At 73.1% G+C, this 56,015-nt stretch carries 52 protein-coding genes (1 of these 52 cut by a window edge); 32 read left to right on the top strand and 20 right to left on the bottom strand.

Going from position 1 to position 56,015, the window contains the following annotated elements; genetic code table 11:
- The 7 genes in view from VT52_RS15545 to cobI are tightly spaced (each overlapping or abutting the next) and all read left to right on the top strand, a layout consistent with a single transcriptional unit that may run on beyond the window.
- On the top strand, positions 1 to 798 hold the 3' portion of the coding sequence (locus VT52_RS15545) for a cobalamin biosynthesis protein (RefSeq protein WP_046417037.1). 165 nt of this gene lie to the left of the window's left edge; 798 of the gene's 963 nt are visible here — the last part of the coding sequence; its start codon lies beyond the left edge, outside the window; it ends in the stop codon at positions 796 to 798.
- Positions 795 to 2,303 carry a cobyric acid synthase gene (locus VT52_RS15550; protein WP_046417039.1) on the top strand — a complete coding sequence of 503 codons (1,509 nt, stop codon included), beginning with the start codon at positions 795 to 797 and terminating at the stop codon, positions 2,301 to 2,303. The genes VT52_RS15545 and VT52_RS15550 overlap by 4 nt, the downstream gene beginning before the upstream one ends.
- On the top strand, positions 2,300 to 6,010 hold the full coding sequence (gene cobN, locus VT52_RS15555; RefSeq protein WP_107481345.1) for a cobaltochelatase subunit CobN: 3,711 nt from the start codon (positions 2,300 to 2,302) through the stop codon (positions 6,008 to 6,010). Before VT52_RS15550 ends, cobN begins: the two co-directional genes overlap by 4 nt.
- Positions 6,007 to 8,004, top strand: a complete 1,998-nt coding sequence (locus tag VT52_RS15560; RefSeq protein WP_046417041.1) for a putative cobaltochelatase — start codon at positions 6,007 to 6,009, stop codon at positions 8,002 to 8,004. Before cobN ends, VT52_RS15560 begins: the two co-directional genes overlap by 4 nt.
- A complete protein-coding gene (gene cobO / locus VT52_RS15565; RefSeq protein ID WP_046417043.1) occupies positions 8,004 to 8,603 on the top strand; it encodes a cob(I)yrinic acid a,c-diamide adenosyltransferase in 600 nt (199 codons plus the stop codon). The genes VT52_RS15560 and cobO overlap by 1 nt, the downstream gene beginning before the upstream one ends.
- Positions 8,597 to 9,976, top strand: coding sequence for a cobyrinic acid a,c-diamide synthase CobB (locus VT52_RS15570; RefSeq protein ID WP_046417044.1), 1,380 nt, complete (start codon positions 8,597 to 8,599; stop codon positions 9,974 to 9,976). The genes cobO and VT52_RS15570 overlap by 7 nt, the downstream gene beginning before the upstream one ends.
- Positions 9,973 to 10,704, top strand: coding sequence for a precorrin-2 C(20)-methyltransferase (gene cobI, locus VT52_RS15575; protein WP_107481348.1), 732 nt, complete (start codon positions 9,973 to 9,975; stop codon positions 10,702 to 10,704). The genes VT52_RS15570 and cobI overlap by 4 nt, the downstream gene beginning before the upstream one ends.
- 23 nt (positions 10,705 to 10,727) lie before the next feature.
- Here cobI and VT52_RS15580 read toward each other — a convergent pair whose 3' ends face one another.
- Positions 10,728 to 11,459: a ZIP family metal transporter gene (locus tag VT52_RS15580; protein ID WP_037656666.1), complete on the bottom strand. Its 732-nt coding sequence runs from the start codon at positions 11,457 to 11,459 to the stop codon at positions 10,728 to 10,730.
- A 119-nt stretch (positions 11,460 to 11,578) separates the two neighbouring features.
- On the opposite strand from VT52_RS15580, the gene cobM reads away from it, so the two are divergent.
- The 6 genes from cobM to cobC are packed head-to-tail and all read left to right on the top strand — an operon-like array spanning position 11,579 to position 17,443.
- Complete coding sequence (cobM, locus tag VT52_RS15585) at positions 11,579 to 12,421, top strand: precorrin-4 C(11)-methyltransferase (protein WP_046417049.1); 843 nt, start codon at positions 11,579 to 11,581, stop codon at positions 12,419 to 12,421.
- The gene (locus tag VT52_RS15590) at positions 12,418 to 13,656 is read left to right on the top strand and encodes a bifunctional cobalt-precorrin-7 (C(5))-methyltransferase/cobalt-precorrin-6B (C(15))-methyltransferase (RefSeq protein ID WP_046417051.1); all 1,239 of its coding nucleotides are present in this window, start codon (positions 12,418 to 12,420) and stop codon (positions 13,654 to 13,656) included. The genes cobM and VT52_RS15590 overlap by 4 nt, the downstream gene beginning before the upstream one ends.
- The gene (gene cobJ / locus VT52_RS15595) at positions 13,653 to 15,347 is read left to right on the top strand and encodes a precorrin-3B C(17)-methyltransferase (protein WP_046417052.1); all 1,695 of its coding nucleotides are present in this window, start codon (positions 13,653 to 13,655) and stop codon (positions 15,345 to 15,347) included. Before VT52_RS15590 ends, cobJ begins: the two co-directional genes overlap by 4 nt.
- A complete protein-coding gene (locus VT52_RS37985; protein WP_167377704.1) occupies positions 15,344 to 15,493 on the top strand; it encodes a hypothetical protein in 150 nt (49 codons plus the stop codon). Before cobJ ends, VT52_RS37985 begins: the two co-directional genes overlap by 4 nt.
- Complete coding sequence (locus tag VT52_RS15600; protein WP_046417054.1) at positions 15,490 to 16,395, top strand: sirohydrochlorin chelatase; 906 nt, start codon at positions 15,490 to 15,492, stop codon at positions 16,393 to 16,395. The genes VT52_RS37985 and VT52_RS15600 overlap by 4 nt, the downstream gene beginning before the upstream one ends.
- A complete protein-coding gene (gene cobC, locus VT52_RS15605; RefSeq protein ID WP_046417055.1) occupies positions 16,385 to 17,443 on the top strand; it encodes an Rv2231c family histidinol phosphate aminotransferase CobC in 1,059 nt (352 codons plus the stop codon). The genes VT52_RS15600 and cobC overlap by 11 nt, the downstream gene beginning before the upstream one ends.
- Positions 17,444 to 17,561: 118 nt before the next feature.
- Here the strand turns inward: cobC and VT52_RS15610 are convergent, their stop codons facing one another.
- The 5 genes from VT52_RS15610 to VT52_RS15630 all read right to left on the bottom strand — a co-directional run bounded on the left by VT52_RS15610 (position 17,562) and on the right by VT52_RS15630 (position 22,273).
- On the bottom strand, positions 17,562 to 18,524 hold the full coding sequence (locus tag VT52_RS15610) for an SCO1860 family LAETG-anchored protein (protein WP_046417135.1): 963 nt from the start codon (positions 18,522 to 18,524) through the stop codon (positions 17,562 to 17,564).
- A 168-nt stretch (positions 18,525 to 18,692) separates the two neighbouring features.
- Entirely contained in the window at positions 18,693 to 19,784 is a 1,092-nt protein-coding gene (locus VT52_RS15615; RefSeq protein WP_046417057.1) for an amidohydrolase family protein, read from the bottom strand.
- A gap of 17 nt (positions 19,785 to 19,801) precedes the next feature.
- On the bottom strand, positions 19,802 to 20,596 hold the full coding sequence (locus tag VT52_RS15620; protein ID WP_046417058.1) for an amino acid ABC transporter ATP-binding protein: 795 nt from the start codon (positions 20,594 to 20,596) through the stop codon (positions 19,802 to 19,804).
- Positions 20,593 to 21,426: an amino acid ABC transporter permease gene (locus VT52_RS15625; protein ID WP_046417060.1), complete on the bottom strand. Its 834-nt coding sequence runs from the start codon at positions 21,424 to 21,426 to the stop codon at positions 20,593 to 20,595. The genes VT52_RS15620 and VT52_RS15625 overlap by 4 nt, the downstream gene beginning before the upstream one ends.
- A gap of 4 nt (positions 21,427 to 21,430) precedes the next feature.
- Entirely contained in the window at positions 21,431 to 22,273 is an 843-nt protein-coding gene (locus VT52_RS15630) for a basic amino acid ABC transporter substrate-binding protein (RefSeq protein ID WP_046417062.1), read from the bottom strand.
- 158 nt (positions 22,274 to 22,431) lie between these two features.
- Here VT52_RS15630 and VT52_RS15635 point away from each other — a divergent pair, with 158 nt between their 5' ends.
- From VT52_RS15635 to VT52_RS15670, 8 genes are all read left to right on the top strand, one after another.
- On the top strand, positions 22,432 to 23,532 hold the full coding sequence (locus VT52_RS15635) for a pyridoxal-phosphate-dependent aminotransferase family protein (RefSeq protein WP_046417063.1): 1,101 nt from the start codon (positions 22,432 to 22,434) through the stop codon (positions 23,530 to 23,532).
- 356 nt (positions 23,533 to 23,888) lie between these two features.
- The gene (ectA, locus tag VT52_RS15640) at positions 23,889 to 24,407 is read left to right on the top strand and encodes a diaminobutyrate acetyltransferase (protein WP_046417064.1); all 519 of its coding nucleotides are present in this window, start codon (positions 23,889 to 23,891) and stop codon (positions 24,405 to 24,407) included.
- Positions 24,408 to 24,420: 13 nt separating this feature from the next.
- Positions 24,421 to 25,692, top strand: a complete 1,272-nt coding sequence (gene ectB, locus VT52_RS15645) for a diaminobutyrate--2-oxoglutarate transaminase (protein ID WP_046417066.1) — start codon at positions 24,421 to 24,423, stop codon at positions 25,690 to 25,692.
- 71 nt (positions 25,693 to 25,763) lie between these two features.
- On the top strand, positions 25,764 to 26,168 hold the full coding sequence (locus tag VT52_RS15650) for an ectoine synthase (RefSeq protein ID WP_046417067.1): 405 nt from the start codon (positions 25,764 to 25,766) through the stop codon (positions 26,166 to 26,168).
- 5 nt (positions 26,169 to 26,173) lie between these two features.
- Entirely contained in the window at positions 26,174 to 27,067 is an 894-nt protein-coding gene (gene thpD, locus VT52_RS15655) for an ectoine hydroxylase (RefSeq protein WP_046417069.1), read from the top strand.
- A gap of 278 nt (positions 27,068 to 27,345) precedes the next feature.
- On the top strand, positions 27,346 to 28,074 hold the full coding sequence (locus VT52_RS15660; protein ID WP_046417071.1) for a response regulator transcription factor: 729 nt from the start codon (positions 27,346 to 27,348) through the stop codon (positions 28,072 to 28,074).
- Positions 28,075 to 28,077: 3 nt separating this feature from the next.
- Positions 28,078 to 29,610 (top strand): sensor histidine kinase, encoded by a 1,533-nt coding sequence (locus tag VT52_RS15665; protein ID WP_053055412.1) that lies wholly within the window; start codon positions 28,078 to 28,080, stop codon positions 29,608 to 29,610.
- Between the two features lie 298 nt (positions 29,611 to 29,908).
- Positions 29,909 to 30,871 (top strand): YHYH protein, encoded by a 963-nt coding sequence (locus VT52_RS15670; protein ID WP_167377705.1) that lies wholly within the window; start codon positions 29,909 to 29,911, stop codon positions 30,869 to 30,871.
- Positions 30,872 to 30,998: 127 nt separating this feature from the next.
- Here the strand turns inward: VT52_RS15670 and VT52_RS15675 are convergent, their stop codons facing one another.
- The 3 genes from VT52_RS15675 to VT52_RS15685 form a co-directional block, all read right to left on the bottom strand.
- A complete protein-coding gene (locus VT52_RS15675) occupies positions 30,999 to 32,048 on the bottom strand; it encodes an aminotransferase class V-fold PLP-dependent enzyme (protein ID WP_046417139.1) in 1,050 nt (349 codons plus the stop codon).
- A gap of 108 nt (positions 32,049 to 32,156) precedes the next feature.
- On the bottom strand, positions 32,157 to 32,876 hold the full coding sequence (locus tag VT52_RS15680) for a DsbA family oxidoreductase (protein WP_046417073.1): 720 nt from the start codon (positions 32,874 to 32,876) through the stop codon (positions 32,157 to 32,159).
- Positions 32,877 to 32,951: 75 nt separating this feature from the next.
- The gene (locus VT52_RS15685) at positions 32,952 to 33,455 is read right to left on the bottom strand and encodes a GNAT family N-acetyltransferase (RefSeq protein WP_046417141.1); all 504 of its coding nucleotides are present in this window, start codon (positions 33,453 to 33,455) and stop codon (positions 32,952 to 32,954) included.
- A gap of 160 nt (positions 33,456 to 33,615) precedes the next feature.
- On the opposite strand from VT52_RS15685, the gene VT52_RS15690 reads away from it, so the two are divergent.
- Positions 33,616 to 34,086 carry a GNAT family N-acetyltransferase gene (locus VT52_RS15690; protein WP_046417074.1) on the top strand — a complete coding sequence of 157 codons (471 nt, stop codon included), beginning with the start codon at positions 33,616 to 33,618 and terminating at the stop codon, positions 34,084 to 34,086.
- Between the two features lie 119 nt (positions 34,087 to 34,205).
- A complete protein-coding gene (locus tag VT52_RS15695) occupies positions 34,206 to 35,663 on the top strand; it encodes a peptidoglycan D,D-transpeptidase FtsI family protein (protein WP_046417142.1) in 1,458 nt (485 codons plus the stop codon).
- 126 nt (positions 35,664 to 35,789) lie between these two features.
- Here VT52_RS15695 and VT52_RS15700 read toward each other — a convergent pair whose 3' ends face one another.
- Both VT52_RS15700 and VT52_RS15705 read right to left on the bottom strand, forming a co-directional pair.
- Positions 35,790 to 36,587, bottom strand: coding sequence for an HAD family acid phosphatase (locus tag VT52_RS15700; protein WP_046417075.1), 798 nt, complete (start codon positions 36,585 to 36,587; stop codon positions 35,790 to 35,792).
- A 184-nt stretch (positions 36,588 to 36,771) separates the two neighbouring features.
- Entirely contained in the window at positions 36,772 to 37,935 is a 1,164-nt protein-coding gene (locus VT52_RS15705) for a hypothetical protein (RefSeq protein WP_046417076.1), read from the bottom strand.
- 383 nt (positions 37,936 to 38,318) lie between these two features.
- On the opposite strand from VT52_RS15705, the gene VT52_RS15710 reads away from it, so the two are divergent.
- The 6 genes from VT52_RS15710 to VT52_RS15735 all read left to right on the top strand — a co-directional run bounded on the left by VT52_RS15710 (position 38,319) and on the right by VT52_RS15735 (position 44,553).
- Complete coding sequence (locus VT52_RS15710) at positions 38,319 to 39,086, top strand: DeoR/GlpR family DNA-binding transcription regulator (RefSeq protein ID WP_046417077.1); 768 nt, start codon at positions 38,319 to 38,321, stop codon at positions 39,084 to 39,086.
- An 83-nt stretch (positions 39,087 to 39,169) separates the two neighbouring features.
- Positions 39,170 to 40,540 (top strand): ABC transporter substrate-binding protein, encoded by a 1,371-nt coding sequence (locus tag VT52_RS15715; RefSeq protein ID WP_046417078.1) that lies wholly within the window; start codon positions 39,170 to 39,172, stop codon positions 40,538 to 40,540.
- A complete protein-coding gene (locus VT52_RS15720) occupies positions 40,537 to 41,475 on the top strand; it encodes a carbohydrate ABC transporter permease (protein WP_046417079.1) in 939 nt (312 codons plus the stop codon). The genes VT52_RS15715 and VT52_RS15720 overlap by 4 nt, the downstream gene beginning before the upstream one ends.
- Positions 41,472 to 42,296, top strand: a complete 825-nt coding sequence (locus VT52_RS15725) for a carbohydrate ABC transporter permease (protein ID WP_046417081.1) — start codon at positions 41,472 to 41,474, stop codon at positions 42,294 to 42,296. Before VT52_RS15720 ends, VT52_RS15725 begins: the two co-directional genes overlap by 4 nt.
- Entirely contained in the window at positions 42,293 to 43,282 is a 990-nt protein-coding gene (locus VT52_RS15730; RefSeq protein ID WP_046417082.1) for a zinc-dependent alcohol dehydrogenase family protein, read from the top strand. Before VT52_RS15725 ends, VT52_RS15730 begins: the two co-directional genes overlap by 4 nt.
- A gap of 83 nt (positions 43,283 to 43,365) precedes the next feature.
- Entirely contained in the window at positions 43,366 to 44,553 is a 1,188-nt protein-coding gene (locus VT52_RS15735) for a TerD family protein (RefSeq protein WP_046417083.1), read from the top strand.
- Positions 44,554 to 44,619: 66 nt separating this feature from the next.
- On the opposite strand, the gene VT52_RS15740 is transcribed toward VT52_RS15735, so the two are convergent.
- The gene (locus VT52_RS15740; protein WP_046417085.1) at positions 44,620 to 46,095 is read right to left on the bottom strand and encodes an alkaline phosphatase PhoX; all 1,476 of its coding nucleotides are present in this window, start codon (positions 46,093 to 46,095) and stop codon (positions 44,620 to 44,622) included.
- A gap of 238 nt (positions 46,096 to 46,333) precedes the next feature.
- Complete coding sequence (locus VT52_RS15745) at positions 46,334 to 47,758, bottom strand: hypothetical protein (RefSeq protein ID WP_046417086.1); 1,425 nt, start codon at positions 47,756 to 47,758, stop codon at positions 46,334 to 46,336.
- A 265-nt stretch (positions 47,759 to 48,023) separates the two neighbouring features.
- Between VT52_RS15745 and VT52_RS15750 the strand changes: the two genes are divergently transcribed.
- Complete coding sequence (locus VT52_RS15750) at positions 48,024 to 49,847, top strand: endonuclease/exonuclease/phosphatase family protein (protein WP_046417087.1); 1,824 nt, start codon at positions 48,024 to 48,026, stop codon at positions 49,845 to 49,847.
- Positions 49,848 to 49,859: 12 nt separating this feature from the next.
- On the opposite strand, the gene VT52_RS15755 is transcribed toward VT52_RS15750, so the two are convergent.
- The 6 genes from VT52_RS15755 to VT52_RS37990 form a co-directional block, all read right to left on the bottom strand.
- Positions 49,860 to 50,597 carry an SRPBCC family protein gene (locus tag VT52_RS15755; protein ID WP_046417088.1) on the bottom strand — a complete coding sequence of 246 codons (738 nt, stop codon included), beginning with the start codon at positions 50,595 to 50,597 and terminating at the stop codon, positions 49,860 to 49,862.
- Between the two features lie 10 nt (positions 50,598 to 50,607).
- Positions 50,608 to 51,237 carry an ArsR/SmtB family transcription factor gene (locus tag VT52_RS15760; protein WP_046417090.1) on the bottom strand — a complete coding sequence of 210 codons (630 nt, stop codon included), beginning with the start codon at positions 51,235 to 51,237 and terminating at the stop codon, positions 50,608 to 50,610.
- Between the two features lie 152 nt (positions 51,238 to 51,389).
- Positions 51,390 to 52,007, bottom strand: coding sequence for a DUF3618 domain-containing protein (locus tag VT52_RS15765; RefSeq protein ID WP_046417091.1), 618 nt, complete (start codon positions 52,005 to 52,007; stop codon positions 51,390 to 51,392).
- Positions 52,004 to 52,435, bottom strand: coding sequence for a phage holin family protein (locus VT52_RS15770; RefSeq protein ID WP_046417092.1), 432 nt, complete (start codon positions 52,433 to 52,435; stop codon positions 52,004 to 52,006). Before VT52_RS15770 ends, VT52_RS15765 begins: the two co-directional genes overlap by 4 nt.
- 54 nt (positions 52,436 to 52,489) lie before the next feature.
- Positions 52,490 to 53,185, bottom strand: a complete 696-nt coding sequence (locus VT52_RS15775) for a hypothetical protein (protein ID WP_046417094.1) — start codon at positions 53,183 to 53,185, stop codon at positions 52,490 to 52,492.
- The gene (locus VT52_RS37990) at positions 53,182 to 53,340 is read right to left on the bottom strand and encodes a hypothetical protein (protein WP_167377706.1); all 159 of its coding nucleotides are present in this window, start codon (positions 53,338 to 53,340) and stop codon (positions 53,182 to 53,184) included. Before VT52_RS37990 ends, VT52_RS15775 begins: the two co-directional genes overlap by 4 nt.
- Positions 53,341 to 53,508: 168 nt before the next feature.
- Here VT52_RS37990 and dapA point away from each other — a divergent pair, with 168 nt between their 5' ends.
- Positions 53,509 to 54,408 (top strand): 4-hydroxy-tetrahydrodipicolinate synthase, encoded by a 900-nt coding sequence (gene dapA / locus VT52_RS15780; protein WP_046417095.1) that lies wholly within the window; start codon positions 53,509 to 53,511, stop codon positions 54,406 to 54,408.
- A 34-nt stretch (positions 54,409 to 54,442) separates the two neighbouring features.
- Entirely contained in the window at positions 54,443 to 54,949 is a 507-nt protein-coding gene (locus VT52_RS15785; RefSeq protein WP_046417096.1) for a hypothetical protein, read from the top strand.
- 51 nt (positions 54,950 to 55,000) lie between these two features.
- On the opposite strand, the gene dapD is transcribed toward VT52_RS15785, so the two are convergent.
- A complete protein-coding gene (gene dapD, locus VT52_RS15790) occupies positions 55,001 to 55,987 on the bottom strand; it encodes a 2,3,4,5-tetrahydropyridine-2,6-dicarboxylate N-succinyltransferase (RefSeq protein WP_046417098.1) in 987 nt (328 codons plus the stop codon).
- Positions 55,988 to 56,015: the final 28 nt, after the last annotated feature.

The raw sequence follows: 56,015 nt of genomic DNA on the forward strand, positions 1-56,015 counted from the left end.
ACCACCCTGTGTGCCGGTGGCGCCGTCGCGCTCGGAGCGCTCGCCGCGGGCTTTGTGCGCCCCTCCCCCGCCGCCTCCGCCGCCCTGACCGCCGCGGCCGCCTGGGCCGTCGTCGGCGGCACCTCCCTCGCCCGGGAGGCGGACGCCGTCGGGACCGCCCTGTCGGCCGGGGACATCGAGGCGGCCCGCGCCCGGCTGCCGCATCTGTGCGGCCGGGACCCGCAGGCACTGGACGCCGACGGCATCGCGCGGGCCGTGGTCGAGTCGGTCGCCGAGAACACCTCCGACGCGGTCGTGGGCGCCCTGGTGTGGGGCGCGGCCGCCGGGGTGCCGGGGCTGCTGGGCTTCAGGGCGGTCAACACCCTGGACGCGATGGTGGGCCACAGGTCCGCCAGGTACCGCCGCTTCGGCTGGGCGTCCGCGCGCCTGGACGACGTGGCCGGCTGGCCGGGGGCCCGGCTGACCGCCGTCCTCGCCGCCGCGGCCGGGCCCGACCCGCGCGGTGCCGTACGGGCGTGGCGCGCGGACGCCCGCCGGCATCCCAGCCCCAACGCCGGTCCCGTGGAGGCATCCTTCGCGGGCGCCCTCGGGGTACGCCTGGGCGGCACCCTCTCCTACGGCGGGCGCGTCGAGCACCGTCCCGTGCTCAACGGCACGACCGGACGGGCCGTACGGGTCCCCGACATCGGGCGGGCGGTACGGCTCTCCCGCCGTGTCGGCCTGCTCGCGCTCGGCACCACGGTCGCCGCGCGCCTCCTGGTCAGCTGTGTCAACGGGCGGAAAGGACAAGGGAAGTGAACGGTGGTCTGCTCGTCGCCGGCACCACCTCCGACGCCGGCAAGAGCGTCGTGACGGCGGGGATCTGCCGGTGGCTGGTGCGCCAGGGCGTGAAGGTCGCGCCCTTCAAGGCGCAGAACATGTCCCTCAACTCCTTCGTGACCCGTGAGGGCGCCGAGATCGGGCGGGCCCAGGCCATGCAGGCCCAGGCGTGCCGGATCGAACCGACCGCGCTGATGAACCCCGTGCTGCTCAAGCCGGGCGGCGAACAGAGCAGCCAGGTGGTGCTGCTGGGCAAGCCGGTGGGCGAGATGAGCGCGCGCGGCTACCACGGCGGGCGCCGGCCGGCGCTGCTCGGCACGGTCCTGGACTGCCTGGCCGAGCTGCGCGGGCAGTACGACGCGGTGATCTGCGAGGGCGCGGGCAGCCCGGCCGAGATCAACCTGCGCCGCACCGACATCGTCAACATGGGGATCGCGCGCGGCGCCCGGCTGCCCGTGCTCGTCGTCGGCGACATCGACCGCGGCGGCGTCTTCGCCTCCTTCTTCGGCACCCTCGCACTGCTCTCGCCCGAGGACCAGGAGCTGGTCGCCGGATTCCTGGTGAACAAGTTCCGCGGCGACGTCTCGCTGCTGGAGCCCGGCCTGGAGATGCTCGAGGGCCTCACCGGACGGCCGGCGTACGGCGTGCTGCCGTTCCGGCACGGGCTCGGGATCGACGAGGAGGACGGCCTGCGTGTCTCCCTGCGGGGCGCGGTGCGGGAGTCGGCCGTCGCTCCCCCGCTCGGCGCGGACGTGCTGCGCGTCGCCGTGTGCGCGATCCCGCTGATGTCCAACTTCACCGACGTGGACGCGCTGGCCGCCGAACCCGGCGTCGTGGTGCGGTTCGTGGACCGCCCGGAAGAGCTGGCCGACGCGGACCTGGCCGTCGTCCCCGGCACCCGGGGAACCGTCCGGGCGCTGCGGTGGCTGCGCGAGCGCGGCCTCGCCGAGGCGCTGGCCCGCAGGGCCGCCGAAGGCCGGCCCGTGCTCGGCGTCTGCGGCGGCTTCCAGATCCTCGGCGAGCACATCGAGGACGAGGTGGAGTCGCGGGCCGGCGCGGTCCCCGGGCTCGGACTGCTGCCCGTGCGGGTGCGGTTCGCCCGCGAGAAGACCCTCACCCGGCCGTCCGGGCAGGCCCTCGGCGAGCCGGTCGAGGGGTACGAGATCCACCACGGCGTCGCCCGGGTCACCGGAGGCGAAGCCTTCCTGGACGGCTGCCGGGTGGGCGCGACCTGGGGCACGCACTGGCACGGCTCGCTGGAGTCGGACGGCTTCCGCCGGGCCTTTCTGCACGAGGTGGCCGCCGCCGCGGGCCGCCGCTTCGTGCCCGCGCCGGACACCTCCTTCGCCGCGCTGCGCGAGGAGCAGCTCGACCGGCTCGGCGACCTGATCGAACAGCACGCGGACACGGACGCGCTGTGGCGGCTCATCGAGTCCGGCGCGCCGCGAGGACTGCCCTTCATCCCACCGGGAGCGCCCGCATGAGCACAGTGTTGTTGTTGTCCACCGCCGACACGGATCTGCTGGCGGCACGGGCCTGTGACGCCGGCTATCTGATCGGCAACCCCACCCGGGTCGACGTCGCCGGGGAACTGCCGCGGCTGCTGGCGGACGCGGACCTCGCCGTCGTACGGCTCCTCGGCGGGAAGCGCGCCTGGGAGGACGGGCTGGCCGCGCTGAAGGCGTCCGGTGTCCCGGCGGTCCTGCTGGGCGGCGAGTCGGTGCCGGACGCGGAGCTGATGGCCGAGTCGACCGTGCCCGCCGGGGTCGTGGCGGAGGCGCTGCGCTACCTGGTCGAGGGCGGCCCGGACAACCTGCGCGAGCTGTCCCGGTTCCTGTCCGACACCGTGCTGCTGACCGGTGAGGGCTTCGAGGAGCCGCGCCGGATGCCGGAGTTCGGCGTGCACGGCGCGTACGAGGTCCGGGAGGGCCGCCCCACGGTGGGCGTGCTCTTCTACCGCGCCCATGAACTCAGCGGCAACACCGCCTTCGTGGACACCCTGTGCTCGGCGATCGAGGCGCGGGGCGCCAACGCCCTGCCCGTGTACTGCGGTTCGCTGCGCGGCGCGGACGCCGGGCTGTACGAGCTGCTGGGCCGGGCCGACGCGCTGGTGGCCACCGTGCTCGCGGCCGGCGGCACGCATGCCTCCCTGGCGTCGGCGGGCGGAAAGGATCCAGTGGTGCGAAGCACCTCCGTCGAGGGTGGTGGCGGGAGACCGGCGGACGAGGAGTCCTGGGACATCGGTGCGCTGGCCGACCTCGACATCCCCGTGCTGCAAGGGCTCTGCCTGACTTCCTCGCGCACCGCCTGGGACGGGTCGGACGCCGCCCTGTCCCCCATGGACGCGGCGATGCAGGTCGCCATCCCGGAGTTCGACGGCCGGCTGATCACCGTGCCGTTCTCCTTCAAGGAGCAGGGACCCGACGAGGTCCCGGTGTACGTCGCCGACCCCGAGCGGGCCGCGCGGGTGGCCGGGATCGCCGTGCGGCACGCGCGGCTCGGGTACAAGCCGAACGCGGACAAACGCGTCGCGCTGGTCTTCACCGCGTACCCGACCAAGCACTCCCGGGTCGGCAACGCGGTCGGCCTGGACACGCCCGCGTCGGCGGTCCGGGTGCTGGACGCGCTGCGGGACGCCGGGTACTCGCTCACCGAGTACCCCTCCGGCGGCGACGAGCTGATCCACCGGCTGATCGAGGCGGGCGGCCACGACGTGGAGTGGCTGACCGAGGAGCAGCTGGCCGCCGCGCCCGCCAGGGTCCCGCTGGCCGACTACCGGGCCTGGTTCGGGCAGCTGGACCCCGCGCTGCGCGAGGCGATGACCGAGGCGTGGGGCGAGCCGCCGGGCAACCTCTACGTGGACGGCGACGACATCGTGCTCGCCTCCCTGCAGTTCGGCAACGTCGTGGTGATGATCCAGCCGCCGCGCGGCTTCGGCGAGAACCCGATCGCGATCTACCACGACCCCGACATGCCGCCCTCCCACCACTACCTGGCGGCCTACCGCTGGCTGGACCACAGCTTCGGCGCGGACGCCGTCGTGCACATGGGCAAGCACGGCACCATGGAGTGGCTGCCGGGCAAGGGCCTCGGCCTGTCGCGCGGCTGCGGGCCGGACGCGGTGCTCGGCGAACTGCCGCTGGTCTACCCGTTCATCGTCAACGACCCCGGCGAGGGCACCCAGGCCAAGCGGCGCGGGCACGCCACGGTCGTGGACCACCTGGTGCCGCCGATGGCCCGCGCCGACACCTACGGCGACCTCGCCAAGCTGGAACAGCTGCTGGACGAGTACGCGCTCGTCTCCGACCTCGACCCGACGAAGGCGCCGGCCGTCCGCGCCCAGATCTGGACCCTGGTCAAGGCCGCCGAGCTCCACCACGACCTGCATGTGGACGAGCAGCCGGACGACGAGGCGTTCGACGAGTTCGTGATGCACATCGACGGCTATCTGTGCGAGATCAAGGACGTGCAGATCCGCGACGGCCTGCACATCCTGGGCGGCGGCCCGGTCGGCGAGCCCCGCGTCAACCTCGTCCTCGCCGTGCTGCGTGCCTCCCAGGTGTGGGGCGGGCAGGCGAACGCGCTGCCGGGCCTGCGGGCCGCCCTCGCCGAGCATTTCGGGCTGGTGGAGAAGGAGTTGCTGGCCGAGCCGGGCGCGCCGGTGAAGGTGCCGGTGGAGCTGACGGACCTGGTGGCGGGACCGGCGCGGACGGCTGCCGACGCGATCGACCTGCTGGAGCAGCTGTGCCGGCGGATCGCGGAGGGCATGGAGGCGAGGGACTGGGCGCGCGAGACCGTACGGGAGATCGTGCGGGAGGCGCTCGGGGGCGTCGAGCTCTCGGACGCGGTCGCCGTGTCGGAGTTCGCCTGCGACGAGGTCGTGCCGCGGCTCGCGCGCACCACGGACGAGATCGGGCACATCCTGCGGGCGCTGGAGGGCGGTTACGTCCCGGCGGGGCCCTCGGGCTCGCCGACCCGCGGCCTGGTGAACGTCCTGCCGACGGGGCGGAACTTCTACTCCGTCGACCCCAAGGCCATTCCGTCCCGGCTGAGCTGGGAGGTCGGGCAGTCGCTCGCGGACTCGCTGGTGCGGCGGTACCTGGCCGACACCGGCGAGTACCCGAAGTCCGTCGGACTGACGGTCTGGGGCACGTCCGCGATGCGCACCCAGGGCGACGACATCGCCGAGATCCTGGCGCTGCTGGGCTGCCGCCCGGTGTGGGACGACGCCTCGCGCCGGGTGACCGGCTTCGAGGTGATCCCCCTGGCCGAGCTGGGGCGCCCCCGCATCGACGTCACGGTCCGCATCTCCGGCTTCTTCCGGGACGCGTTCCCGCACGTGATCGGGCTGATCGACGACGCGGTGCGCGCGGTGGCCGCGCTGGCCGAGCCGGCCGGGTCCAACTACGTGCGGGCGCACGTGGAGGAGGACACCGCCGGGCACGGCGACCGGCGGCGCGCCACCGCCCGGGTCTTCGGCTCCAAGCCGGGCGCGTACGGCGCGGGGCTGCTGCCGCTGATCGACGCGCGGAACTGGCGGAGCGACGCGGACCTCGCCGAGGTGTACGCGGTGTGGGGCGGCTACGCGTACGGCCGGGGCCTGGACGGACGGGCGGCGCGCGGGGACATGGAGACGGCGTTCCGGCGGATCGCGGTGGCGGCGAAGAACGTCGACACCCGCGAGCACGACCTGGTCGACGCCGACGACTACTTCCAGTACCACGGCGGCATGGTCGCCATGGTGCGCCATCTGACCGGCGCCAACCCCGAGGCGTACGTGGGCGACTCGGCGGTGCCGGACCAGGTGCGGACGCGAACGCTCGGCGAGGAGACGCACCGGGTGTTCCGGGCGCGGGTGGTCAACCCGCGCTGGATGGCGGCGATGCGCAGGCACGGGTACAAGGGCGCCTTCGAGATGGCGGCGACCGTGGACTACCTGTTCGGGTACGACGCCACGGCGGGCGTGGTCGACGACTGGATGTACGAGAAGTTGTCGGCCGAGTACGTCTTCGACCCGGAGAACCGGGACTTCATGAGGAAATCCAACCCCTGGGCGCTGCGCGGCGTCACGGAGCGGCTCCTGGAGGCGGCGGACCGGGGCCTGTGGGCCGAACCGGACGCGGACACGCTGGCGCGGCTGCGCGCCACCTATCTGGAGCTGGAAGGCGACTTGGAGGGCGACGAGCAGTGACCCCCTTTCCTTTCACGGCCGTTGTCGGCCAGGACGATCTGCGGCTCGCGCTGCTGCTGAACGCCGTGTCCCCGGCGGTCGGCGGTGTGCTGGTGCGCGGCGAGAAGGGCACCGCGAAGAGCACCGCCGTGCGGGCCCTCTCGGCGCTGCTGCCCGAGGTGGCCGTGGTGCCCGGATGCCGGTTCTCCTGTGATCCCGGGGCCGCGGACCCGGGGTGCCCGGACGGGCCGCACGAAGCGGGGCCGGGCACCGAACGGGCGGCGCGGATGGTCGAGCTGCCCGTCGGGGCCGCGGAGGACCGGCTGGTCGGGGCGCTGGACATCGAGCGGGCGCTCGCCGAGGGCGTCAAGGCCTTCGAGCCGGGCCTGCTGGCCGACGCGCACCGCGGCATCCTGTACGTGGACGAGGTCAACCTGCTCCACGACCACCTGGTCGACCTGCTGCTGGACGCGGCGGCGATGGGCGCCTCCTACGTGGAGCGCGAGGGCGTCTCGGTGCGGCACGCCTCGAAGTTCCTGCTCGTCGGGACCATGAACCCCGAGGAGGGGGAGCTGCGGCCGCAGCTGCTCGACCGGTTCGGGCTGACCGTGGAGGTCGCGGCCTCGCGGGAGCCGGACCAGCGGGTGGAGGTCGTCAGGCGGCGCCTCGCGTACGACGACGATCCCGACGGGTTCGCCGCGCGCTGGGCAGGCGAGGAGGCCGCCGTGCGCCGGCGTGTCGTCGCGGCGCGGGAGTTGCTGCCGCAGGTGCGGCTGGGCGACGCGGCGCTGCGGCAGATCGCGGCGACCTGCGCGGCCTTCGAGGTGGACGGCATGCGTGCCGACATCGTGATGGCGCGCACGGCGACCGCGCTGGCCGCGTGGGCGGGGCGGACGGACGTGCTCGCGGAGGACGTGCGGCAGGCGGCGCTGCTCGCGCTGCCGCACCGCAGGCGCCGCAACCCCTTCGACGCGCCCGGCCTGGACGAGGACAAGCTGGACGAGACGCTGGAACGGTCCGCCGGGCAGGACGGGGAAGGCGACGACGATCCCGACGGTCCCGGTGGCGGCGGGCGGCCGGCGCCCGAGTCCGGTCCCGAGGGCGGCGGGGACGGCGCCGCGCCGCCGGAGGCCGGTGAGGGCGGGGAGCCGCAGCAGGCCGGCGCCGGCGCGGGCGAGCGGTCCCCGGTGGGGGCGGCCGAGCCGTTCCGGACCAGGGTGCTCAGCGTGCCCGGGATCGGGGAGGGTGCCGCCGGGCGGCGTTCCCGGGCGCGGACCGAGCACGGGCGGACCACCGGGGCGCGGCGGCCGCGGGGCGCGCTGACCAAGCTGCACCTGGCGGCGACCGTGCGGGCGGCGGCGCCGCACCAGCGGGCGCGCGGCCGGTCCGGGCCCGGACTGGTGATCCGCCGGGACGATCTGCGCCAGGCCGACCGGGAGGGACGCGAGGGCAATCTCGTGCTGTTCGTCGTGGACGCCTCGGGGTCGATGGCGGCCCGGCAGCGGATGGGCGCGGTGAAGGGCGCCGTGCTGTCGCTGCTGCTCGACGCCTACCAGCGGCGGGACAAGGTGGGCCTGGTGACCTTCCGGGGTTCCGGCGCGGACGTGGCGCTGCCCCCGACGTCCTCGGTCGACGCGGCCGCGGCGCGGCTGGAGTCGCTGCCGACGGGCGGCCGCACCCCGCTCGCGGCCGGGCTGCTCAAGGCGCACGAGGTGCTGCGGGTGGAGCGGCTGCGCGATCCGGCGCGGCGGGCGCTGGTGGTCGTCGTCACCGACGGCCGGGCCACGGGCGGCCCCGAGCCGGTCGCGCTCGCGGGACGGGCGGCACGGCTGTTCGCGGCCGGAAAGGTCGCCTCGGTCGTCGTGGACTGCGAGTCGGGGCCGGTGCGGCTCGGGCTCGCCGGGCAGCTCGCGGGTGAACTCGCGGGCACGGCGGTCACGTTGGACGAGCTGCGGGCGGACTCGATCGCCGGGCTGGTGCGGGATGTGCAGGGGACGTCGAGGAGGGCAGCGTAATGCCGCAGGGACAGCCGAGTGTCGTGCCGGACGACGGTCTGACGACCCGTCAGCGTCGTAACCGGCCGCTGGTCGTGGTGCACACGGGGGCCGGCAAGGGGAAGTCCACCGCCGCGTTCGGGCTCGCGCTGCGGGCCTGGAACCAGGGGTGGCCCATCGGGGTGTTCCAGTTCGTCAAGTCGGCGAAGTGGAAGGTCGGCGAGGAGAACGCGCTGCGCGTGCTCGGCGCCTCCGGCGAGGGCGGGAGCGTCGACTGGCACAAGATGGGCGAGGGCTGGTCCTGGGTGCAGCGGGACGCGCAGATGGACAACGAGGAGAAGGCGCGGGAGGGCTGGGAGCAGGTCAAGCGGGACCTGGCGGCCGAGGCGTACCGGCTCTACGTCCTCGACGAGTTCGCGTATCCGATGCACTGGGGCTGGGTGGACACCGACGAGGTCGTGGAGGTGCTGCGCGGCCGTCCCGGTACCCAGCACGTGGTGATCACCGGGCGGAACGCGCCCCGGAAGCTGCTGGACCTCGCGGATCTCGTCACCGACATGTCCAAGGTCAAGCACCCCATGGACGCGGGCCAGAAGGGCCAGAAGGGCATCGAGTGGTGACACCGTCGACGCCCCGGCTGGTCGTCGCCGCGCCCTCCTCGGGCAGCGGCAAGACCACCGTGGCCACGGGGCTGATGGCCGCGTTCGCCGCGCGGGGGCTCGCCGTGTCCCCGCACAAGGTCGGGCCGGACTACATCGACCCCGGGTATCACGCGCTCGCGACCGGGCGGGCGGGGCGGAACCTGGACGCGTACCTGTGCGGGCCGGAGCTGATCGCTCCGCTGTTCCTGCACGGGGCGCGGGGGTGTGACATCGCCGTGGTCGAAGGCGTGATGGGGCTGTACGACGGCGCGGCCCGGGAGGGCGAGCTGGCGTCCACCGCGCAGGTGGCGAAGCTGCTGGGGGCTCCGGTGGTGCTGGTGGTGGACGCGTCCTCGCAGTCGCGGTCGGTGGCGGCGCTGGTGCACGGATTCGTGTCGTGGGATCCGGAGGTGCGGATCGGGGGCGTGATCCTGAACAAGGTGGGGTCCGAACGGCACGAGGAGCTGCTGCGGGAGGCGCTGGAGTCCGTGGGGGTGCCGGTGCTGGGCGCGCTACGGCGGGCCCGGCCGGTGGAGACGCCGTCCCGGCACCTGGGGCTGGTGCCGGCGGCCGAGCGGCACGGTGTCGCGGTGGACGCCGTGTCGGAGATGGCGGCGCTGGTGTCCCGCGGCTGCGACCTGCCCGCGCTGGAGAGGCTGGCGCGGGCCGCGGGTCCGGTACCCGGGGACGGCGCTTGCTGGACCCCCGGCCCGCCCGTCACCCGGGAGCACCCGTCCCGGCCGGCCAGAAGGCCCAGGATCGCCGTCGCCGGCGGCCCCGCCTTCACCTTCTCCTACGCGGAGCACGCCGAACTCCTCACCGCCGCCGGGGCCGAGGTCGTCACCTTCGATCCGGTCCGCGACGAGGAGCTGCCCGACGGCACCGCCGGGCTGGTCGTCGGCGGCGGCTTCCCCGAGGTGTACGCCGCCGAGCTGTCCGCCAACGAGCCGCTGCGGAAGGCCGTGTCCGAACTGGCGCTGTCCGGGGCCCCGGTGGCCGCCGAGTGCGCCGGGCTCCTCTATCTCTGCCGGGAGCTGGACGGCAGTCCCATGTGCGGGGTGCTGGACGCCACCGCGCGGATGGCGCGGCGGCTCACGCTCGGGTACCGCGACGCCGTGGCCGTCGGGGACAGCGTGCTGGCCGCCGCCGGGACCCGGATGCGGGGGCACGAGTTCCATCGCACCGTGGTCGAGCCGGGGGCCGGTGCCGCGCCCGCCTGGGGGATCCGGGGCCGGGAGCGGCGGGTCGAGGGTTTTGTACAGCGGGGTGTGCACGCGAGCTATCTGCACACGCACTGGGCGTCCGAGCCCGGTGTCGCCCGTCGGTTCGTGGAGAGGTGCCGGACGTCATGAGCAGCAGGCTGATCGGTGTCGGGGTCGGCCCCGGGGACCCGGAGCTGGTGACCGTGAAGGGAGTCAACGCGCTGCGGGCGGCCGAGGTGGTCGTCGTACCCGTGATGGACAGCGGTGAGCGCGGGCGGGCCGAGGCGACCGTGGCGCACTACGTGTCCGGGGAGAAGATCGTCCGTGTGGTGTTCGCGCTGAACGAGCGGTCCGACCGGGGGCGCCGGGAGGCCGCCTGGGACGCGGCGGGCGCACGGGTCGCGGAGCTGCTGGGGCGGCACGGCTCGGTAGCGTTCGCCACCATCGGGGACCCGAACGTCTATTCGACGTTCACCTATCTCGCGCAGACCATCGCGGAGCTGGTGCCCGGGGTCGTCGTGGAGAGCGTGCCGGGGATCACGGCCATGCAGGATCTCGCGGCGCGCTCCGGTGCCGTGCTGACCGAGGGCACCGAGCCGCTGACGCTGGTGCCGGTGACGGCGGGCGCGGCGGTGCTGGAGGAGGCGCTGGCCGGGCCGGGAACGGTCGTGGCGTACAAGTTCGGACGGCAGGCCGCCGAGGTCGCCGGGGCGCTGGCGCGGGCCGGCCGGCTCGACGACGCGGTGTGGGGCTCGGCGCTGGGGCTGCCGGAGGAGTCGGTGCGCCCGGCGGCGGAGCTGGACGGCTCGCCACTGCCGTACCTGTCGACGCTGATCGCGCCGCCGCGGCGGGACGGCGGGCGGGGCGGGAAGTTGTGAACGGTGCGCGGCGGCCGGCGCGGTCAGCCGGAGATGCCGACCACCAGCCAGATGAACGCGGCCCCGGCCACCGTGCACAGCAGGGTGGAGCGGGCGGGGTGCTCGTGATGGGCCTCGGGCAGGATCTCGGCGGCGGCGAGGTAGAGCAGGACGCCGCCGAAGAGTCCGAGGTAGCCGCCGAGCACCGGTTCGGGGATGTGGAAGAAGACGGTCGACAGCGCGCCCAGCAGGGGGGCGCAGGCGTCCGCGACCAGCATCCCGATGGCTCGGCGGCGGGCGTTGCCGTACAGGCTGGTGATGGTGAAGGTGTTGAAGCCGTCGGCGAAGTCATGGGCGATCACGGCGAGCGCGACGGCCGTGCCCATGCCGCTGCCGACCTGGAAGGCGGCACCGATGGCGACGCCGTCCATGGCGCTGTGGCCCACCATCGCGCCCGCCGCGGTGAGGCCCACCTCGGGCGCCCGGTGATGGTCGTGCTCGTCCCCGCCGTGGGCGGCCTGGCGGGCCGCGAGGGTGCGTTCCACGAGGTGGGCGAGGAGGAAACCGGCCACGAACAGCAGCAGGGCCGCGGGTACGCCGAAGATCTCGCGGTCGGCGGCGCGCAGCGCCTCCGGCAGCAGGTCGAGGCCGACCACGCCCAGCATCAGACCGCCGGCGAGTCCCAGGACGAGATGCCGTCGGTCGGTCACCCGCTGAGCCGTCCAGCCGCCGGCCAGCGTCATCAGGAACGCGCCGAGCGCGACGAAGACCGCCATAGGCACTTGCTATCCGATGAAGGCGCCTTCGCGCACATCGGGCACCTCGCATATCACCGCGCATCCTGACATTTCACCCCGCTACTGCCGTGTGCTTTCCGTACGAGAGGACTTTTCCGATGGCCGACGCCCTCACAGACACGCCCACCGAGGCACCCCTCGGGAAGGTGACCATCGTCGGAGCGGGCCCCGGCGCCGCCGACCTGCTGACGTTCCGGGCCGCGCGGGCGATCGCCGAGGCGGACGTGGTGATCTGGGCGGCGAGCCTGGTGCGGGCGGAGGTGCTGGAGCACGCGCGCGCGGACGCGGAGGTCCTGGACTCGGCGGCCATGTCCCTGGAGCAGGTGGTCGCGGTCTACGCGCGGGCCCGCGCCGAGGGCCTGAAGGTGGCGCGGATCCACTCCGGCGATCCGGCGCTGTGGGGCGGCACCCAGGAGCAGCTCGACCGGTGCGCGGAGATCGGCATCGCCACCGAGGTGGTGCCCGGGGTGTCGTCCTTCTCCGCGGTGGCCGCCCTCGCACAGCGCGAGCTGACCGTCCCCGAGGTCGCGCAGTCCGTCGTCCTCACCCGGCTCGGCGGCGGCAAGACGCCGATGCCGCCCGGCGAGGAGGTGCGCGAGTTCGCCCGGCACGGCACCACGATGGCGGTCTTCCTGTCGGCGGCGCGCAGCGGTCAGCTGGTGCGGGAGCTGCTGGAGGGCGGCTATCCGACGTCCACGCCGGTGATCGTCGCCCACCAGGCGACCTGGCCGGAGGAACTGGTCGTGCGGTGCACGCTCGGCACGCTGGAGGAGACGGTCAAGGAGCACCGGCTCTGGAAGCACACGCTGTTCCTGGTCGGCCCCGCGCTGGCCGCGGAGGGCACCCGCTCGCACCTCTACCACCCCGGGCACTTCCACGGCTTCCGCAAGGCCGACCCGCAGGCCCGGCGGGAGCTGCGCGAGCGGGGGGCGGGCAGGTGATCACGGTCGTCGGCACGGGGACGGGGACGCCGCTCGCCGAGGACGTCGCGGCGGGCGCCGCGCTCGTCGTCGGCGGGCGCCGGCACCTGGACTCGGTGCGGCTGCCCGCCGGCGCCGAACGGGTCGTGCTCGGGCCGCTGGCGCCCGCGCTGGACACCATCGCCGGGTACGTCGGCAAGGAGCTGCCGGTGCTGGTGCTGGCCTCCGGGGACCCCGGCTTCTTCGGGATCGTCCGGGTGCTGGCCGAGCGCTTCGGGCCCGAGCGGCTGTCGGTACGGCCCGGGGTCTCCTCGGTGGCCGCCGCGTTCGCCCGGCTCGGGCTGCCCTGGGACGACGCGCTCGTGGTCAGCGCGCACGGCAGGGACCTGCGCACCGCCGTGAACGTCTGCCGCGCCCGTCCGAAGGTCGCCGTGCTCACGGGTCCGGGCTCGGGCCCGGCCGAACTGGGCGCCGCGCTCGCCGGCCGCGACCGGACCCTCGTCGTGGCCACCGCGCTCGGCGACCCGGAGCGGGAACGGCTGGACCGGGTGACGCCCGCGCAGGCCGCGGCACGGGACTGGGGCACGGCGGTGAGCGTGGTGCTGTGCCTGGCGGAGCCCTCGGCACCCGGTCCGCCGCGCACCGTCGCGGGGGTTCCCGCCGGTCCGGCCCGATGGGCCCTGGAGGAAACCGGGTTCGCCCACCGCGACTCCATGATCACCAAGTTCGAGGTGCGCGCGCTCGCGCTGGCGCGGATCGGGCCGCGGCTCGGGGATCTGGTGTGGGACGTGGGCGCCGGGTCCGGCTCGGTCGCGGTGGAGTGCGCGCGGCTCGGCGCGGCCGTCGTCGCGGTCGAGAAGGCCGCGGAGGGTGTCGACCGGATCCGGGAGAACGCCCGCGCCCATGGCGTCGGGGTGGACGTGGTGCACGGCACCGCGCCCGACGCGCTGGCCGCACTGGCCGACGACCCGGACGCCGTGTTCATCGGCGGCGGGGGGCGCGAGCTGCCCGCCGTCATCCGGGCGTGCGCGCTGCGTGCGCGCCGGTCCGTGGTGGTGGCCCTGGCCGCCCTGGACCGGGTGCCCGCGGCCCGCGAGGCGCTGACCGGCGCCGGGTTCGGCTGCGACGGGGTGCTGCTCCAGTCCTCGCGGCTCGCCCCGCTGCCGGGTGCGGTGACCCGGCTCGCGGCCACCAACCCGGTGTTTCTGCTCTGGGGCGTCAGAACCCCCGTTCCCATCGAAGGAGTTGACCAGTGATCGGCCTGATTTCCGCCACCGCGGCGGGGGCGTCGGCACGGGACCGGCTGGCCGCGGCCTGGCCGGACCGTACCCGGGTGTACGAGGGCCCGGTCCCCGAGGCGGTACGGGCCGCCTTCGCCGAGTGCGAGCACCTCGTGTGCTTCCTGGCGACGGGCGCGACGGTACGGCTGCTCGCGCCGCTGCTCGCGAGCAAGGCGGCCGACCCCGGCGTGGTCTGCGTGGACGAGGGCGGCCGGTTCGCGGTGTCGCTGGTCGGCGGGCACGGCGGCGGAGCCAACGAGCTCGCCCGGGAAGTGGGTGAGCTGCTCGGCGCGGAGCCGGTGGTGACCACCGCCACGGACGCCGTGGGGCTGGCCGGTCTGGACACGCTCGGGCTGCCCTGCGAGGGCGCGGTCGCCGCCGTGTCCCGGGCCCTGCTGGACGGCGAACCGGTCGCGCTCGCGGCCGAGCTGGCGTGGCCGCTCCCCCCGCTGCCGGTGTCGCCGCAGGGGTCGTACACGATCCGGCTCACCGACCGGGACGTCCGGCCCGGCGACCGGGAGGCGCTGCTGCGGCCGCCCTCCCTCGTCGTCGGGGTCGGCGCGTCCAGGGGCGCCCCGGTGGAAGAGGTGCTCGGGCTGATCGAGCGGACGCTGCGGGAGGCGGGGCTGTCCCCGCGGTCCGTCGCCGAACTGGCCACCGTGGACGCCAAGTCGCGGGAGCCGGGCATCCTGGGCGCCGCCGGGCGGCTGGGCGTGCCCGTGGTGACGTACTCCGCCGAGGAGCTGGCCGCGGTCGAGGTGCCCAACCCCTCGGCCGCGCCGCTCGCGGCCGTCGGCACCCCGTCGGTCGCCGAGGCGGCCGCGCTGTTCGGCGGCGGTGAACTCCTCGTCCCCAAGCGGAAGTCGGACGCCGTCCCGGCGATGGCGACCTGCGCCGTGGTGCGCAGGGCCGGGCGGGGGCGGCTCGCGGTGGTCGGGCTCGGGCCGGGCGCCCGGGATCTGCTCACCCCGCGCGCGACCGCCGAGCTGCGCCGGGCCTCGGTGCTGGTCGGGCTCGACCAGTACGTGGACCAGATCCGCGATCTGCTGCGGCCCGGCACCCGGGTGCTGGAGTCCGGGCTCGGCGCCGAGGAGGAGCGGGCCCGCACCGCGGTCGAGGAGGCCCGGCGCGGACACGCGGTGGCGCTGATCGGCAGCGGGGACGCGGGCGTGTACGCCATGGCCTCGCCCGCGCTCGCCGAGGCGTCCGACGACATCGACGTGATCGGGGTGCCCGGGGTGACGGCCGCGCTGGCCGCCGCCGCGATCCTCGGCGCGCCGCTGGGTCACGACCATGTCTCCATCAGCCTCTCCGACCTGCACACCCCGTGGGAGGTCATCGAGCGGCGGGTGCGGGCGGCGGCCGAGGCGGATCTCGTGGTCACCTTCTACAACCCCCGTTCCCGGGGCCGCGACTGGCAGCTGCCCAAGGCGCTCGGCATCCTCGCCGAGCACCGCGCGCCGACGACGCCCGTGGGTGTCGTGCGCAACGCCTCCCGGCCGGACGGGTCGAGCCGGCTCGCCACGCTGGCCGGGCTCGACCCGGCGAGCGTGGACATGATGACCGTCGTCACCGTGGGCAACACCGCGACCCGTACCGTCGCCGGCCGCATGGTGACCCCGCGCGGCTACCGCTGGCAGAGCGGACGTGCGGAGGAGATCCGGTGAACCGGATCGCGCGCCCCGCCGGGCAGGGGTCCTCGCGGCGGCTGCCCGACGCGTGCGACGGGTCCGAGAAGGGCGGCTCGGCGGTCCTGGCCGCCGCCCTCGACACCTTGCCCGACCAACCGATTCCGTCCGAGGAGACACTGTGACCAACCCGCCCGCCCTGCTGATCGCCGGCCACGGCACCCGTGACGACGCCGGAGCCGAGGCGTTCCGCGCCTTCGTACGGGAGCTGGGGCTCCGCCGGCCCGACCTGCCCGTCGCGGGCGGCTTCATCGAGCTGTCCCCGCCGCCGCTCGGCGACGCGGTCGCCGAACTGGTGGCGCGCGGCGTGCACCGGTTCGCGGCCGTGCCGCTGATGCTGGTCTCCGCCGGGCACGCCAAGGGCGACATCCCGGCCGCGCTGGCCCGCGAGAAGGAGCGGCACCCGGGCATCTCGTACGCCTACGGCCGCCCGCTGGGCCCGCACCCGGCGCTGCTGAACGTACTGGAGCGGCGCCTGGACGAGGCGATCGGCGACCAGGACCGCGCGGAGGTGACCGTGCTGCTGGTCGGCCGCGGCTCCACCGACCCGGACGCCAACGCCGAGGTGTTCAAGGCGGCGCGGCTGCTCTGGGAGGGCCGGGGGTACGCCGGAGTGGAGACGGCGTTCGTGTCCCTCGCGGCGCCCGACGTGCCGAGCGGCCTGGACCGCTGCGCGGCGCTCGGGGCGCGGAAGATCGTCGTGCTCCCCTACTTCCTGTTCACCGGGATCCTGCCGGAGCGGGTGCGGCGGCAGACCGAGGAGTGGGCGGCCGCGCACCCGGAGACCGCCGTCTCCTCGGCCGATGTCATCGGTCCCGAGCCGGAGTTGCTCGACCTGGTGCTCGAACGGTACGAGGAGGCCGTCCAGGGCGATCTGCGCATGAACTGCGACTCGTGCGTGTACCGGATCGCGCTGCCGGGCTTCGAGGACAAGGTGGGCCTGCCGCAGCAGCCGCACTTCCACCCGGACGACGACGGCCACGGGCACCACCACCACGGCGGGCACGCGCACAGCCATGCCCACTGAGGACTGCCCCGGGCCCGACCTGCGCCATCACGGGGACGCCGAGGTACGGGACGACGGCGCGGCGCTGGTCGATCTCGCCGTCAACGTACGGTCCGACACGCCCCCGCGGTGGCTGCGCGACCGGATCGCCGGCTCCCTGACCTCCCTCGCGGCCTACCCGGACGGGCGGGCCGCGCGGGCGGCGGTGGCGGCACGGCACGGGCTGCCGGTGTCGCGGGTGCTGCTGACGGCGGGGGCGGCGGAGGCGTTCGTGCTGCTCGCCCGCGCGCTCAAGGTCCGGCAACCGGTCGTCGTGCACCCGCAGTTCACCGAGCCGGAGGCGGCGCTGCGGGAAGCCGGGCACACGGTGGAGCGGGTCCTGCTGCGGCCCGGGGAGGGCTTCCGGCTGGATGCCGCGCTGGTACCGGAGCGGGCGGACCTGGTGGTGATCGGCAACCCGACGAACCCGACGTCCGTCCTGCACCCGGCCTCGGTGATCGCCGGGCTCGCCCGCCCCGGGCGGGTGCTGGTGGTGGACGAGGCGTTCATGGACGCGGTGCCGGGCGAGCGGGAGGCGCTGGCGGGGCGGACGGACGTCCCCGGTCTGGTGGTGCTGCGCAGCCTCACCAAGACCTGGGGGCTGGCGGGTCTGCGCATCGGCTATGTGCTGGCCGAGCCCGAGATCATCGCCGAGCTGGAACGGGCGCAGCCGCTGTGGCCGGTGTCCACGCCGGCACTGGCCGCCGCCGAGGCGTGCGTGTCCTCCCGCGCCCTGGCGGAGGCGGGACACGCGGCCCACCGCATCGCCGCGGACCGGGCGCACCTGGTCGCGGGCCTGTCCGCGCTCGCGCCCCGCGGGGTGCGGGTCGCGGGACCGGCCGAGGGTTCCTTCGTACTGGTCGGTGTCCCGGAGGCGGCCGCCGTACGGCGCCGGCTGCGCGACCTCGGCTACGCCGTGCGCCGCGGCGACACGTTCCCCGGACTCGGCGCCGGCTGGATACGCCTCGCCGTCCGCGACCGGCGCACGACGGACGCCTTCCTGACCGCGCTGTCGACCGCCCTCGGCTGACGGCGGCCGCCCCTCGAAGCGGCGGCCACCGGACGCGCCGCGTCCGTCGCGGATCGGCGCGCTCCGCGGGACCGGCGAGGCTCCCCCGGCCTCCCCGGTCCCGTCCCTCACCCCGCGGTCAGCTCCTGCGGCGGCGTGCCATCAGCACCGCGCCACCACCCACCGCCAGCAGCGCCACCGCGCCGCCCGCGAGGTACGGCGTCGCCGGGTTGCCTCCCGTCTCCGCGAGGTCGGTGTGCGAGGAGCCGCCCTGCGGTTTCACGTCGGAGACCGGGGCGGCGTCGGACTTGGTGCCGGAGGCCGAGCCGGGCTTGGTGCCGGAGCCCGGGTCGTGGCTCTGCGTCGGGGGCTTCGAGGGCGGGGCCATCGGGGACTCGCAGGTCGCCTTGGCCAGCGTGACCGTGCCCTCGACGTCCGCGACGTTCAGCTTCAGCGGGTTGACGGACACCTTCAGCTGCAGCGCGGTCGCGGCCGCCGTACGCGAGGTGGTGCTGTGCCGCGCGAGGTCGAGGCGGACCTCGCCGACGCCGGGCACCTTGACGTCGACCGGCCCCCCGGCGGTGAGCGTGACACGGCGGCCGAGGACGGTGACCGTGCCGACGATCTTCGCGTCGGCGGCCGGGGCCCTGCCCGCCTCGCAGGTGGCCTGCGCGGTGACGGTGTCCACCTCGATCAGGGACAGCAGAGGCAGGCCGGGGACGTGCAGTTTGGCGTGCACGAGGCGGACGGAGCCCTCGGCGCGCCGGTCGGTGACGGTGACCCGGGAGCGGGCCACGTCCGCGCTGAGGACGGTGAACGGGTCGCCGTTCGCCACCCCGTCGAGCCGGGTGGACAAGGCGGTCCGGTCGGCGCTGCGGGGTGCCTTGACGTCGTTGAGGGAGACGGCGAGCGGGACGTCGACGGACTTGTCGAGCAGGGACACGTCGAGCCCGGTGTGCAGGACGACGGCGGTGGCGCGGCCGGGGTTCTCGGTGGCGTGCGCCGCGCCCGCGCCCAGGACGGCGGGCGCGGCGGTCAGCGCGGTGACGGTCGCCGCGGCGGCCAGACGGCGCACGGACATAGGGAAGTTGGTGCTGTTCAAGGCGGTGGGACCCCCCACTTGGAACTGCTTGGGACCCGTCAACCTTGTCGTCAGTGCGGGTGAACGGTCAGCAAACCTCGGTCACTTCACTCAAACGTGGAAATTCCGCACGCCTCTTCGAATCACCAAGCACAGGCGTTCCCTCCCGCTCGCGCGGCGCCCGTGCTTCTATTCGACGATCCCCCCGTTCAGCACCACCCGGCGCGGCGCCGCCAGCACCCCCACATCGGCCCGGGGGTCCTCGTCGTACACCACGAGGTCCGCGGGGGCGCCCTCCTCCAGGCCGGGCCGCCCGAGCCACGCGCGCGCGGACCAGCTGGTCGCCCCGAGCGCCTCGACCGGCGGGATGCCCGCGGTGACCAGCTCGGCGACCTCCGCCGCGACCAGGCCGTGCGGCAGCGAACCGCCGGCGTCGGTGCCGACGAACACCGGGATGCCGGCGTCGTAGGCGGAGCGCACCGTGTCGTAGCGGCGCTCGTGCAGCCGGCGCATATGGGCCGACCAGCGGGGGAACCTGGCCTCGCCGCCGTCCGCGAGCCGCGGGAAGGTGGCGATGTTGACGAGGGTGGGGACGATGGCGACGCCCCGCTCGGCGAACAGCGGGATCAGGTCCTCGGTGAGGCCGGTGGCGTGCTCGATGCAGTCGATGCCCGACTCGACCAGGTCGCGCAGGGAGTTCTCGGCGAAGCAGTGCGCGGTGACCCGGGCGCCCAGCCGGTGGGCCTCGGCGATCGCGGCCCCGACCGCCTCGCGGGGCCAGCAGGGCGAGAGATCGCCGGCCTCGCGGTCGATCCAGTCGCCGACCAGCTTGACCCAGCCGTCGCCCCGCCGGGCCTCCTGGGCGACATAGGCGACGAGGTCGTCCGGCTCGATCTCCCAGGCGTAGTTGCGGATGTAGCGGCGGGTGCGCGCGATGTGCCGCCCGGCCCGGATGATCTTCGGGAGGTCGGCGCGGTCGTCGATCCAGCGGGTGTCGGAGGGCGAGCCCGCGTCCCGCATCAGCAGGGTGCCCGCCTCCCGGTCGGTCAGCGCCTGCTTCTCGGCGGTCTCCGCGTCGACCGGACCGTGCGCGTCGAGGCCCACATGGCAGTGGGCGTCGACGAGTCCGGGCAGCGCCCAGCCCGCCACGGTCCGGATGTCCCGGGCCCCGGCGGGGCGGTCGTACGACACCCGGCCGCCGACCACCCACAGTTCGTCGCGTACGTCCTGCGGTCCGACGAGGACCCTGCCCTTGACGTGCAGCACCGGCTGATCGCTCATACCGGCACCTTAGAGGGCTACGCCCGGTCGGGTCCCCCCGCCTCCGGAAGGCCCTCCTCCACCTCGGCCGTCGCCGGGTCGAGGAGGCGGGAGAGGAAGTGACGGGTGCGCTCGTGCCGCGGGGCGCCGATGACCTGCTCGGGGCGGCCCTCCTCCACGATCACCCCGCCGTCCATGAAGACGACCCGGTCGGCGACCTCGCGCGCGAAGCTCATCTCGTGGGTGACGACCATCATCGTCATGCCCTCCCGCGCGAGGGACCGCATGACCGCGAGGACGTCGCCGACCAGCTCCGGGTCGAGGGCCGAGGTCGGCTCGTCGAAGAGCATCACCTCGGGGTCCATGGCCAGCGCGCGGGCGATGGCCACGCGCTGCTGCTGGCCGCCGGAGAGGGCGGAGGGGTGGGCGTCCGCCTTCTCCGCGAGGCCCACCCGGGCCAGGTTCCCGGCGGCCACGCGCTCGGCCGCCGCTTTGTCGCGCCCGAGCACCCGGCGCTGCGGCAGCGTGAGGTTCTCGGTGACGCTGAGGTGCGGGAAGAGGTTGAACTGCTGGAAGACCATGCCGATCCGGCGGCGGACGGCGTCGATGTCGACGTCCGGGTCGGTGACCTCGGTGCCGCCGACGAAGACCTGCCCCTCGGTGGGCTCCTCCAGCAGGTTCACACAGCGCAGCAGCGTGGACTTGCCGGAGCCGGACGGGCCGATGACGCAGACGACCTCGCCCTGGGCGATCTCCAGGTCGATGCCGCGCAGCACGTGGTTGTCGCCGAAGGACTTGTGCAGCCCCTGGACGCGGATCTCGGGGCTGGTCACCTGATCTCCCTGAGGGCCTTGGTTTCCATACGGCGTACGACGAGGCTGAGCGGGATGGTGATCAGCAGATAGCACAGGCCCGCCACCAGGATCGGCGTGGAGTTGGCGGTCTGGCTGGCCAGGTCGTTGCCGAACTTGGACAGTTCGCGCTGTTCCAGGGTGACCCCGAGGAACAGCACCAGCGAGGAGTCCTTGAAGAGCAGGACGAGTTCGTTGGTCAGCGGCGGCAGGATGATGCGGAAGGCCTGCGGCAGGATGATCGAGACCATGGCCCGCGCGGGCGAGAACCCGAGCGAACGGGCCGCCTCCATCTGCCCCTTGGGCACCGCCTGGATGCCGGCGCGGATGGTCTCGGCCATGTAGGCGGCGGAGACCAGACCGAGGGCGACGGCGACCTTGCCGTAGGTGCCGCCCGGGTACTGCACGGTCGGGAAGGCCAGCGGCACACCGACGCCGACGAAGATGAAGATCAGCAGTGCGGGCAGGCCGCGGAAGATCTCGACGTAGATGCCGGCGAGCCAGCGGTAGGGGCCCACGGAGGACAGCCGCATCAGGGCGATGACCACGCCGAGGGCCAGGCCGACGACGAACCCGGACAGCGTGTACAGCACGGTGTTCTTCAGGGCGACCGTGATGAGGTCCGGGAACAGCTGCCTGGCGATCTCCGGCTGCGCGAACTGGTTCTGGAGCCGCCCCCAGTCCGCGGTGAGCGCGAAGGCGATCACCGCGGCGGCGAGGACGGCGTACTGGGCGCCGCGCGAGAGCCTGCGCTTCTGCGTGCGCGTCAGCCCCGTGCGCTTCGGCTGGACGCCGGTGTCCGTGTCGGCCATGGGGTCAGGAACCCGCCGGGGAGGCGACGGAGGAGTCGTACGGGCCGATCCACTTCTCGTAGATCTTCTTGTAGGTGCCGTCGGCCTTGGCGTCCTCCAGGGCCTTGTCGATGGCCTTCAGCAGGGGCTTGTTGCCCTTCTTGACCGTGAAGCCGTACTGCTCGCCGGTCTTCAGGTTGTCGACCACCTTGAACCTGGCCGCCGTGGCCTTGTCCTTCAGCCAGCCCTGGACCACCGGGTAGTCGATGACGACGGCCTGGACCTGGCCGGTGCGCAGGCCGTTGAGGACGGCGTCGGAGGAGGCGAAGGAGACCGGGTCCAGGCCCTTCTGCTTGGCGAAGTCCTCACCGGTGGTCTGCGCCTGGGCGCCGACCTTCCTGCCCTTGGCGGCGGCGAGCGAGTCGATCCCGCTGCCCTTGGCGACCAGCACGGCCTGGGTGGCCTCGAAGTACGGGTCGGAGAAGTCGACGTTCTTCGCGCGCTCGGGGGTGATCGTCATGCCGGCGGCGGCCAGGTCGCACTGGCCGGAGTTCAGGAAGGCGCCGGTCTTGAAGTTCTCGAACGGCGTGTCCACGATCTGCTGCTTGACGCCGAGGTCCTTGGCGACGAGGTCGATCAGGGAGACGTCGAAGCCCTGCACCTTGCCGTCGACCACCGACTGGAACGGCGGGTAGGGCAGGTGGGTGCAGGTGGTGAGCTTTCCGGCGTTGGCGAGGTGGACACCGCCCGCCACCGTCTGACCGCTCCCCGAGCCGCCGGAGGAGCAGCCCGCCACGACGAGCACGAGGCCCGCGGTCGCGGTGGTGGCGGCCAGCAGGCGGGTCCGGCGTCCGAAGGGCGTTTTCATGGGGGAATCTCCTGAGCAGGGAAAGGCAGGTTCCGATTATAAGGAAATGTTTGGGTATCTCAAACCAAACCCATGGCCTCGGGGAGCCTGGACCTAGGATCGGGGGGAGCAGACCGCCGTGAGCCCTGCGAACCTCCCGACGAAGAGAGAGCACCGCCGTGACGCACCCCCTCCTCGACCTGCCCCCGCTGACCGCGCGGCGCTTCGCCGCGATCGAGGACCGGGTGGCCCGGCTGCTGGACACCCGGCAGGACGTACTCATCACCCAGGGCGAGGCGCTGCTGCCGCTGGAGGGCGCGATACGCGCCGCCGCCGGTCCGGGCACGGTGGCGCTGAACGTGATCACCGGCCCCTACGGGCAGACCTTCGGCGACTGGCTGCGGGACGCCGGCGCGACCGTGCACGACATCTCGGTCCCCTTCCACACGGCGGTGCGGGCGGAGCAGATCCGTGCCGCGTTCGCCGAGCACCCGGAGATCGACTTCGTCTCGCTGGTGCACGCGGAGGCGGCGACCGGCAACACCAACCCGGTCGCGGAGATCGGCGAGGCGGTGCGGGAGCAGGGCGCGCTGTTCTATCTGGACGCGGTCGCCTCGGTGGGCGCCGAGCCGGTGCTGCCGGACGCGTGGGGCGTGGACCTGTGCGTGATCGGCGCGCAGAAGGCGATGGGCGGCCCGGCGGGCGTGTCGGCGATCTCGGTGAGCGAGCGGGCCTGGGCCCGGATGGCGGCGAACCCCGACGCGCCGCGCCGCTCCTACCTCTCCCTGCTGGACTGGAAGGAGCGCTGGCTGGACGCCGGCCGCAGGATGCTGCCGCACGCCCCGGCGCAGCTGGAGATGCTGGCGCTGGACGCCTGCCTGGAGCGGATCGAGGCGGACGGCCTGGACGCGGTGACGGCCCGCCACCGCCGCGCGGCCGAGGCCACCCGGGCGGGCGCGTCGGCCCTGGGCGGCGGCCTGGAGCCGTACGTCCACGACGCCGCGGACGCCGCCCCGGTCGCCACCACCCTGCGCGTCCCCCCGTCGCTCGTGGCCCGCGACCTGGTCGCCGCCGCGCTGGCCGCCGGCCCCGCCCTCCCGCTGGCCGCGGGCGGCGGCGCCCTGGCCGCGGAGATGATCCGGGTCAACCACTACGGCCCGGACGCCACCGAGTCCGCCGTCCAGGACTCGCTCGCCGCCCTGGGCGCCGCCCTCGCCGCACAGGGCGCGGCGGTGGACCCGGAGGCCGCGCGGCAGGCAGTGGAGCGGGCCTGGCGGTAACCGCCGGGGACCGGTGAGCACGAGTACGGCCCGCGCGACGGAAGACGCGCGGGCATTCTCCGTGAACGAACAGACGGCACCGGCCGAGCTCGAATTCAATTCGGTTCTATAATTCCCGCTAATTCTTGCCTATTCCCGTAGGTAGCTTCCCATACTCTTCTGCCCGCTTTCCGCAGTGCTAAACCGGCCAGTTTTCCAGGAGATTTCCGAAGGTTTCCAGGGTGTGACACACCCCACAATGAGGGGATTTTGCCCCACTTTGCCGTAGGGCAAAAGGTACATTTCACGCTTCGCTCCAAGTGGCGCCGCACCCATGGTCGTGCATTTTTTAATTCGCATCGCTAAATTCGTGCCGCATGACCGCCGCACCCGCAGACCTGCTCATAGACCGACCGGCCACGGCCGACGGCGCCGCGCTCTGGCGTCTGGCCAAGGACTCGAAAACGCTCGATCTGAACTCGTCCTACAGCTATCTGCTGTGGTGCCGGGATTTCGCCGGCACCTCGGCGGTGGCGCGCGGTGCGGACGGCACACCCGTCGGATTCATCACCGGGTACGTGCGGCCCGACCGCCCGGACACCCTGCTCGTCTGGCAGGTCGCCGTGGACTCCGCCCACCGAGGCCGCGGCATCGCCGCCGCCCTGCTGGACGGACTGACCGCGCGGCTCGCCGCCGAGCACGGGGTCACCCGCGTCGAGACCACCATCACGCCCGGCAACACCGCCTCCGAGCGGCTGTTCACCTCGTTCGCCGAGCGGCACGGCGCGCACCTCACCCGCGAGGTGCTGTTCCCCGCCGAGCTGTTCCCGGACGGCCCGCACGACTCCGAATTCCTCTACCGCATCGGCCCGTTGACCGATTCCCACGCCCACTGAGGAGCGAATCACAGTGACCATCACCCAGCCCGACCTCAGCGTCTTCGAGACCGTCGAGTCCGAGGTGCGCAGCTACTGCCGCGGCTGGCCCACCGTGTTCGACCGCGCGCAGGGCAGCCGGATGTACGACGAGGACGGCCACGCGTACCTCGACTTCTTCGCCGGCGCCGGATCGCTCAACTACGGCCACAACAACCCGGTACTCAAGAGGGCACTGATCGACTACCTGTCCCGGGACGGGGTCACTCACGGCCTGGACATGTCGACCACGGCCAAACGCTCCTTCCTCCAGACCTTCCAGGACCTGGTGCTGCGCCCGCGCGACCTGCCGTACAAGGTCATGTTCCCGGGCCCGACGGGCACCAACGCCGTGGAGTCGGCGCTGAAGCTGGCCCGGAAGGTGAAGGGCCGCGAGGCCATCGTGTCCTTCACCAACGCCTTCCACGGCATGTCCCTGGGCTCGCTCGCGGTGACCGGCAACGCCTTCAAACGGGCCGGCGCCGGCGTCCCGCTGGTGCACGGCACCCCGATGCCGTTCGACAACTACTTCGACGGCACCGTCCCGGACTTCCTGTGGTTCGAGCGGCTCCTGGAGGACCAGGGCTCCGGTCTGAACAAGCCCGCCGCCGTGATCGTGGAGACCGTGCAGGGCGAGGGCGGCATCAACGTGGCCCGGCCCGAGTGGCTGCGCGCGCTCAAGGAGCTGTGCGAGCGGCAGGACATGCTGCTGATCGTCGACGACATCCAGATGGGCTGCGGCCGCACCGGTGCCTTCTTCTCGTTCGAGGAGTCCGGCATCACGCCCGACATCGTCACGGTGTCGAAGTCCATCAGCGGCTACGGCCTGCCGATGTCGCTGTGCCTGCTCCGGCCCGAGCTGGACGTCTGGGAGCCGGGCGAGCACAACGGCACCTTCCGCGGCAACAACCCCGCGTTCGTCACCGCCGCCGCGGCCCTGGAGGCGTACTGGACCGACGGCTCGGCCATGGAGAAGCAGACCCGTGCCCGCGGCGAGCAGGTCGAGCAGGCGCTGATCTCCATCACCGAGGAGAACCTCGCCGACGTCAAGGAGTACCGCGGGCGCGGTCTGGTGTGGGGCATGGAGTTCCACGACAAGGACCGTGCCGGGCGCATCGCGCGGCGGGCCTTCGAACTGGGTCTGCTCATCGAGACCTCGGGGCCGGAGAGCGAGGTCGTCAAGCTGCTGCCGGCCCTGACCATCACCCCCGACGAGCTGGACGAGGGCCTGAGCATCCTCGCCCGCGCCGTCCGGGAAACCGTCTGACCGAATCCGTCTGACCAAAACCGTCCGACGCAACGTCTGACCGCAACGTCCGACCAGGAGGAAGCACCACCGTGATCGTCCGATCGTTCAAGGACATCGAAGGCACCGACCGGCACGTCAAGTCGAAGTCGGGCACCTGGGAGAGCAAGCGCATCGTCCTGGCCAAGGAGCGGGTCGGCTTCTCCGTGCACGAGACCATCCTGTACGCGGGGACCGAGACGCAGATGTGGTACGCCAACCACGTCGAGGCCGTCGTCTGCACCAGGGGCGAGGCCGAGCTGACCGACCGCGAGACCGGGAAGACGTACACCATCACGCCCGGCACCATGTACCTCCTGGACGGTCACGAGCGGCACACACTGCGGGTCAAGGAGGACTTCCACTGCATCTGCGTGTTCAACCCGCCCGTCACCGGGCGGGAGGACCACGACGAGAACGGCGTCTACCCGCTGCTCACCGAGCCCGAGGAGGTCTGAGGAACATGACCACCGCCACCGTGAAGGACCTCTACCCGACCCGTGGTGCCACCGAGGTGACCGTCCCCCGCCAGGACCCGGTCGTCTGGGGCTCGCCCGACACACCGGGACCGATCGAGGCGGGCGATCTCCAGGCGTTCGAGCGTGACGGCTTCCTCGCCGTCGACCAGCTGATCGGACCCGCCGAGGTCGAGATCTACCGGCAGGAGCTGGACCGGCTGGTAGCCGACCCGGCGATCCGCTTCGACGAGCGCTCCATCGTGGAGCCGTCGTCCCAGGAGATCCGCTCGGTCTTCGAGGTGCACCGGATCAGCGAGGTGTTCGCCAAGCTGGTGCACGACGAGCGCGTGGTCGGCCGGGCCCGCCAGATCCTCGGTTCGGACGTGTACGTCCACCAGTCGCGGATCAACGTCAAGCCGGGCTTCGGCGCGAGCGGCTTCTACTGGCACTCGGACTTCGAGACCTGGCACGCCGAGGACGGTCTGCCGAACATGCGCACGGTGTCCGTCTCGATCGCGCTGACCGAGAACCACGACACCAACGGCGGCCTGATGATCATGCCGGGCTCGCACCGGACGTTCCTGGGCTGCGCGGGCGAGACGCCCAAGGACAACTACAAGAAGTCGCTCCAGATGCAGGACGCGGGCACCCCGTCCGACGAGGCGCTGACCGAGCTGGCGGGTGAGTACGGCATCAAGCTGTTCACCGGCAAGCCGGGCTCGGCCACCTGGTTCGACTGCAACTGCATGCACGGCTCCGGGGACAACATCACGCCGTTCCCCCGCAGCAACGTCTTCATCGTGTTCAACAGCGTGGAGAACACGGCGGTGGAGCCGTTCGCGGCACCGATCCGCCGGCCCGAGTTCGTCGGGGCTCGGGACTTCACCCCGGTCCGGTGAGCCCGCACCTGGGCTGACCAGGAAAAACGGAGCCGCATGCCGGGCCTGTGAGGCGGTGTGGGACTGCCCCTCGGGCCGGGCATGCAAGCTCCCGCAACACAGTCGGACCCGCCTCCCTGGGAAGGGCGGCGGGTCCGACCGCGTCCGGCTGTCACCGGCCTTCCGCGGGTGTCCACGGGCAATACGCGGGCAAGTTCTGCGGGCACTCGGGCGGCGCCCGCGAGGCGGTGGGTCTCCTCCAGCCGCCGCTCACAGGTCCCCCTCCTACCATCCCGCGCATGAAGGTGACGACCTCGGGGACGAACGCCCGGCCTCCACGTGCCCGGATCCTCCTCGTCGAAGACGACGAACCCTTGGCCGAGCTGCTGGAGGCTGCTCTGCGGCACGAGGGGTACGACATCGTCACCATGTCGAGCGGCCGCGAGTGCCTGTCCGTCGGCCCGGACCCCGAGTGCGATCTGCTGATCCTCGATGTCACCCTGCCCGACCTCGACGGGTTCGAGGTGTGCGGGCGGCTGCGCAGGGCCGGATGCGAGCTGCCGGTCATCTTCCTCACCGCGCGGGACAGCCGTGCCGATCTGCGCACCGGGTTCGCCCAGGGCTGTGACGACTACCTGACGAAACCCTTCAGCCTGGAGGAGCTGACCCTGCGGATCGCCGCCGTACTGCGCCGCAGCCGACGGACCGGGTCGGAGGACCGGGCGTTGCGCTTCGCTGATCTCGTCCTGGACGACCGGGCCCACCTGGTGACCCGGGGTGGGACGGAGGTCGTCCTGTCCCCGACCGAGTACCGGGTTCTGCGGTACCTGCTCCACAGGAGCGGCCAGGTCCTCTCGAAGGCGCAGATCATCGAGGCCGTCTGGGGGCACGCCGACGGCGGACGCGGCGACGGCAACATGGTCGAGGTGCACATCAGCCAGCTGCGCAGGAAGATCGACGCGCACGGCCCGGCCCTCATCCACACGGTACGCGGCTTCGGCTACGTGCTGCGGGTGGAAGGGGACTGAGACATGCGGCTGCGAGCGCGTCTCGCCCTCCTGGTGGCCGCCCTGCTCACCGGCGCGGTCGCGATCCTGGGCGGTGGCACCCTGTGGTGGACCCGCTCCCACCTCGTCCACGAGGCCGACACCCGGCTGCTGCGCGCCCGCGCCGAGCCGCAGCCTGGCCGGTACGGCGTCCCCGCCGACCGGGCCCAGCCCCCGGCCCGGCAGGTCGCCCTGTTGCGGTACGGCGCGCGCGGACGCCTCGAGGAGGCCACGCCCTCGGACCTGACCGGGGATCCGGATTCCCTGCCGGATGTCCCCTGGAGGAGCGCGCTGGCCGGTAGCCGGGACGGCGCCATCAGGACCGCGCAGAGCGTGGACGGGACACTGCGGTACCACTGGACCGCCGTCCGCCGGCCCGACGGCGGGGTGACCGTCTTCGCCGTGTCGTTGGGCTCGGTGGCGCAGACGACGAGCCTGCTGCTGTGGAGCCTGGTACTCGGTGGTGGCGCCGTCGCGGCCTTCGGCGGTGGCATGGGCTGGTGGGTGATGCGCAGGGAACTGCGCCCTCTGGACGATCTGGTGCACGCCACGGAGGCGGTGGCCGCCGGTGACCTGACACGCCGCACCGCGACCACCGGGCCCGCGTCCCCCCGCTCCCCCCGCGATGAGATCGGTCGGCTGACCACGGGCTTCGATCATATGATCACCCAGCTCGAGGCGTCCCTCGCCGCCCGCGAAGCCGCCCGGCTCAGGCTGGAGCAGTTCGTCGCCGACGCCTCCCACGAACTGCGTACGCCCCTCGCGCTCGTCCGCGGCTACGCCGAGCTCCACGGACGCGGAGGGCTGCCGCCCGGCCCCCGGCTCGAACGGGCCATGGCGCGGATCGCCTCGGAAACGGAGCGGATGACCGGGCTGGTGGAGGACCTGCTGCTCCTGGCGCGGCTCGATCACGAAGCCACGGGCGCGGAAACGGCCACGGATTCGGCCACCGGCGCAGACGCGGACTCCGGCCGGGGCGAGGGCGGGGTGCTCGCCACCTCCATCGACCTGACCGAGGTCCTCGCCGAGGCGGTCGAGGAGCACCGCACGTTCGGCCCCGCCCACCCCGTCGAGCTGGATCTCCCGGACAGCCCCACGACCGTCCGGGCGAACCGGCTGCGCCTGCGGCAGATCCTCGGGAACCTGCTGGCGAACGTGCGTAACCACACCCCGCCCGGCACCTCTACCCGGATCACCGCCGAGGCGGTCGGCCCCGTGGTCGAGATCCGGGTGGCCGACCACGGCCCCGGGATCGCGGCAGCGGACCGCCCCTATGTGTTCGACCGCTTCTTCCGCCCCGCCGGGTCCCGTGCGCGTACGCGAGCGGGTTCGGGACTCGGTCTCGCCATCGTGGCGGCGCTGGTGAACAGCTGTGACGGGACGGTGTCCGCGCTGGAGACCCCGGGAGGCGGCGCCACCTTCCTGGTGCGCCTGCCCCGAGATCCGCGGGAGCGGGGCGCGCGCGAGGTTTCAGCCAACCTTCAGGAAAGCTTCAGCGCCCCGCGCTCCTGGGACTGACAGCGTGCTGGATCAGCGGACTGGCAGAGCCTGGGGCTTTGGCGGTCGGTACGTGTTGTCGCCGGGACGGCGACGGCGTTGCCCCGCCTTCCCCGAGCAAAGGAGCAGCGGAACAGTGACAGCGAAAGCGGCAGTGACCCACAAGGCCCGACGGCCCCGCGGCGCTGTCCTGACGAGATCCCGCAGGTTCGCGCTGCGCGGGCTCGCCCTGGCGGGCAGCGCGGTGCTGATGGCGGCCTGTGGGCCTGGGGCCGCCACCGACTCGGTTGGCCGGCGGTCCGCCGCGCCGGGGCAGTCCGTGAGCCCGGCGCCCTCGGTGCCCGGTGGAGCCGTCCCCGCGGCCTGGTCCGGGGTCACCGACCCCAAGAAGATCCCGCTCGGCGACGACAAGGTCGCGACCTCCCCGCAGACCGGCTACATCGACTCGTGCACGACCTCCTTCCGGGGCGGTGGAGCACGCCATGACGGCCCCTGGCTCGACACCGCGGACAAGACCTGGGACTCCACCGCGAAGGTGAGCGTTCAGGGCTCGCACAGCTGGCCGGACGCCGACTACACCGAGACCGTCCAGGGCGATTCCCGGGTCATCACCTCGCACGACCTGCCGACCCACCAGACCACCGGCACCTTCCCCATCGCGCAGTCCGACCCCGCCTATCAGTACGACACCAACCCCAACGCCATCAAGTCGCAGACCGTCAGCCTCAGCCTGCCGCTCGCCCCGAGCCTCGCCGACGGCCCCACCTGCGTCTCCATGGGGGCGATCGGTGTGCTGAAGAACGGGGTCTACCTCTACAACGCCATCGACGACGCAGGACGGGACGCGGCGGCCCACGAAACCCAGGACTCGTGCGACGGGCATCCTGACGGCGCGGAGGACTACCACTACCACGACATCCCGTCCTGTCTGCTCTCCGCGGCCGCCGGCAAGGGATCGACGCTCGTCGGGTACGCGCTGGACGGCTTCGGTATCTACGTCGAGCGGGACGACAAGGGCGACCTTCCGACCAACGCCGACCTCGACGCGTGCCACGGGCGTACGAGCAAGGTGGTGTGGAACGGCAAGGAGACGACGGTGTACCACTACGACGCCACTCTGGAGTTTCCGTACACCGTCGGCTGCTACCGCGGCACACCGGTCGACCACCCGGCGCATCAGCGCACCGGGGGCAGCCAGAAGCGCGCCGGTGGTCAGGGAACGGGCCGGCGCCCGGGGCCGGGCCAGGGACAAGGCCGGGCCCTGGGACAGGGTCAGGGCTGAGGGAGCCGGGAACCGCCGCCGGAGCCGTTCGATCTCGGCCTGCAGGCGCCTTCGATCACCGGGCCGGGGCCTCCACGTGTGGGACGGGAGGCCCCGGCCCGGTCATGTGCCGGCCCCGACCGGCCCGTCAGTCCAGCGCGTCGAGCAGCCGGTCCACGTCCGCCGCCGTGTTGTAGAGGTGGAAGGACGCGCGCAGGTTGCCCGCCCGGTCGGACACCTGGATGCCGGCGCGGCTCAACTCCGCCTGCTTCGAGCCGAGTCCGGGCACGGAGACGATGGCCGAGCCGGGCGCGGGCAGCGGCTCGTGCCCCAGCCGGGCGAGCCCGCGCGTGAAGCGGTCGGCGAGCGCCAGGTCGTGCGCGTGTACGGCGGCCACGCCCAGCTCCTCGATCAGCGTGAGCGAGGAGTGGACCCCGCTGTAGGTGAACAGGCCGGGACTGACGTCGAACCGGCGCGCGCTGCGGGCGAGTTCGGCGACCGGTCCGTAGCAGCTGTCCCAGGGGTGCTCGGCCGCGACCCAGCCGGCGAGCAGCGGGGTCAGCTCGCCGAGGTCCTCGGGGACGACGAGGAAGGCGGCGCCGTGCGGGCCGAGCAGCCACTTGAAGGTGGTGGCGACGGTGTAGTCGTAGCCGTCCGCGTCGATCGGCAGCCAGCCGGCGGCCTGCGAGAAGTCGACGTAGGTGCGCGCGCCGTGGGCGCGGGCCGCCTCGCGCAGTGCGGGCAGATCGGCGATCCGGCCGTCGGCGGACTGCGCGGCGCTGACCGCGACCAGCGCCGTGCCGGGGCGCACGGACTCGGCGAGCCGCTCCAGGGGTACGGCGCGCACCTTGAGGTCACCGCGCACATGGAAGGGGTTCACCACGGAGGTGAAGTCGTCCTCGGCGGTGAGGATTTCGGCGCCCGCGGGCAGGGAGGCCGCGATCAGACCGGTCTGCGCCGCGACCGAGGGGCCGGCCGCCACCCGGCTCGCCGGGACCCCGGCCAGGCGGGCGAAGGCGGCGCGGGCGCGCTCGACGTCCTCGAACAGCGGGTCCAGCGGCCGGCCCGCGGCCCGGATCGCCGTCGCCTCCTGGAGCGCGGCGAGGGTACGGGCCGGGAGCAGGCCGCTGGTCGCGGTGTTCAGATAGGTGTTCTCCGGACGGAACTCGGCGCGGACGAGGCTCTCGAAGGTCTCCATGAGGCCACTGTGCGGGCCGGCGAGGCCCCCGTCCATCGCGCGTTTCCACGGGGACACGCCAAGGGATTCTTATACGACCGCACCGACCTGGGGGTTTCCCCCGGACCGTCAGTCCCTCGGCGGCACCGCGCACCCGTCCGGCCCGCAGGCCGCGGCCCCGTCCCGGCCGACCGGCTCCAGCGGAGCGCGCTCGCCCCAGGCCCGGTCGAGCGCCTGGGTGAAGACCTCGGCGGGCTGGGCGCCGGAGACGCCGTACTTGCGGTCGAGCACGAAAAGGGGGACACCGTTCGCACCCAGCTCGGCGGCCTCGCGCTCGTCCTCGCGCACCGCGTCGGCGTACGCCTCCGGGTCGGCGAGCACCGCGCGCGCCTCGGCCGCGTCCAGCCCGGCTCCGGTGGCCAGCTCGACCAGCCGCTCGTCGCCCTCGGCGAAGACGGACCGCTCCTCGGCGAAGTTGGCCCGGTACAGGGCCTGGATCAGCTCGTCCTGCCGGCCGCGGTCCTTGGCCAGGTGCAGCAGGCGGTGCATGTCGAAGGTGTTGCCGTGGTCGCGGCCCCGGGTGCGGTAGTCCAGGCCCTCGGCGGCGGCCTGGGCGCCCAGGTTGTCCTCCCCGGCCTCGGCCTGCGCCTCGGTCATGCCGTACTTCCTGGTCAGCATGGTGAGCACGGACTCGACATCGCCCTTGGCGCGGCCGGGGTCCAGTTCGAAGGAGCGGTGGACCACCTCGACGTCCTCGCGGTGCGGGAAGGCGGCGAGCGCCTTCTCGAAGCGGGCCTTGCCCACATAGCACCAGGGGCAGGCGATGTCGCTCCAGATCTCGACGCGCATGTCTTCGGCTCTTTCCGGGTCGTACGGGTGCGGAGACGATCTCCGCCGAGTACGTGAACGTTCAAATGCCCCCGGTCATTCCCCCTGCGGCACGGCGTACCGCAGGAACAGGTGGTGGTCCCCCGGCGCGGGCGGGTTCCCGGGGTCCGGTACCCAGCCCATCCGGGTGTAGAAGCGCTGGGCCCGCAGGTTGTCCACGTGCACGTCGAGCACCGCCGTGCGCCGCCCGGCCGCCCGCCACTCCGCCACGCAGGCCGCGTGCAGGGCCGTGCCGATGCCGCTTTGCCAGTGGTCCGGGTCGACGTGGAACTGGAACAGCTTGACGGTGTCCGCGCCGGCTCCGTCCGGTGTCCGGAAGGAGGCCACCCCGGCCGGCCGGCCCTCCCGGACGGCGCACAGCACCCGCCCGTCGGCCCGCTCGATGGACCCCCGCCACGCCTCGGTCCAGTCGTACTCCGCCTGCGGCACACCGTCCGGGTAGTACGTCGAGCGCGCGCGCAGGTGCAGCTCGGCGATCGTCCCGGCCTCGGCGGGCAGCGCGGTGCGGATCTCCAGGGTGCTTCCGGGTTCACTGATCATGGGACGGAGGACGCCGCGCCCGTGCCGCCGGTTCCCGGTGTTCTTCACACCGGACACCGTCCACGAGGCCGGACGTTCCGCCCGGAGGCGGCGGCTCCCGGGGCCTCGCCGACGCGACGGGGGACGGCGCGGCGGTCGTACCGTCGTAGTCTCGGGCCCCATGGAGATCGCGCTGCGGACCGTCCGCGACGAGGACCTGCCGTTGTTCTTCCGGCAGATGACCGACCCGGTGGCCCTGCGGATGGCCGCGTTCGGCCCCCAGGACCCGGCCGACCGGGACGCCTTCGAGGCCCGTCTCAGACGGATCCGCGCCTCCCGTGACGTGCTGCGCACGGTGGTGGCCGACGGGCGGGTGGCCGGCAGCGCGGCGGTCTACGGGGAGCCCGGTGAGCGCGAGGTGACGTACTGGATCGACCGCGCCTACTGGGGCCGGGGCGTGGCGACGGCCGCGCTGCGCGCCCTACTCGCCGAGGTCCCCGAGCGGCCGCTGTACGCGCGGGCGGCGGCCGACAACACCGCCTCGCTGCGGGTCCTGGCCAAGTGCGGATTCCGCGAGTCCGTCCGGGCCCGGGGCTTCGCCAACGGCCGGGGCGAGGAGATCGAGGAGGTCGTGCTCGTCCTGGACGCATGAGCCACAGGCGCATGAGAACGGGATGAACAGGTGTGCTCGGGATGAACGGGACATGAGAAATCCCGGCAGGAGGGAACGTCGGCGCCCCTCCCGGACGTCTTCCGTGCGGGATGAACGGGATGAACAAGACGATCAGGCGAGCGTCCGTCTTCTCGCTGCTGCTCGTGATCGCCCTGCTGGCCAGGGCGACCTGGGTGCAGTTCTACGACGGACAGGCCCTCGCGGACGACACGAACAACCGGCGCAACGCGATCGAGACGTACTCGCAGCCGCTCGGGAACATCATCGTGGCCGGGAACGCCATCACCGGCTCGGCCCGGACCAAGGGAGGCGACCTCGCCTACAAGCGCACGTACAAGGACGGCAAGCTGTACGCGGCGGTGACCGGTTACGCCTCGCAGGCGTACGCGCCCACACAGCTGGAGGGCATCTACACGGATCTGCTCAACGGCACCGACCCGGGCCTGAAGACGGTGATGGACACCCTCACCGGCGAGCGGGCCGACCCCGGCGACGTGGTCACCACCATCGACCCGGCGGTGCAGAAGGCCGCCTACGACGCGCTCGGCGACAAGAAGGGCGGGGCCGTCGCCATCGACCCGAAGACCGGCCGCATCCTGGCCGCCGTGTCGACACCGTCGTACGACCCCTCGGCCCTCACCGACGCCAACACGGCCGGCTCCGCCTGGCAGCGGCTCAACGCGGACCCGGACAAGCCGATGACCAACCGCGCGCTGCGCCAGCCGCTGCCGCCCGGCTCCACGTTCAAGCTGGTCGTGGCCTCGGCCGCGCTGGAGAGCGGGCTGTACAAGAACGTGGACCAGCACACCGACAGCCCCGACCCGTACCGGCTGCCGGGCACGGTGACCGACCTGGCCAACGAGAACCCCTCGGCGCCCTGCCGCAACGCCCCGATCCGGGTGGCGCTCCAGTACTCCTGCAACAACGTCTTCGCCAAGATGGCCGTCGACCTCGGCCAGGACAAGGTGCGGGCCATGGCGGAGAAGTACGGCTTCAACGACGACCACCAGGACGTGCCGGTGCGTGCCTACCCCAGCGTCTACCCGAAGGACATGAACAAGTCCTCGACCGCGCTGACCGGCATCGGCCAGTACGACGTCACCGCGACCCCGCTCCAGATGGCCATGGTGTCCGCGGCGATCGCGAACGGCGGCGAGCTGCCCTCGCCGCACATGGTGTCCCGGACCGTGGACAGCGCCGGTGACGTGGTGCACGACTACGACGGCGACACCGGCAGCAAGCGGATCATCAGCGCCGGGACCGCGGCCCAGCTCCGGTCCGCCATGGAGACCGTGGTCAAGGACGGCACCGGCACCAACGCGCTGATCGACGGCGTGACCGTCGGCGGCAAGACCGGTACCGCGCAGCACGGCGAGAACAACAGCAAGACGCCGTACGCCTGGTTCACCTCGTTCGGCAAGTCCGACAGCACCGGCAAGGAGGTGGCCGTGGCCGTGATGGTCGAGCAGTCGGACGCGGCGCGCTCGGAGGTCAGCGGCAACGGGCTGGCGGCACCGGTGGCGCGGGCCATGATGGCGGCGGCGCTGAAGAAGTGACGCGGGCGCGCCGCCGGCCGCCGGGAACCACCGCGCCCCCGCCACGGCGCCGCGACAGCGGCGGCCGGTGGCGGGGGCGCCGGACGTCAGCGGGGCCCGCGGGGCCCCGGAACGCGCCGGGAGACCTCAGCCGACGAAGTACGTCGGGTTCGGCAGCTTGTACGTACGGCCGGAGTAGCCGCCGTCCAGGTCCGAGTACTGGTCGCCGAAGTCGGCGATGATCCGGTAACCGAGGTCGTTCTCGATGTGCTCGCGGGTACCGGCCTTGTACTGGACGGTCGTGCACTTCCAGGCACCCGGGGTGGCGCAGTCCTGGAGGTAGGCCGGCGGGTTGGCGGTGTCCTTGAGGAACATGTGGCCGGCGTCCAGGTTGACGTCGGCGCCGACCTTCTTCAGGTTGGCGACCGCGGCATCGCGCTGCGCCTCGGTGAGGCCCGAGTTGTAGAAGACCGTGACGCCCTTGGACTGGGCGTAGCGGACCAGCTCGGGGCTGCCGAAGACGGCGGGACGGTTGGCCTGGCTGACGTAGTCGTTCCAGGTGGCCGAGCTGTAGCTGTAGTTGTTGCGCTTCTCGTAGTCGAGGCTCAGCAGCAGCGTGTCGTCGATGTCGAACATGACGGCGGGCTTGCGGTGGTGCGCGCGCGAGGTACGGGCGGCCCGGTCGATGTACTTCTTGGCGTCCTTGTCGATCCGCGCCAGGTCCTTGGCGTACGGGCTGGTCGGCGACGCCTGGTAGACGCCGTCGCTGTCGACGGTGGTGCCGTAGTAGGTGTCGATGTCCTTCGTCAGGAGCCCTATGTTGTAGGGCTCGTGGGTGGAGTTGGCCGTCGACTGACCGGCCGTGGCCGCGCCCGCGCCGTACAGGGCGGCACCGGCGACGACGCAGGCGGCGCCGGCGGCGGCCGCTCTGAGGGACTTCCGCATGGATTCTCCGGATCTGGTGGCTAGAGTGAGTGACCAGGTCACGGATTGTCTACGCGCATAACAAGCGGTACCGCGAGCCCTGTTATCCGATCGATACGGACGTCTTTTTCCGGCCATGTCCGAGCGGCCCACCGGAACTCCGCGTTCCGGCGTGGGAATTCGGGCCTGCCCGGATGCCGCCGGTTCAGCGCGTCGCCAGCGCCTCGCGTACCGCCGCGAGATCCCCGTCCGACGCCAACCCGGCGTGATAGAGCCGCAGTTCGGTGGCACCGGCCGTCCGGGCGCGGGCCGCGTCCGCCGCGAGGGTACGGGGGCTGCCGCCCATCCCGGAGACGACGGTGAAGTTGGCGGCCAGCACGGTCCGTTCGCCCGCGTGCGCCGCGAAGGGCGCCAGCGGGGCCGTACCCGCCGTGCAGGGGACCACGACGCCGTCGGCCACGGAGAGGATGTGGGCGGGGTCGACGCCCGCGTTCGCGCCGCAGTGCTCGGGGACGGGGTCGGCGTGCAGCAGGACCTGGAACCCGGCGGGCGCGGCGGCGCGTACGGCGGCCACGGCCTCCTCCTGGAGACCGCGGGCGACACCGCCCCGCCAGGCCCGGACGGCGGCGGCCCGTTCCTCGCCGAGCAGTTCCGCCACCATCGGCAGCCCCCGGTCGGCCGCCGCACCCCGCCACAGCGGCTCCAGGGCGGCCCGCACGGCCGATGCCAGCTCCCCGGCGTCCAGGCCCTGTTCGCCGTAGCCCGTACGGCACGCGGGACAGAAGCACAGGGACATCAGGTACTCCCCGGCCTCCCCCAGGGGCACTCCGGAGATCTTGTCGTGCGCGTGCAGGTGCGGCAGTCCGTACCAGCCGAGGGACTCCAGCTCGGTGCCCCGCGCGCCGGGCCGTACGGCGGCCTCGGCGGCGAGGTCGGTGAGGTAGGCGCGGGTGGCCTGCTGCGCGATGCAGGGCGCCCACGGGTAGCGGTCGCCGTAGGCGTTGCGGACGGAGGTGTCCGGATGCTCCGCGCCCAGGCGGGAGTTGTGCGCGAGGACCACCCAGGTGTGCACCGCGAGACCGGCGCCGGCGAGCGCCCGCGCGGCCTCGCCGTGCGCGTCTCCCGGGGCCCAGGGGCCGGCCGGGTACGGGCGCGGGATGCGGCCGGTCCAGTGGTCGCCCGGCGGGTAGAGGACGGCCGCGTGCTCGGCGGTGACGACGCGGTGGCGGGGGTGGCGCGGGGTCAGGGCGCGGGTGGAGTGGTAGGCGGCGGCGAGGGTCACCTGCTCGACACCGAGCCCGGCGATCCGGGCGGGGGCGTCGGGGTCCCCGTTGACGTCCCAGGGGTAGACGAACGCGGCGGCCTTCAACCGGACTCCTCGACGTGCGTTCCCGTGACCGTCGTTCATGTTCATGAACGGCCTCACGCTAGGGGGGCCGCTCGGGGCGGTCAACACCGGACGCCTCCGGGCGGCGCCGGGCCGCACCGCGCCGTACCGGACCCCACCGCGCCGGGCCGGAACGGGCGGACGGGCGCCGGACGGGCCCGTCCGGCGCCGCATCCGGGCACGCGGGCCGCCCGTTCCCACCCCGGCGCGTGCCGCCGCGCAGGTCCGCGGTGGGCGGCAGGCGTGGCGAACGGGCCCAAGCGGGCAGCATCGGGCGGGCAACAGGCCTGGTCAGGGTGGCGGACCGACGGTACAACTTCCCCCATGGGCCCGAACGGGCGGTTCCACGGAGGGAGGGTGACGGGATGACCGGTACGGCGGAGGAACGCCGGCGCGAGATCGTGCGGGCCGCGCGCGCCACCGGCTCGGTCGATGTCACCGCGCTCGCCGCCGGGCTGGGCGTGGCCAAGGAGACCGTCCGGCGCGATCTGCGCGCTCTGGAGGAACACGGGCTGGTCCGCCGCACCCATGGCGGGGCCTACCCGGTGGAGAGCGCCGGCTTCGAGACCACGCTGGCCTTCCGGGCCACCAGCCAGGTGCCCGAGAAGCGCCGGATCGCCGTCGCGGCGGCCGAGTTGCTGGGCGACGCCGAGACCGTCTTCGTCGACGAGGGCTTCACCCCGCAGCTCATCGCCGAGGCCCTGCCGAGGGACCGGCCGCTGACCGTGGTCACCGCGTCCCTCCCGGTCGCGGGCGCCCTCGCCGGGGCGGACCACGTCCAGGTGCTGCTCCTCGGCGGCCGGGTACGGGCCGGCACGCTGGCCACCGTCGACCACTGGACGACGACGATGCTGTCCGGCTTCGTCCTCGACCTCGCCTATGTCGGCGCCAACGGCATCTCCCGCGAACACGGCCTGACCACGCCCGATCCGGCGGTCGGCGAGGTCAAGGCGCGGGCGATGCGGGCGGCGCGGCGCACCGTGTTCGCGGGCGTGCACACCAAGTTCGGCGCGGCGAGCTTCTGCCGGTTCGCGGAGGTCGGCGCGCTGGAGGCGATCGTGACCAGCCTCCAGCTCCCCGCGGCCGAGGCCCACCGCTACGCCCTGCTGGGCCCGCAGGTCGTCCGGGTCTGAGACGCCCGGCTCCCGGTCCCCTCCCCCTGGGCGTGCTCGGCCCATCGACACCCCTTATATCCCCATACATCCAGGAGTGATCCATGCGCACCCCGAGCCGACGGAGGCCGCGAGCCACGCTCGTCCTGGCCGCCGCAGGGACGCTGCTCACCCCCCTGCTGTCCGGCTGCTGGGTCGGGGCGGGCGGAGCCGGATCAGGCGGCGACTCGATCAACGTACTGATGGTCAACAACCCCCAGATGGTGGAGCTCCAGAAGCTCACCGCCACGCACTTCACCAAGGAGACCGGCATCAAGGTGAACTTCACCGTGCTGCCGGAGAACGACGTCCGCGACAAGATCAGCCAGGACTTCGCCAACCAGGCGGGCCAGTACGACGTCGCCACCCTGTCCAACTACGAGATCCCGATCTACGCCCGCAACGGCTGGCTGCGCCCGATGGACGGCTACGTCGCGAAGGACCCCTCGTACGACGAGAAGGACGTACTGGCGCCGATGCGCGCCTCCCTGACCGGCGACGACGGCAAGCTCTACGGGCAGCCCTTCTACGGCGAGTCGTCCTTCCTGATGTACCGCAAGGACGTGTTCGCGGCGAAGGGCCTGACCATGCCCGCCCACCCCACCTGGCAGCAGGTGGCCGCCCTCGCCGCGAAGGCGGACGGCGCGCGGCCCGGCATGCGGGGCATCTGCCTGCGCGGGCTGCCCGGCTGGGGCGAGATGGCCGCGCCGCTGACCACGGTCGTGAACACCTTCGGCGGCACCTGGTTCGACAAGGACTGGAAGGCACGACTGGACTCGCCCGCCTTCCGCGAGGCGACGAAGTTCTACGTCGGCCTGGTCCGCGCGCACGGCGAGTCCGGCGCCGCGCAGTCCGGGTTCGCCGAGTGCCTGAACGACATGACGCAGGGCAAGGTCGCCATGTGGTACGACGCCACCTCGGCGGCCGGCTCCCTGGAGGCCAAGGGCTCCCCGGTCAAGGGCAAGCTCGGCTACGCGCCCGCCCCGGTCGAGCGGACCGAGTCCTCCGGCTGGCTCTACACCTGGGCCTGGGGCATCCAGCACGCCTCCCACAATCCCGACAAGGCGTGGAAGTTCGTCTCCTGGGCGTCGGGCAAGGAGTACGAACAGCTGGTCGGGAAGACCAGCGGCTGGCCGGACGTCCCGGCGGGCAAACGGGCCTCGACGTACGAGAACGCCGACTACCGCCGGTCCGCCGCCGCCTTCCAGGAGATGACCCGGCGGGCCATCGAGAGCAGCCGCCCGGACGACCCCGGCGTGCAGCCCCGTCCCGCGCCCGGCATCCAGTTCGTCGACATCCCCGAGTTCACCGACCTCGGCACCAAGGTCTCCCAGGAGATCAGCGCGGCCATCGCCGGACGCCAGTCCGTCGACACGGCCCTGAGGAAGTCCCAGCAGCTCGCCGAGAAGATCTCCAAGGAGTACGAGGGACGATGACCGCCACCACCACGGCCCCGTACGCGGCCGCCCCCGCGCGCCCGCTGAAACGGCCCCCGGCCCGGCTGCGCGCCTGGGCCACCCGGGCCCCGCTGCTCCCCGCCCTCGTCTTCATGATCGTGGTCACCCAACTGCCCTTCGTGGCCACGCTGGTGATCTCCTTCTTCGACTGGAACGCCCTCTACCCGAAGGCCCGCCGCTTCACCGGCCTCGCCAACTACCGCCAGGTGCTGACCGACGCCGGCCTGCGCCACTCGGTGTGGACGACGGTCCTGCTCACCGTGGCGGTAGTGCTGGCCAGCCTGGTCCTCGGACTGCTCCTCGCCCTGCTCCTGGACCGGCGCTTTTGCGGCCGGGGTGTCGTGCGCACCCTGCTGATCGCGCCCTTCCTGGTGGTCCCGGTGGCCGCCGCGCTGCTGTGGAAGCACGTGCTCTACAACCCGGAGTACGGCCTGCTCAACGGGCTGCTGCACTACGTCGGCGGGCCCCAGCCGGACTGGATCTCGCACTCCCCGCTGATCGCGGTGGAGGCGTCCCTGGTGTGGCAGTGGACGCCGTTCATGATGCTGATCCTGCTGGCCGGGCTGCAGAGCCGGGACCGGGAGCAGATCGAGGCGGCCCGGGTCGACGGCGCGGGCGACTGGCAGATCTTCCGCCATCTCACCCTGCCCCACCTGCGCCGCTACCTCGAACTGGGTGCCCTGCTCGGCTCGATCTACATCGTGCAGAACTTCGACGCGGTGTTCACCATCACGTCCGGGGGCCTCGGCACGGCGAATCTGCCGTACACCGTCTACCAGAGCTTCTACCAGGCCCATGAGAACGGCCTCGCCTCGGCCGCCGGCGTCCTGGTCGTCATCGGCTCCATCGTCATCGCGACCTTCGCCCTGCGCGTGGTGTCGTCCCTGTTCCGCGAGGAGGTGGGCCGCTCATGACCGCGCTGCGACGTCACGGTCTCGGCCTGGTGGCCTGGCTGGCCGGCATCGTCTTCTTCCTGCCCATCGCCTGGATGGCGCTGACGTCCTTCCACTCCGAGCAGGACGCGGCGACCAACCCGCCGTCCTTCGGCGCCGCCCTCACCCTGGACGGCTACCGCGAGTTCTTCGGCGTCGGCGGCGGGGCGAGCCCCTGGCCCGCGCTGATCAACTCGGCGGTGGCATCGGTGGCCTCCACGCTCTTCGTGCTGCTGCTCGCTCTCCCCGCCGCCTACGCGCTGTCGATCCGGCCGGTGCGCAAATGGACGGACGTGCTGTTCTTCTTCCTGTCCACGAAGATGCTCCCCGCCGTCGCGGGGCTGCTGCCCGTCTACCTGTTCGCCAAGCACACCGGGACGCTCGACGACATCTGGCTGCTGGTCGTCCTCTACACCGCGATGAACCTGCCGATCGCCGTGTGGATGATGCAGTCCTTCCTCGCCGAGGTGCCGGTCGCGGTGATCGAGGCGGCCCGGGTGGACGGGGCCCGGCTGCCGACGATCCTCGCGCGGGTCGTCGCCCCCATCGCGCTGCCCGGTATCGCGGCGACGGCCCTGATCTGCTTCATCTTCAGCTGGAACGAACTGCTGTTCGCCCGGGTGCTCACCGGCGTCGTCGCCGAGACCGCGCCCGTCTTCCTGACCGGCTTCATCACCAGTCAGGGCCTGTTCCTGGCCAAGGTGTGCGCCGCCTCGCTCGTCATCTCCCTGCCGGTGCTCGCCGCGGGGTTCGCCGCCCAGGACAAGCTGGTCCAGGGCCTGTCGTTGGGAGCCGTGAAATGAAGGCCGCCGTCATCGAGTCCGTGGGCCGTGCCGTCGTCACCGAGGTCCCCGACCCGGCGCCGGGACCCCGCCAGGTCGTCGTCGAGGTCGCCGCGTGCGGGCTGTGCGGCACCGATCTGCACATCCTCCAGGGCGAGTTCGCGCCCGAGCTGCCGATCGTGCCGGGCCATGAGTTCGCGGGCACGGTGGTCGCCACCGGCGCCCGGGTCACCGAGGTCAGCACCGGCGACCGGGTCGCCGTGGACCCGTCGCTGTACTGCTACGAGTGCCGCTACTGCCGCAGCGGCCACAACAACCTGTGCGAGCGCTGGGCCGCGATCGGCGTGACCACGGCGGGCGGGGCGGCGCAGTACGCCGTCGCCCCCGTCGCCAACTGCGTCAGGCTGCCCGAGCACGTGCGCACCGAGGACGCGGCCCTGATCGAACCGCTGTCCTGCGCGGTGCGCGGCTACGACGTCCTGCGCTCCCGGCTCGGCTCCCACGTCCTGATCTACGGCTCCGGGACCATGGGCCTGATGATGCTGGAGCTGGCCAAGCGCACCGGCGCGGCGAGCGTGGACGTGGTGGACCTGAACCCGGCCCGTCTGGAGACGGCCCGGCTGCTCGGCGTATCGGGGGCGGCGGCCGGCGCGGACGAACTCGACCGGCCGGGGGGCTGGGACGTGGTGGTGGACGCCACGGGCAACGCGGCGGCGATCCAGGACGGTCTGGGACGGGTGGCGAAGGCCGGCACGTTCCTCCAGTTCGGGGTCGCCGACTACGCCACCCGGGTGGAGATCGACCCGTACCGCGTCTACAACCAGGAGATCACCATCACCGGTTCGATGGCGGTGCTGCACAGCTACGAGCGGGCGGCGGAACTCTTCGCGAACGGTGTCCTCGACCCGGGCGTCTTCATCAGCGACCGGCTTCCGCTGGAGCGGTATCCGCAGGCGCTGGAGCAGTTCGCGGCAGGGGTGGGACGGAAGACCGTCGTGGTGCCGTGAAGAGCCCTGCCGGGGGTGACGGGTGACGCCGGTGGTAAGGGAACGGTAAAGCGGTTTCGTTCGTTACCCCCCACATGACAGCTATGACCCCTGGTTCGAACGTCCCGCTCCCCGCCGCGCGCATCACGGTGGACGTGACCGCTCCCGTGCGGCTGGACGTCTCGGGCCTGCTGCTCACGGGCGACGGCAAGGTGCGCTCGGACGACGACTTCATCTTCTACAACCAGCCGTCCGGACCGGGTGTGGCCTACCGGTCCGGCGGCGGTGCCGCGCCCGACGCGATCTCGGTCGACACCGCGGCCGTGCCGCCGGACATCGAGAGGATCGTGGTCACGGCCAGCCCGGACGCGGCCGGCCAGACCTTCCAGGGCATCGAGCCGACGGCCACCGTCCGGGACGCGGACGGCGGCGCGGTGCTGGCCACGTTCACACCGCCGCGGCTGGGCACCGAGACGGCGCTCGTGGTGGTGGAGGTCTACCGCCGCGGCGGCCAGTGGAAGGCCCGCGCGGTCGGGCAGGGGTATGCGAACGGTCTCGCGGGCATCGCGACCGACTTCGGCGTGACGGTGGAGGAACCGGCGGCGGCTCCGGCGGCGCCCCCGCAGCCCGTGGCGCCGGCGGCGGCGCCCTCGGCGGCCCCGCCGATGCCCGCCGCCCCGCCGGCCGCTCCCCCGGCTCCAGCCGCGGGCGCGGGGAGGATCAATCTGGACAAGGGCCGGGTCAGCCTCCGGAAGAACCAGACGGTGTCGCTGGTGAAGGGCGGCCGGCCGCTGCTCTCCCAGGTGCGGATGGGCCTCGGCTGGGAGCCGGCGTTCCGGGGCGGCGACATCGACCTCGACGCCTCCGTCATCGCCTACGGACCGCAGCGCGACCACGTCGACAGCTGCTACTTCGGCAAGCTGACGATCCTCAAGGGCGCGGTCAAGCACTCCGGCGACAACCTCACGGGCGAGGGCGCGGGCGACGACGAGGTGATCGTGGTCGACCTCGGCCGCATCCCCCAGGAGGTCACCGGCCTCGTCTTCACGGTCAACTCCTTCTCCGGCCAGAAGTTCACCGACGTCGCCAAGGCGTACTGCCGCCTCGTGGACGTAGCGACGGAGGAGGAACTGGTCCGCTTCGACCTCACCCAGGCCGAACCCCGGACCGGCGTGCTGATGGCCAAGCTGATCCGCCAGTTCTCGGGCGAGTGGGAGATGACCGCGATCGGCGACTTCGTGCAGGCGCGGACGGTCCGCAACATGGTGGACCCGGGGGCGAAGGCCCTCTGACCCCGGCCACGGGGGCGCCGGGACCGCTCACGCGGTTCCCGCGCCCCTCCGGGCCGCACGGACCGGCTACTTCCGCTGCCGCTTCCAGGGCCCGGTGATGGCGAGCATGATGCCCGGGGTCTGGATGTTGGCGTACAGGGTCCGCCCGTCGGGCGAGAAGGTGACGCCGGTGAACTCGCTGTACTCCGGCTTCGCCGCGGTACCGATGTTCAGCTCGTTGCGCGCGATCGGATAGGTGCGGCCGCTGTCGGTGGCCCCGAACAGATGCTGGACGCCCTCGCCGTCCTCGGCGACGACCAGACCGCCGTACGGCGAGACGGTGATGTTGTCCGGGCCGTCGAACGCGCCGTCCGCGCCCGGTTCCGGGTTCACGCCGAGCAGCACCTTGAGGGTGAGGGTGCGGCGCCGGGGGTCGTAGAACCAGACCTGGCCGTCGTGCTGGACCGGGCTCTCCGAGCGGGCGAAGGAGGAGACGACGTAGACGCCGCCGTCGCCCCACCACATGCCCTCCAGCTTGCGGGCACGGGTGACCTGGCCCTCGCCGAACTGCTTGCGCGTGGAGACCTGCCGGGCGTCGCGGTCGGGCACGTCCACCCAGTCGACGCCGTACACCGTGCCGGTCCTGGTGGCGCGGGAGAGGTCGTCCACGAACCGGCCGCCGGAGTCGAAGCACTTGAAGGCCTGGAGGACGCCCGCGTCGTCGGCGAGGGTGCGCAGCCTGCCGCGGCCGTGGCGGAAACCGGCCGGCGGGGTCCAGCGGTAGAACAGGCCGTTGGGACCGGCGGCGTCCTCGGTGAGGAAGAGGTGGCCGCGCCTCGGGTCGACCACGACGGCCTCGTGGGCGTACCGGCCGAGCGCCTTGACCGGCTCGGGCGCGCGGTTGGCCCGGCGGTCGGCCGGGTCCACCTCGAAGACGTAGCCGTGGTCCTTGGTCATACCGTTCTGGCCGGCCTTGTCCTCGGTCTCCTCGCAGGTCAGCCAGGTTCCCCACGGAGTGCTGCCGCCCGCGCAGTTGGTGGCGGTGCCGGCGATGCCGACCCACTCGGCGACATGGTCGCGGCGCACCTCGACCACCGTGCAGCCGCCGGCCGCCGCGGGGTCGTACACCAGGCCCTCGGCGAGCGGCACCGGATAGGTCCATTCGGCGCGCGGTCCCGCCAGCTCGTGGTTGTTGACGAGGAGGGTGGTGCCCCGGGGGCCCTCGAAGGCGGCGGTGCCGTCGTGGTTGGACGGCGTGAACTCGCCCGATTCCAGGCGGGTCCTGCCGCTGTGGGTGACGATCCGGTAGCCGAAGCCGGCGGGCAGGGCGAGGACCCCCCTGGGATCGGGCTCCAGGGGGCCGTAGCCGACGCCGGGCAGGCCGTGACCGTGTCCATGGTCCTGGCCGTGGGCCGGGTCGGCGTCCCCGCCGTGCGCGGCGTCGGTGTCCGTGGACGCGAGGGCGTTCGGCGCGGTGGCGAGCACGCCGGCGCTGCCCGCCAGGGCGATCCCGGCACCGGTGATCGCGGAGGTTCTGGCGAAGTCCCTGCGGGTGAGCGACATGGTGTCTCCTGTGACGGATGGGTGTGCCGTGGAGGGCGGCGGACCTCGTTCGGCGCACACGCTCCCGGCGGCGCCTGAACGGGAGTTGAACGCGGGGCCACCTCGGACACCATTATTCAAGAAACCGTATGCACCGACCCAAGAAACGACCAAGCCTCAGGGTCGGCCGACGGGCGCCCGGCCCGCCACAGCCGCGCCGTCCGCCCGCGCCACCCGCCGCGCTCACCCGCCCGGCCGCTCATCCCCCTTGCTGCGACCGCGCCTTGAACGCCGCCTTGCGGGCCTCCTTGGCCACCTTCTTGTCCGGGTGCAGCCGACCCATCGCCTCCAGCACGTCGGCCGTCGCCGGGTGCTCCACCCGCCACGCGGCCGCGAAGAACCCGCTGTGCTGCTCGGCGAGACCCTCCACCAGGGCCTGGAGCTCCTCGGAGTTGCCCTCGGCGGCCAGTTGGGCGGCGACCGTGTCGATGGTCAGCCAGAAGACCAGGTCCTGGGAGGGCGCGGGCACCTCGGCGGCGCCCCGCTCGCTGAGCCACACCCGGGCCAGGCCGCCCAGTTCGGGGTCGTCCAGCACCTCCCGCAGCGCGGGCTCGGCCTCCCCGCCGACCAGGGACAGCGCCTGCTGGCAACGCAGCCGGCGCAGCGGCCCCCCGGCGTCGGCGCCCCGGGCCGCCGCCAGCAACTCCCGCGCGCCCGCGAGCGGTTCGTGCCGGCTCAGCCACAGCTCCGTCTCGGCGAGGGCGGCCGAGGGACCGAACGCGGCGGTGCCGTCGAGCAGCACGTCCGCTCCCTTGTCGGCGAGTTCACCGACCACCGGCGCCTCGAAGCCGGCCTCCATCAGCCGCGCCCGCAGCCCGTAGGCGCCGAGCGGGGTCAGACACACCATGCCGTAGCGGGAGACGTCCGCCTCCTCCACCGGCGTCGCGAGTTCCTCGTCGGCGTCGGCCATCAGCGCCTCGTCCACCGGCCGGTACTCGACGAGACCGATCGGCTCCAGCGTCCGGAACTGGTCGTCCAGGCGCATCATCGCGTCGGAGACCTGCTCCAGGACGTCGTCGGTGGGCTCACCCATGTCGTCCGGCACGATCATCGACGCGGCCAGGGCGGGCAGCGGGACCGGCCCGTCCCCGGCGCCGTCCTCACTCACGGTCAGGAGGTAGAGGTTGCCGAGCACGCCGTCGAGGAACTCGGCCTCGGCCTCGGGGTCCCAGTCGAGTGACGCGAAATCGATCTCCCTGCCCTCCTCCAGCGCGTCCACCAGATCGTCCAGATCGGGCACGGTCGCGTCCGCAAGCACCGTCTCCAGCGCGGCGAGCCAGACCGTGAGCACCTCGTGCGGGGAACCGGTGAGCAGGGCCAGCGCCTCGCCCGCGCGGACCGTCCCGCTCTCCTCGTCGGCGATCTCGACGAGGCCGGAGTCCAGCGCGACCCGCCAGGCCTCGGCGGCATAGGCGGCCGCGTCGTCGCCGGTCAGTCCGAGCCTGCCGGCGGCGGCGGGGAGCTGGTCCTCGACCAGGCTGCCGCCCGCGTCCACCCGGGTGTCGGGGCCGGCCCAGCGGGCGAGCCGGGCCGCCCGTTCCAGCAGGGGCGTGGACAGTGCGGCGCGCGCCAGCTCCGCTTCGGAGTGCAGCCGTACGGGCGGCAGGGGGGAGCTGTCTGACATCGGCTGGATCTCCTCGGACCGTGAAACGTGCTCAGCCCCTCAGCCTAGACGGATTTGGGCCCATGCCGCCCGGTTCATCTCCCCGTCGGCCCCCGTACATGGCCGAAACCTTGACAAGTCCCGTGCCCAGGCTGGAGATTGACGCGCGTAGAAGTCGGGGGAACGACCGTTCACTCGGCCCTGCGCGCGTCACGGAGGGCAACCGCCCCCACACGCAACCGATCCACCTCGTCCCGGCGCCCCGTAACATCCCCGGAGGGATCCCTTGCCGAGCAGGTCCACCGCGCGTCTCGCCGCGCTCACCGTCGCCGCTGTTTGCTCCGCCGCGTCCGCCGTCGTCCTCACTTCCCCCGCGCACGCCGACACGGTGCGCATCCACGACATCCAGGGCACCACCCGGCTGTCGCCGTACGCCGGGCAGAAGGTGACGGACGTACCGGGCATCGTCACGGCCACGCGCACCTACGGCTCGTCCAAGGGCTTCTGGTTCCAGGACACGACGCCCGACGACAACCCGGCCACCAGCGAAGGCATATTCGTCTACACCGGCTCGACGCCGAAGGTCGCGGTCGGCGACTCGGTGACGGTGACCGGCACGGTCTCCGAGTACGTCCCGGGCGGCGCCGCCTCCGGCGGGCAGTCCGTCACGGAGATCACCAAGCCCACGATCACCACCGTCTCCACCGGCAACGCCGTACCGGCGCCGGTCGTGATCGACGCGAAGTCGGTGCCGAGCCGGTACACGCCGCAGGGCGACACCGCGAACGGCGGCTCGATCGACAACCTGCCGCTCCGGCCCGGGAAGTACGCCCTGGACTACTACGAGTCCCTCGAAGGCATGAACGTCCAGGTCAAGGACGCCCGCGTGGTCACCGCCACCGACCGGTACGCCGAGCTGTGGGTCACGGTGAAGCCGCACGAGCACCGCGACCGCCGCGGCGGCACGGTCTACGGGTCCTACGACTCGCAGAACACCGGCCGCCTCCAGATCCAGTCGCTGGGCGCCACCGCCGACTTCCCGAAGGCGAACGTCGGCGACACGCTGACCGGCACCACCACGGGCCCGCTGGACTTCAACCAGTACGGCGGCTACACCCTGGTCGCCGACCAGATCGGGACGCTCAAGAGCGGCGGCCTCCAGCGCGAGACCACGAAGAAGCAGACCCGCAAGCAGCTCGCGGTCGCGACGTACAACGTCGAGAACCTCGACCCCTCGGACAAGACGTTCGACCAGCACGCCGCGGCGATCGTCAACAACCTCCAGTCCCCCGACATCGTGTCCCTGGAGGAGATCCAGGACGACAACGGCGCCACGGACGACGGCACGGTCGACGCGAGCGTCACCGTGAACAAGCTGATCGACGCGATCGTCGCGGCGGGCGGCCCGAAGTACGACTGGCGTTCCATCGACCCGGTCAACGACGAGGACGGCGGCCAGCCGGGCGGCAACATCCGCCAGGTTTTCCTGTTCAACCCCGAGCGGGTGTCCTTCGTGGACCGCGCCGGCGGCGACTCCACCACCGCGGTGGGCGTCGTCAAGGAGCACGGCAAGGCCCAGCTGACCGCGTCCCCGGGCCGGATCGCCCCGGCCGACGCCGCATGGCAGGACAGCCGCAAGCCGCTGGCCGGCCAGTTCGTCTTCCGTGGCAAGACGGTCTTCGTGATCGCCAACCACCTGGACTCCAAGGGCGGCGACCAGTCGCTGGCCTCGCAGTACCAGCCGCCGACCCGCAGCTCGGAGATCCAGCGCCACGCGCAGGCGACCGTGGTCAACGCGTTCGTGAAGGACATCCTGAAGGTCCAGAAGAACGCGGACGTGCTCGCGCTCGGCGACATGAACGACTTCGAGTTCTCCGACACCACCAAGATCCTGGAGGGCCGGGGCGAGCTGTGGTCGGCGATCAAGTCGCTGCCCAGGAGCGAGCGTTACACGTACGACTACCAGGGCAACTCGCAGGTCCTGGACCAGATCCTGATCAGCCCGGCGGTGCGCCGCGACTCGTTCCAGTACGACAGCGTGCACATCAACTCGGAGTTCAACGACCAGATCAGCGACCACGACCCGCAGGTGCTGCGCTTCCGCCCCTGACCCCCAGGGGGTTCAGGACTGGCCGAACACCCCGTTCAGCCAGTCCTGCCAGGCGGCCCCGTCCGCTCCGGCGTCGGCGCCCGGCGCGAAGTCGTGCACGCTGATGCCGAGCGGCGCGCCCCAGCGGCCCCGGCCGAAGAAGCGGACGAGGGCGCTTCGGGTGCGCAGTCCGACGAACTCCGGTTCGCGGTAGTCGAGTACGGCGTCCAGGGTCCGTCCGCCCGGTCCCTCGACGCTCACCTTCGTCCCCGCGGTCGCGTCGTCCGGCAGTCCGAGCGCGCGGGCCGCGGCGGCGAGCGCCCCCGGTACGGCCGAGGAGGCGGGCCCGGTCACCTGCGCGAAGGCGACCGGGGCGGGCGCGAAGTGCGTCAGATACTCGCGCAGGGTGTGCAGATAGAAGTCGGTGTGCTTGTTCGCCCCGTCGTACTGGGTGTCCCAGTCGTCGGTGAAGATCCCGCTGTGGACGTAGCGCACGAAGGCGCGGCGGCCCTCGTCGCGGGGCTCGATGGTGTGGTCGAGCTGGTTGAGCGACTGCGTGGGCATGCCCGCGTCCTCGCTGCGGTTGACGTAGCGGTGCGGCGGCTCCCAGACGACGACGGTCGAGCCGAACGGCCCCCGCCCGCCGGCCCGCGGCTCGGGCGCCTCCATCGGCCACAGATAGCCCCCGGTCCCGGTGGTGACGGCCGCCCAGACCTCCTCCGGCGGGACGTCGACCTCGAACTCGCGGACGATCTCGAATTCCTTGCTCATGGCGGGTCTCCTACTCGGCTTCCGGTTCTTGCGGCGCGGGTTCCAGGGCTGCGGGCCGGTCCTTGACCGCGGGGTGCAGGGCGACGACGATCCGGTGATCCCGGCCGCCCTCGGCGTCCGGGGCGTCGTACTTGCGGATCAGGGCGCCGACGGCCGCCGTCAGCTCCTGCGCGAAGGCCGCGCGGTCGGCGGCGGAGGCGAACCGGACCGCGCCGTCCAGGGCGTACGTCGCGAGCGGCTTGCGGGCCCTGGCCGCACCGCCGATCAGCGTGCCGACGTCGCGCACCAGGCGGGCGCCGAGCGCCAGCAGCCAGCGCGCGGACAGCTGGTCCCGGAAGCGCTCCGGGTCCGGCTGCACGGCGGACAGGGCCGCGGGCGAGATGACGTACGACGCGGCGCTCGCGCGCATCAGCCGCTCGGTGACATTGCCCTTGCGGCGCTCCCCGGCCAGTTCGACCAGGCCGTGCCGCTCCAGCGTCTTGAGGTGGTAGTTCACCTTCTGGCGGGGCAGTCCGACCTTGCCGGCCAGCATCGCGGCCGACGCGGGTCCGGCGGCCAGCTCGGCGAGCAGCCGCGCCCGGACGGGGTCCAGCGACACGGCCGCGGCCTCGGGGTCCTCGATCACGGTCACGTCCAGCATGGATCCACCCTCTCACCGAAAACTTTTTTTGTCCAGACAGACGTAGTTTTCGGTGAGAGGGTGGAACCGGCGGGACCGGCGGGCCGCGACGAGCGCGCGGCAGGAGGCGCGCCGCTCCGAGGCGTGCGTGCGCCGTGGAGCCCGTCAGCCGCTCAGCAGGAGCGGGGACGGCGGTCCGTACCGCGGTTCCTGCCCCGCAGCACCCCGGCAGCGATCAGCGCGACCGCCCCGGCGGCACCCGCCATCAGCACCGGGCGCGGCAACCCGCGCAGGCCCTCGGCGGCCTTGCGGGCGGGCGGCGCGAGCTGCCGCTGGGCCACGGCGGCCCTGTCCTGCACACGGTGCCCGGCGTCCAGTGCCCTGCTCTGGGCCTCGCGCCCGGCTTCCAGCGCACGGTCGCGCAGCGGCTGCCCGTCATGGGAGCCGCCGTGCCGGGTGATACGGCTCTGGAGCTCGTGCCCGGTGCGCGCGGCCGTCCCCTGCACCGCGTGGCCCGCCTGCGCGGCCCGCCCCTTCACCGCGTGCGCCGCGTGCGTGGCCCTGTCCTGGGCGCCGTGCCCGGCCTGGGAGGCGCTGGAGCGCAGTTGCACGGTCATGGCACCGGCCTTGTCCTTCAGGTCGGCGGCCCGCGCCCGCGCGCGCCCCTTCATGTCGACCCGGTCCATCAGCTGGGCGACAGTGTCGCCGAGCTGGTTCCTGGTGTGCTCGATCTGCGCGCGCAGCTCGTCGGGGCCCTTGGCGCCCGAGCCGTGCGGGGTCCTGTGGGTCATCGGTGTGCCCTTTCCTTGATCACGTCCACATCGGCCCGGACGCTGCCCAGGGTCTTCTCGGGCATGGGCGATCCGGCGCGGCGCAGCTGGGCGCGTCCGGTGACGGCCAGGACGGCGGCCGCGGCGAACAGCACGGCCGCGACGATCAGCGCCGCCGCCCACAGGGGCAGCACCAGGCCGAGGGCGGCGGTCGCCGCGCCGGCCAGCACGATCAGTCCGACGTAGCCGAGGGCGCCCGCAGCACCCAGCAGCCCGCCGCCGGTTCCGGCGCGCCTGCCCTTCTGGGCCAGCTCCGCCTTGGCGAGGGCGACCTCCTGCCGCAGCAGCAGGGAGAGCTGTTCGGTCGCTCGATTGACGAGTTCCCCCGTGGAGGGGTGCCCGTCGAGTGCGGGGCGCGTGTGCGGTCGCGTGTGCGAGGTCACGGTCACGGTGTCCCGCCTCCTTCCTGTACGGGAACATCCGGGTACCCGGGCCGGGGAGCGTCAGCCCTTGTCCGCTCCCCCGGTCCCGTGGTCGCCGAGCCGGGCGAGCTGGGACTGGAACCAGTCGAGCCGGGCCTGCAACAGGGCCGCCTCGGCGACCAGTTCGGGCACGCCCATCGCGGTGCCCGGGGCCGGTCCGGGGCCGGTCCCGGCCGGGACGCCGCCGTCCGCCCGGACCCGCAGGCCCTCCCCGGCGAGCCGGGCGAACTCCGCGAGCGTGACGGACGTACGGCCGCGCGCACAGTCCGCGCAGCCGGGGGCCAGGGCGCGCCAGCCGGGCCGGCCCCAGCCGGCGTCGGTGAGCAGGGCCGCGGTGGCACCGCAGGCGCAGGGGCCCGCGGTGGCGGTGCGTACCCGCTGGCGGGCGTAACGGAATCCGCGCTCGAAGCGGATGTAGGCGCCGAGCACGGAGACTTCGAGCAGCAGCGCGGTGCGGTGCTCGGCGGTGCAGCGCAGGGCGTCGGCGGCGGCGGGGTCGTGCACGCAGTGGAAGCCGCAGTCGCACAGGCGCGCGGGCGGGCGGTGCCTGCGGCCGTAGACGCAGGACGCCTGGTCGAGAACCCCGTACGGAAGCGCACCGCCGAGCGACACTCCGGTGAACCCCGCCCGGATGCCGTCCTGGGACAGCACCGGGTGGGCGATCTTGTAGCCGGTCGGCGGCTCCGTAGGGCGTTCCGCCGGGAGCCGCAGCCTCATCGTCCGGCCGGCACCTCTTCGCGGGCCGGTACCCCTTCGCGGGCCGGTTCGGCCGGTGCGGTACGGGCGGCCTCCACGGGCTGCCGGATCTCTTCCTCGTGGATCCGCGGCCGCTCCTCGGCGACCCCGGTGGCCAGTGCCTTGCCGAGCTTCATGGTGCCTCCATGGCTGACGTCGGTGATGACCCTTCGCCCATAGTGACCCATGAACGGCCGAGTTGGACACACGACCTTGCGCCACACCCGAACCCGTAAGCGAACTTACCGATATCCTGAAGAAGAATTAAGTAGAGCTACACCGAAGAGCTGCCGACACTGATGGGTATGACGATCACACACAGCCTCTCCCCCTTCGGCCGCACCCTCTGCGCGATGATCACCCCGTTCACCGAGGAGGGCGCGCTGGACCGGGCCGGCGCGCAGGAACTGGCCGCCCACCTGGTGGCGGAGGGCTGCGACGGGCTGGTCCTCAACGGCACCACGGGCGAGTCGCCGACCACCACCGACGGCGAGAAGGCGGAGCTGATCACGGCCGTACGGGAGGCGGTCGGCGCGCGGATCCCCCTGATCGCGGGCATCGGCACCGCCGACACCCGGCACACCACCGAACTGGCCCTCGCGGCCGAGAAGGCGGGCGCCGACGGCCTCCTGGTCACGGCGCCCTACTACAGCAGGCCGCCGCAGGACGCCGTCGCCGCGCACTTCCGCGCCATCGCCGACGCCGCGGGGCTGCCCGTCCTGCTCTACGACATCCCGGGCCGCACCGGCACCCGTATCGACCCGGAGACGATCCTCCGCCTCGCCGAGCACCCCCGGATCGCCGGGGTCAAGGACTGCTCCTACGACCTCCTGGGCACCCAGAAGGTGCTGTCCCGGACGGAGTTGGCCTATTACGCGGGCTGCGACGAGCAGATCCTCGCCCTGTACGCAGTCGGCGCGGCCGGCTGTATCAGCACCGTCGCCAACGCCGTCCCGCGCCATGTCCGCGCCGTCCTGGACGCCTTCGACGCGGCGGACACCGCGCGGGCGCGGCGACTCCAGCTGAGGGCGACCCCGTTGATCGAATCGATGACGGCCGCGGGCCTGCCCGGCACGGTCACCGCGAAGGCCCTGCTGAACCGACTCGGCCTGCCCGCGGGCCCGGTCCGCGCCCCGCTGCTGGCCGCCTCCCCGGAGGCGACGGCCGAACTGCGCGCGCTGTTCGCGGAACTGACCGAATCCTGATCCGCGCGCCTCCCGCCTGCCGTACGGTGTGCCCGTGAGCCGCCCCCTGCTGTTCCTGGACGTCGACGGTCCGCTCAACCCGTACGCGGCCCAGCCGGAACGCCGGCCCGAGGGATACACGACGATCCGGGTGCCGCTGGCCTCCCGCCGCCCCCTGCGGGTCTGGCTGAACCCGGCCCACGGCCCCGCGCTGCTGGCCCTCGACTACGAGCTGTGCTGGGCGACGACCTGGATGGCCGGGGCCAACCACTGGATCGCCCCCGTCCTCGGGCTGCCCGAACTGCCCTACGTCGACTTCGGCGCGGGCCTGTTCGTGGACCGGCCCGACGGGGTGCACTGGAAGACGGGGGCGATCGTGGCGTACGCGGGGGGCCGGCCGTTCGCCTGGGTCGACGACGAACAGAGCACCGCCGACGCGGTGTTCGTGGCCGACCACCACTCCGGCCCGGCCCTCCTGCACCATGTGGACCCACGCATCGGCCTGCGCGAGGGCGACTTCAGGACCCTGGCGGAGTTCGCGGCCGGCCTGTCCGCCTCATGACCGAGCGCCCCCCACCGCACGGGTGAGGGGCGCTCCGGACCTGCCCGGGGGTCAGTTGTGGCTGTGCAGGATGTCGTTCAGACCGCCCCAGACGGCGTTGTTCGGACGGGCCTCGACCGCGCCGGTGACCGAGTTGCGGCGGAAGAGGATGTGCGAGGCGCCGTTGAGGTCGCGGGCCTTGACGATCTGGCCGTCGGGCATGGTGACGCGGGTACCGGCGGTGACGTACAGACCGGCCTCGACCACGCACTCGTCGCCGAGGGCGATGCCGACGCCCGCCTCGGCGCCGACCAGGCAGCGCTCGCCGACGGAGATGATCACATTGCCGCCGCCGGACAGGGTGCCCATGGTGGAGGCGCCGCCGCCGATGTCCGAGCCGTCGCCGATGACGACACCGGCGGAGATGCGGCCCTCGACCATGGAGGTACCGAGCGTGCCGGCGTTGAAGTTGACGAAGCCCTCGTGCATCACGGTGGTGCCCTCGGCCAGGTGCGCGCCCAGCCGGACCCGGTCGGCGTCGGCGATGCGGACGCCCTTGGGGGCCACGTAGTCCGTCATGCGGGGGAACTTGTCGACCGAGGTGACCTGGAGGTGCAGGCCCTCGGCGCGGGCGTTCAGCCGCACCTTCTCGATGTCGTCCACGGCGACCGGGCCGAGCGAGGTCCAGGCGACGTTGGCGAGGTGGCCGAAGATGCCGTCCAGGTTCTGGCCGTGCGGCTTGACCAGGCGGTGCGAGAGCAGGTGCAGGCGCAGGTAGGTGTCGTGCGCGTCCAGCGGCTTCTCGTCCAGCGAGGCGATGACCGTACGGACCGCGACCACCTCGACGCCCCTGCGGGCGTCCGGGCCGATCGCCGCGGTCGCGCCGTCGCCCAGCAGCTCCGCCGCGCGCTCGGCGGACAGCCGCTCGGTGCCGGCCGGCCCCGGCTCGGCGACCAGCTCGGGCGCGGGGAACCAGGTGTCGAGAACGGTGCCGTCGGAGGCGATCGTGGCGAGGCCGGCGGCGACGGCGCCGGTGGTACGGGAAGCAGTGTCGGTCATGGGACAAAACCTAACGTGGCACGGGGTG

Source organism: Streptomyces malaysiense (genome assembly GCF_000980885.2).
Lineage (GTDB): Bacteria > Actinomycetota > Actinomycetes > Streptomycetales > Streptomycetaceae > Streptomyces > Streptomyces malaysiense.

Excerpts from the sequence above, each read along its gene's own strand:
- cobN (WP_107481345.1), top strand. The coding sequence starts at position 2,300 with ATGAGCACAGTGTTGTTGTTGTCCACCGCCGACACGGATCTGCTGGCG.
- cobO (WP_046417043.1), top strand. The coding sequence starts at position 8,004 with ATGCCGCAGGGACAGCCGAGTGTCGTGCCGGACGACGGTCTGACGACC.
- cobI (WP_107481348.1), top strand. The coding sequence starts at position 9,973 with ATGAGCAGCAGGCTGATCGGTGTCGGGGTCGGCCCCGGGGACCCGGAG.
- VT52_RS15580 (WP_037656666.1), bottom strand. The coding sequence starts at position 11,459 with ATGGCGGTCTTCGTCGCGCTCGGCGCGTTCCTGATGACGCTGGCCGGC.
- cobM (WP_046417049.1), top strand. The coding sequence starts at position 11,579 with ATGGCCGACGCCCTCACAGACACGCCCACCGAGGCACCCCTCGGGAAG.
- cobC (WP_046417055.1), top strand. The coding sequence starts at position 16,385 with ATGCCCACTGAGGACTGCCCCGGGCCCGACCTGCGCCATCACGGGGAC.
- VT52_RS15615 (WP_046417057.1), bottom strand. The coding sequence starts at position 19,784 with ATGAGCGATCAGCCGGTGCTGCACGTCAAGGGCAGGGTCCTCGTCGGA.
- VT52_RS15625 (WP_046417060.1), bottom strand. The coding sequence starts at position 21,426 with ATGGCCGACACGGACACCGGCGTCCAGCCGAAGCGCACGGGGCTGACG.
- VT52_RS15630 (WP_046417062.1), bottom strand. The coding sequence starts at position 22,273 with ATGAAAACGCCCTTCGGACGCCGGACCCGCCTGCTGGCCGCCACCACC.
- ectA (WP_046417064.1), top strand. The coding sequence starts at position 23,889 with ATGACCGCCGCACCCGCAGACCTGCTCATAGACCGACCGGCCACGGCC.
- thpD (WP_046417069.1), top strand. The coding sequence starts at position 26,174 with ATGACCACCGCCACCGTGAAGGACCTCTACCCGACCCGTGGTGCCACC.
- VT52_RS15660 (WP_046417071.1), top strand. The coding sequence starts at position 27,346 with ATGAAGGTGACGACCTCGGGGACGAACGCCCGGCCTCCACGTGCCCGG.
- VT52_RS15665 (WP_053055412.1), top strand. The coding sequence starts at position 28,078 with ATGCGGCTGCGAGCGCGTCTCGCCCTCCTGGTGGCCGCCCTGCTCACC.
- VT52_RS15675 (WP_046417139.1), bottom strand. The coding sequence starts at position 32,048 with ATGGAGACCTTCGAGAGCCTCGTCCGCGCCGAGTTCCGTCCGGAGAAC.
- VT52_RS15680 (WP_046417073.1), bottom strand. The coding sequence starts at position 32,876 with ATGCGCGTCGAGATCTGGAGCGACATCGCCTGCCCCTGGTGCTATGTG.
- VT52_RS15685 (WP_046417141.1), bottom strand. The coding sequence starts at position 33,455 with ATGATCAGTGAACCCGGAAGCACCCTGGAGATCCGCACCGCGCTGCCC.
- VT52_RS15690 (WP_046417074.1), top strand. The coding sequence starts at position 33,616 with ATGGAGATCGCGCTGCGGACCGTCCGCGACGAGGACCTGCCGTTGTTC.
- VT52_RS15695 (WP_046417142.1), top strand. The coding sequence starts at position 34,206 with ATGAACAAGACGATCAGGCGAGCGTCCGTCTTCTCGCTGCTGCTCGTG.
- VT52_RS15700 (WP_046417075.1), bottom strand. The coding sequence starts at position 36,587 with ATGCGGAAGTCCCTCAGAGCGGCCGCCGCCGGCGCCGCCTGCGTCGTC.
- VT52_RS15710 (WP_046417077.1), top strand. The coding sequence starts at position 38,319 with ATGACCGGTACGGCGGAGGAACGCCGGCGCGAGATCGTGCGGGCCGCG.
- VT52_RS15715 (WP_046417078.1), top strand. The coding sequence starts at position 39,170 with ATGCGCACCCCGAGCCGACGGAGGCCGCGAGCCACGCTCGTCCTGGCC.
- VT52_RS15720 (WP_046417079.1), top strand. The coding sequence starts at position 40,537 with ATGACCGCCACCACCACGGCCCCGTACGCGGCCGCCCCCGCGCGCCCG.
- VT52_RS15725 (WP_046417081.1), top strand. The coding sequence starts at position 41,472 with ATGACCGCGCTGCGACGTCACGGTCTCGGCCTGGTGGCCTGGCTGGCC.
- VT52_RS15730 (WP_046417082.1), top strand. The coding sequence starts at position 42,293 with ATGAAGGCCGCCGTCATCGAGTCCGTGGGCCGTGCCGTCGTCACCGAG.
- VT52_RS15735 (WP_046417083.1), top strand. The coding sequence starts at position 43,366 with ATGACCCCTGGTTCGAACGTCCCGCTCCCCGCCGCGCGCATCACGGTG.
- VT52_RS15740 (WP_046417085.1), bottom strand. The coding sequence starts at position 46,095 with ATGTCGCTCACCCGCAGGGACTTCGCCAGAACCTCCGCGATCACCGGT.
- VT52_RS15745 (WP_046417086.1), bottom strand. The coding sequence starts at position 47,758 with ATGTCAGACAGCTCCCCCCTGCCGCCCGTACGGCTGCACTCCGAAGCG.
- VT52_RS15755 (WP_046417088.1), bottom strand. The coding sequence starts at position 50,597 with ATGAGCAAGGAATTCGAGATCGTCCGCGAGTTCGAGGTCGACGTCCCG.
- VT52_RS15760 (WP_046417090.1), bottom strand. The coding sequence starts at position 51,237 with ATGCTGGACGTGACCGTGATCGAGGACCCCGAGGCCGCGGCCGTGTCG.
- VT52_RS15765 (WP_046417091.1), bottom strand. The coding sequence starts at position 52,007 with ATGACCCACAGGACCCCGCACGGCTCGGGCGCCAAGGGCCCCGACGAG.
- VT52_RS15775 (WP_046417094.1), bottom strand. The coding sequence starts at position 53,185 with ATGAGGCTGCGGCTCCCGGCGGAACGCCCTACGGAGCCGCCGACCGGC.
- VT52_RS37990 (WP_167377706.1), bottom strand. The coding sequence starts at position 53,340 with ATGAAGCTCGGCAAGGCACTGGCCACCGGGGTCGCCGAGGAGCGGCCG.
- dapA (WP_046417095.1), top strand. The coding sequence starts at position 53,509 with ATGACGATCACACACAGCCTCTCCCCCTTCGGCCGCACCCTCTGCGCG.
- dapD (WP_046417098.1), bottom strand. The coding sequence starts at position 55,987 with ATGACCGACACTGCTTCCCGTACCACCGGCGCCGTCGCCGCCGGCCTC.